The organism is Halomonas sp. (assembly GCF_029263665.1).
GTDB lineage: Bacteria > Pseudomonadota > Gammaproteobacteria > Pseudomonadales > Halomonadaceae > Halomonas.
Genome location: NZ_JAJUFQ010000018.1, coordinates 57672 through 100725, shown reverse-complemented (window position 1 = coordinate 100725; position 43054 = coordinate 57672). Strand labels below are relative to the sequence as shown.

38 protein-coding genes and 1 other RNA gene are annotated in these 43054 nt (G+C 58.0%); 20 read left to right on the top strand and 19 right to left on the bottom strand.

Annotation, left to right across the window (positions count from 1 at the left end):
• The 3 genes from Q1K07_RS16215 to Q1K07_RS16205 all read right to left on the bottom strand — a co-directional run.
• Positions 1-1469: sulfatase-like hydrolase/transferase (locus Q1K07_RS16215; protein WP_300313130.1), on the bottom strand; the 1469-nt coding region annotated here is incomplete at its 3' end.
• A gap of 18 nt (positions 1470-1487) precedes the next feature.
• Positions 1488-2252 (bottom strand): glycosyltransferase family 2 protein, encoded by a 765-nt coding sequence (locus Q1K07_RS16210; RefSeq protein WP_300313127.1) that lies wholly within the window; start codon positions 2250-2252, stop codon positions 1488-1490.
• Positions 2249-3397 (bottom strand): glycosyltransferase family 9 protein, encoded by a 1149-nt coding sequence (locus tag Q1K07_RS16205; RefSeq protein ID WP_300313126.1) that lies wholly within the window; start codon positions 3395-3397, stop codon positions 2249-2251. Before Q1K07_RS16205 ends, Q1K07_RS16210 begins: the two co-directional genes overlap by 4 nt.
• A 36-nt stretch (positions 3398-3433) precedes the next feature.
• Between Q1K07_RS16205 and Q1K07_RS16200 the strand changes: the two genes are divergently transcribed.
• Positions 3434-4582 carry a glycosyltransferase family 4 protein gene (locus Q1K07_RS16200; protein WP_300313123.1) on the top strand — a complete coding sequence of 383 codons (1149 nt, stop codon included), beginning with the start codon at positions 3434-3436 and terminating at the stop codon, positions 4580-4582.
• On the opposite strand, the gene Q1K07_RS16195 is transcribed toward Q1K07_RS16200, so the two are convergent.
• Positions 4558-5340 carry a 3-deoxy-D-manno-octulosonic acid kinase gene (locus Q1K07_RS16195; protein ID WP_300313120.1) on the bottom strand — a complete coding sequence of 261 codons (783 nt, stop codon included), beginning with the start codon at positions 5338-5340 and terminating at the stop codon, positions 4558-4560. The genes Q1K07_RS16200 and Q1K07_RS16195 overlap by 25 nt on opposite strands.
• On the opposite strand from Q1K07_RS16195, the gene Q1K07_RS16190 reads away from it, so the two are divergent.
• The 3 genes from Q1K07_RS16190 to waaA are packed head-to-tail and all read left to right on the top strand — an operon-like array spanning position 5339 to position 9214.
• On the top strand, positions 5339-6457 hold the full coding sequence (locus tag Q1K07_RS16190) for a glycosyltransferase family 9 protein (RefSeq protein WP_300313117.1): 1119 nt from the start codon (positions 5339-5341) through the stop codon (positions 6455-6457). The two genes, Q1K07_RS16195 and Q1K07_RS16190, sit on opposite strands and share 2 nt — an antisense overlap.
• The gene (gene hldE, locus Q1K07_RS16185; protein ID WP_300313115.1) at positions 6447-7877 is read left to right on the top strand and encodes a bifunctional D-glycero-beta-D-manno-heptose-7-phosphate kinase/D-glycero-beta-D-manno-heptose 1-phosphate adenylyltransferase HldE; all 1431 of its coding nucleotides are present in this window, start codon (positions 6447-6449) and stop codon (positions 7875-7877) included. Before Q1K07_RS16190 ends, hldE begins: the two co-directional genes overlap by 11 nt.
• A complete protein-coding gene (gene waaA / locus Q1K07_RS16180) occupies positions 7877-9214 on the top strand; it encodes a lipid IV(A) 3-deoxy-D-manno-octulosonic acid transferase (RefSeq protein ID WP_300313112.1) in 1338 nt (445 codons plus the stop codon). Before hldE ends, waaA begins: the two co-directional genes overlap by 1 nt.
• Before the next feature lie 75 nt (positions 9215-9289).
• Here the strand turns inward: waaA and rpiA are convergent, their stop codons facing one another.
• Entirely contained in the window at positions 9290-9964 is a 675-nt protein-coding gene (rpiA, locus tag Q1K07_RS16175) for a ribose-5-phosphate isomerase RpiA (RefSeq protein ID WP_300313109.1), read from the bottom strand.
• A gap of 136 nt (positions 9965-10100) precedes the next feature.
• Between rpiA and ilvA the strand changes: the two genes are divergently transcribed.
• The gene (gene ilvA, locus Q1K07_RS16170) at positions 10101-11615 is read left to right on the top strand and encodes a threonine ammonia-lyase, biosynthetic (RefSeq protein ID WP_300313106.1); all 1515 of its coding nucleotides are present in this window, start codon (positions 10101-10103) and stop codon (positions 11613-11615) included.
• Positions 11616-12292: 677 nt separating this feature from the next.
• Here ilvA and Q1K07_RS16165 read toward each other — a convergent pair.
• The 3 genes from Q1K07_RS16165 to Q1K07_RS16155 all read right to left on the bottom strand — a co-directional run bounded on the left by Q1K07_RS16165 (position 12293) and on the right by Q1K07_RS16155 (position 13744).
• Complete coding sequence (locus Q1K07_RS16165) at positions 12293-12943, bottom strand: 5-formyltetrahydrofolate cyclo-ligase (RefSeq protein WP_300313141.1); 651 nt, start codon at positions 12941-12943, stop codon at positions 12293-12295.
• Positions 12944-13131: 188 nt separating this feature from the next.
• A non-coding RNA gene (gene ssrS, locus Q1K07_RS16160) (6S RNA) lies at positions 13132-13316 on the bottom strand.
• A 119-nt stretch (positions 13317-13435) separates the two neighbouring features.
• Positions 13436-13744, bottom strand: coding sequence for a cell division protein ZapA (locus tag Q1K07_RS16155; protein ID WP_300313104.1), 309 nt, complete (start codon positions 13742-13744; stop codon positions 13436-13438).
• Between the two features lie 147 nt (positions 13745-13891).
• Here Q1K07_RS16155 and Q1K07_RS16150 point away from each other — a divergent pair, with 147 nt between their 5' ends.
• The 4 genes from Q1K07_RS16150 (at position 13892) to Q1K07_RS16135 (ending at position 18583) form a co-directional block, all read left to right on the top strand.
• Positions 13892-14476, top strand: coding sequence for a YecA family protein (locus tag Q1K07_RS16150; RefSeq protein WP_300313101.1), 585 nt, complete (start codon positions 13892-13894; stop codon positions 14474-14476).
• A complete protein-coding gene (locus Q1K07_RS16145; RefSeq protein WP_300313099.1) occupies positions 14451-15908 on the top strand; it encodes an aminopeptidase P N-terminal domain-containing protein in 1458 nt (485 codons plus the stop codon). Before Q1K07_RS16150 ends, Q1K07_RS16145 begins: the two co-directional genes overlap by 26 nt.
• Before the next feature lie 55 nt (positions 15909-15963).
• Positions 15964-17217 (top strand): 2-octaprenyl-6-methoxyphenyl hydroxylase, encoded by a 1254-nt coding sequence (gene ubiH / locus Q1K07_RS16140; protein ID WP_300313096.1) that lies wholly within the window; start codon positions 15964-15966, stop codon positions 17215-17217.
• Between the two features lie 109 nt (positions 17218-17326).
• Positions 17327-18583 carry a UbiH/UbiF/VisC/COQ6 family ubiquinone biosynthesis hydroxylase gene (locus Q1K07_RS16135; protein WP_300313093.1) on the top strand — a complete coding sequence of 419 codons (1257 nt, stop codon included), beginning with the start codon at positions 17327-17329 and terminating at the stop codon, positions 18581-18583.
• 47 nt (positions 18584-18630) lie between these two features.
• Here Q1K07_RS16135 and Q1K07_RS16130 read toward each other — a convergent pair whose 3' ends face one another.
• The 3 genes from Q1K07_RS16130 to gpmI form a co-directional block, all read right to left on the bottom strand.
• Positions 18631-19935, bottom strand: a complete 1305-nt coding sequence (locus tag Q1K07_RS16130; protein ID WP_300313090.1) for a S41 family peptidase — start codon at positions 19933-19935, stop codon at positions 18631-18633.
• A 155-nt stretch (positions 19936-20090) separates the two neighbouring features.
• Positions 20091-21218 (bottom strand): peptidoglycan DD-metalloendopeptidase family protein, encoded by a 1128-nt coding sequence (locus Q1K07_RS16125; RefSeq protein ID WP_300313087.1) that lies wholly within the window; start codon positions 21216-21218, stop codon positions 20091-20093.
• A 74-nt stretch (positions 21219-21292) separates the two neighbouring features.
• Positions 21293-22864 carry a 2,3-bisphosphoglycerate-independent phosphoglycerate mutase gene (gene gpmI / locus Q1K07_RS16120; RefSeq protein WP_300313084.1) on the bottom strand — a complete coding sequence of 524 codons (1572 nt, stop codon included), beginning with the start codon at positions 22862-22864 and terminating at the stop codon, positions 21293-21295.
• A 407-nt stretch (positions 22865-23271) separates the two neighbouring features.
• On the opposite strand from gpmI, the gene Q1K07_RS16115 reads away from it, so the two are divergent.
• The 3 genes from Q1K07_RS16115 (at position 23272) to Q1K07_RS16105 (ending at position 25058) form a co-directional block, all read left to right on the top strand.
• Positions 23272-23694 carry a rhodanese-like domain-containing protein gene (locus tag Q1K07_RS16115; protein ID WP_300313081.1) on the top strand — a complete coding sequence of 141 codons (423 nt, stop codon included), beginning with the start codon at positions 23272-23274 and terminating at the stop codon, positions 23692-23694.
• A gap of 114 nt (positions 23695-23808) precedes the next feature.
• On the top strand, positions 23809-24318 hold the full coding sequence (secB, locus tag Q1K07_RS16110) for a protein-export chaperone SecB (RefSeq protein ID WP_300313078.1): 510 nt from the start codon (positions 23809-23811) through the stop codon (positions 24316-24318).
• A complete protein-coding gene (locus Q1K07_RS16105) occupies positions 24318-25058 on the top strand; it encodes a 16S rRNA (uracil(1498)-N(3))-methyltransferase (RefSeq protein WP_300313076.1) in 741 nt (246 codons plus the stop codon). Before secB ends, Q1K07_RS16105 begins: the two co-directional genes overlap by 1 nt.
• Before the next feature lie 234 nt (positions 25059-25292).
• Here Q1K07_RS16105 and Q1K07_RS16100 read toward each other — a convergent pair whose 3' ends face one another.
• A complete protein-coding gene (locus Q1K07_RS16100; RefSeq protein ID WP_300313073.1) occupies positions 25293-25889 on the bottom strand; it encodes a histidine phosphatase family protein in 597 nt (198 codons plus the stop codon).
• Between the two features lie 146 nt (positions 25890-26035).
• On the opposite strand from Q1K07_RS16100, the gene phnD reads away from it, so the two are divergent.
• The 4 genes from phnD (at position 26036) to phnE (Q1K07_RS16080) (ending at position 29474) form a co-directional block, all read left to right on the top strand.
• Entirely contained in the window at positions 26036-27034 is a 999-nt protein-coding gene (gene phnD / locus Q1K07_RS16095; RefSeq protein WP_300313071.1) for a phosphate/phosphite/phosphonate ABC transporter substrate-binding protein, read from the top strand.
• Between the two features lie 63 nt (positions 27035-27097).
• Positions 27098-27883: a phosphonate ABC transporter ATP-binding protein gene (gene phnC / locus Q1K07_RS16090; RefSeq protein WP_300313068.1), complete on the top strand. Its 786-nt coding sequence runs from the start codon at positions 27098-27100 to the stop codon at positions 27881-27883.
• A complete protein-coding gene (phnE, locus tag Q1K07_RS16085; RefSeq protein ID WP_300313066.1) occupies positions 27883-28677 on the top strand; it encodes a phosphonate ABC transporter, permease protein PhnE in 795 nt (264 codons plus the stop codon). The genes phnC and phnE (Q1K07_RS16085) overlap by 1 nt, the downstream gene beginning before the upstream one ends.
• Positions 28671-29474 (top strand): phosphonate ABC transporter, permease protein PhnE, encoded by an 804-nt coding sequence (gene phnE / locus Q1K07_RS16080; protein WP_300313063.1) that lies wholly within the window; start codon positions 28671-28673, stop codon positions 29472-29474. Before phnE (Q1K07_RS16085) ends, phnE (Q1K07_RS16080) begins: the two co-directional genes overlap by 7 nt.
• A gap of 33 nt (positions 29475-29507) precedes the next feature.
• On the opposite strand, the gene Q1K07_RS16075 is transcribed toward phnE (Q1K07_RS16080), so the two are convergent.
• Entirely contained in the window at positions 29508-30086 is a 579-nt protein-coding gene (locus Q1K07_RS16075; protein ID WP_300313061.1) for a hypothetical protein, read from the bottom strand.
• A 97-nt stretch (positions 30087-30183) separates the two neighbouring features.
• Positions 30184-30633 carry an Rrf2 family transcriptional regulator gene (locus Q1K07_RS16070; RefSeq protein WP_300313058.1) on the bottom strand — a complete coding sequence of 150 codons (450 nt, stop codon included), beginning with the start codon at positions 30631-30633 and terminating at the stop codon, positions 30184-30186.
• A gap of 386 nt (positions 30634-31019) precedes the next feature.
• Here Q1K07_RS16070 and hemN point away from each other — a divergent pair, with 386 nt between their 5' ends.
• The 4 genes from hemN (at position 31020) to Q1K07_RS16050 (ending at position 37595) form a co-directional block, all read left to right on the top strand.
• Positions 31020-32405 (top strand): oxygen-independent coproporphyrinogen III oxidase, encoded by a 1386-nt coding sequence (gene hemN, locus Q1K07_RS16065; protein WP_300313055.1) that lies wholly within the window; start codon positions 31020-31022, stop codon positions 32403-32405.
• Between the two features lie 275 nt (positions 32406-32680).
• A complete protein-coding gene (locus Q1K07_RS16060) occupies positions 32681-34792 on the top strand; it encodes an adenosylcobalamin-dependent ribonucleoside-diphosphate reductase (protein WP_300313052.1) in 2112 nt (703 codons plus the stop codon).
• Positions 34793-34849: 57 nt separating this feature from the next.
• Entirely contained in the window at positions 34850-35665 is an 816-nt protein-coding gene (locus Q1K07_RS16055; protein ID WP_300313050.1) for a ribonucleoside-diphosphate reductase, read from the top strand.
• 136 nt (positions 35666-35801) lie between these two features.
• Positions 35802-37595, top strand: a complete 1794-nt coding sequence (locus tag Q1K07_RS16050) for a DUF4153 domain-containing protein (protein WP_300313047.1) — start codon at positions 35802-35804, stop codon at positions 37593-37595.
• Positions 37596-37666: 71 nt separating this feature from the next.
• Here Q1K07_RS16050 and Q1K07_RS16045 read toward each other — a convergent pair whose 3' ends face one another.
• From Q1K07_RS16045 to Q1K07_RS16025, 5 genes are all read right to left on the bottom strand, one after another.
• Positions 37667-38170, bottom strand: a complete 504-nt coding sequence (locus tag Q1K07_RS16045) for a hypothetical protein (RefSeq protein ID WP_300313044.1) — start codon at positions 38168-38170, stop codon at positions 37667-37669.
• Between the two features lie 8 nt (positions 38171-38178).
• The gene (locus tag Q1K07_RS16040; protein WP_300313041.1) at positions 38179-39741 is read right to left on the bottom strand and encodes a sodium/proline symporter; all 1563 of its coding nucleotides are present in this window, start codon (positions 39739-39741) and stop codon (positions 38179-38181) included.
• Between the two features lie 101 nt (positions 39742-39842).
• Positions 39843-39974 carry a hypothetical protein gene (locus Q1K07_RS16035; protein ID WP_300313039.1) on the bottom strand — a complete coding sequence of 44 codons (132 nt, stop codon included), beginning with the start codon at positions 39972-39974 and terminating at the stop codon, positions 39843-39845.
• A gap of 80 nt (positions 39975-40054) precedes the next feature.
• Complete coding sequence (locus Q1K07_RS16030) at positions 40055-41545, bottom strand: CoA-acylating methylmalonate-semialdehyde dehydrogenase (protein ID WP_300313036.1); 1491 nt, start codon at positions 41543-41545, stop codon at positions 40055-40057.
• Between the two features lie 119 nt (positions 41546-41664).
• Positions 41665-43017: an aminotransferase class III-fold pyridoxal phosphate-dependent enzyme gene (locus Q1K07_RS16025; protein WP_300313033.1), complete on the bottom strand. Its 1353-nt coding sequence runs from the start codon at positions 43015-43017 to the stop codon at positions 41665-41667.
• Positions 43018-43054 lie beyond the last annotated feature (37 nt).

The following is a 43054-nucleotide window of genomic DNA, read 5'->3' as shown; positions in this document are numbered from 1 at the left end:
AGCAGTGATACGCCGAGTCCGGCGCGGTGCCAGTCGATCGTGAAGCCCATGGCTTCGAGGATCGTAGGGAAGGTATCCATGGTGGTAGCAGGTTTATGGATCACCCTCGGTGTCAGGCCATTGCCCATCATCAACAGGGTGTTGGTGCGCTTATCGGCAAGCAGGTCTTCCCAGGCTGAGACGCGCATGGTCAGGTGGTCGCTGGCCACCACTACCAGCGTGTTGTCGAGCAGTCCTTCTGCCTGAAGCCGTTCCAGCAGGCGTCGTGTCAGCCATCCGGAACATTTCACTGCGTAGAGGATATCGACATCCTCGTAATCGTCCTTGAAGGGTTCGCAGCTCTGCGAGGGATAGCCCTCGGGAGCATGAGCGGAGAGATTGAGGGAGACCATGGCCCAGGGGCCAGGGGAGGCATCCTGGCGGCGTATTTCATCGCTGACAAACTCGTAGAGGCTGTCATCGTACAGCCCCCAGCTGTTGAGATATTCCGGGTCGTCAAGGCGTGCTGCCAGTTCGTCGCGACCGAATACCTGGTCGAAATCGTGGCCCTCATAGAATAGCCCTTTACCTGCGAACGCCTTGCTGGCTCCACCCATGAAGGTCAGACGGTAACCCTGCTGCTTGAGCAGATCTCCAAGACAGTCAACCCCCGGTGCTACCTGGTGCAAAGGCTCGAACTGACTGTCGTGCAATAGCCCTGCAGGTATCAGTGGGGTGCCGCATTGGCTGGCAATCATCCCGGCCATGGTCCAGCCGGTGTTGTCCATCTGCTGGACGTTGTCGAATACCACGGCCTTGGGCTCAAGGGCCTTGATATCGGCGTAGGCATCGCCGAATTTCTCACTGTCGCCATAGGTGCGTTCGAGGCTTTCCAGATACAGCACCAGCAGATTGGGTGGCCGTTGCGGAGCCTTGAGGATCGTGGGGGCGACGTAACGCTGCTCCAGCCAGGCACCAGGAGTAGCAACGACTGCCGCACTACGTTGGCCGATGGTGTAGAACACAGGATTGCCGATCAGCAGAATGGCCGCGAGCCATGGATCCCAACGTCTCCAGCGCAGGTCGTGGCGAATCAGCCAGACATAGGCGACCAGCACCAGCAGCATGACAGAGATATAGATGGCGGCAATGAGATTGCGCTCGCCGCCACCATGTTGAGCGATTCCTGCCTGCAAGTGGAAGAATAATGCTCCTATATCGGCCTGTCCGTAGTTGTCTACCAGATAGACATAGATGCCCCACAGTACCAATGGCAACAGGGCCCAGATAAAGCGTTTGCGTGGAAGCTCGCTGGAAGCCTGCTGCTTGATGCCCCATCGGCGCCATCGGGCCAGACCCAGCCATGCCGCTGTTGGCAATGGAAACAGCCAGCCCGGAACATGAGAAATCGTGACAACGGTGTGACCGATGACCAGGCCGAGAAACAGCAGAATGACCCAGCGCGGCCACGAGGAGGTAGAAATGGACATCGGGTGACTCTGTGTAGATCAGGCGTCTCGGTCAGCCTGCTCATTTTCGTATAGTTCGTTCAGCTTGGCATATTTCATGTAGGCGTGAAATGCCGTCGTCATGGCAACGGTCATTCCATCCTGCCCCTGGAACAGGCCTCCCTTGAGAATCAGCTTGCGCAATATGGCGGTGATGGCATGCAACGTCGGCCGCAGTGCTGATGGCTTGACCCCGCGCTCTTTCATGGCCCAGGCGTCACGGCTGGATAGCTGATCGATGCGTGTCATCCAGTGAGACAGGTCGCGATAGGTAAAGTGGCTCAGGTGAGCGTCAACATCGATGACCTCGGGGGCCTGCACGGACGAATGTGCCTTCTTCGGCAGATAACCGGAGGTCGTACGGTTGTACAGGCGGGTGACGGGATCAGGGTAGAAGCCGGCAGCGCGAATCCAGTGGCGGCCGGCAAAGTTACGGCGCTTGAAGCGGTAAGCCTTGCGCGGATCGTCCAGCTCCAGTTGGTCAATCACCTCTACCGCGTCGGCGTCGAGGCGCTCGTCCGCATCCAGGGCGAAGATCCAATCATGACTGGCCTGAGGTACAGCAAACGCCTTTTGTGGACCATCGCCCAGGTAGGACTGATGGATCACTCGGGCACCAGCGGCCTCGGCCAGGGCCACGGTGTCATCCTGGCTTCCTGAATCGACCACGATGATTTCGTCACACACCGGGCGCAGCGAGGCAATGGCGTCTTGGATGTTGTCCTGCTCGTTGAGCGTGATGATGATACCGGTAATCGGGTTCATGGGCTCTCGCGAATGATGTCGGTGGAAGGCGCTGCCTCAAGTGCTGCCAGGCGATGGGCGATGGCCGTGGCGGCAATGTCCAGGTCGATGGCCGTCATATCGGTTTCAACTGCACTTTCAGGCGGATGGAAGGCCAGTCTGCGATCATCGTCGTTGCAGGTCTGCCAGCGCAGAGGGGTGGCAGAGCGGCGTGCCGGATAGAAGCCGATGGTGATCACGTTGAGACAGCCTGCCACGTGTAAAGGTCCCGTGGAACCGGCAATGAAGGCATCGGCGGCAGCCAGGCTACGAGAGAAACCGGCCAAGCCGGCTTGAGGAGGCTGGCGATGCGCTGATAACCCATGCGCCGCCAGGGCCTCGGTCAGAGCATCCGCATTGTCTTCCTCTCCCGGGCCTGCGGTCAGAATCCAGTGTGGACGAGCATGATGACCCGCGGCCAGTTGTCTATCCACTTCGCTGGCAAGATAGGCATAAGCGTTCAAGGACAGATTGACGGCCGAACCGCCGCTGCCCGCGTGCAGGAACACCCAAGGGCGGTCCTCCGAGAGGGGCAGGCTTTCAGCCAGCGCCTGGCGCTCCTGCGCGCGACTGGCGCTGCCTTCGGGCCAGAAGGGCGGAGTGGCGTGGCCGGGAGTCAGGTCGAGGGCCTTGATCAGCGCTTCGGCCAACTCGCGGTTGTAGACATATTCTGGCTTGGCCGATTGTGACCTGCGTTGGGTAATACGTCGGTTATAGAATATCTGGGCCCATTTGGTTGCTGGCGCCAGGCGCAGGGGAATGCGTGCTCGCCATCCTAGCCAACCGATGCGTGGTGTAGAAAACAGCGTAAGCTGTGCATCAAAGGCCTTCTCGCGAAGCGTCTTGAGCAGTTGTCGCTGTTCGCTTCCGGGGGCCTCGTCACCTGGGTCGAGAATCACTTCATCGATCCAGGGGCAGGCCTCGGCCATGGGAGCGGTGTACGACGGCACCAGAGCGGTAATATGTGGTGCAGGTGCTGCAGCCTTGAGCGTTGCCAAGGCTGGCCATGCCAACATGAAATCGCCGAGCTTGTCGTTGCGCACCACCAGTACACGCGCCACGCTGTTATTCCCTGAGGAGTGGCTCTCCAGGGAATGGGGGTCCGGGGAATTGCTGGAAAACGTCATCTGGGCTCCAAAGCCCCGCTGCGAAAGGAGACGCGCTTGAGTCATGCTGTCACGAAACCCAAGGTGATGCACATCTGCCTGTCGGACGGTTGGGGCGGACTGGAAATGTATCCGTCTCGAATTATACCGGAGCTTGTGGCGCAAGGGTGGGGTGTGCATGGTCTTGCTCTGCAAGGGTCCAAGGTGGCCTTCAGTATGGCCGAGGCTGGGATCGAACCGCTGACGGTGCGATCCAGGGGCAGGGCATTGACAGGTATTCGTCGCCTGCTGGCCTATCTGCGAGAACATGATATCCGCCTGCTTCACTGTCATAAGTCCAGTGATCTGCGTCTGGCGGCACTGGCTGCCACCTTATGCCCAGGCATCAAGGTGGTGTTTACCGATCACATGGGGGTGACTCGGCCGAAGAAGGATCTTTACCATCGCTGGGCCTATGGGCGAGTCAGTCGTGTGCTGTCGATCAGCGAAGCGACACGCAAGCGCAACATCAAGGCATTTCCTCTACCTGCCTCGCGCATTCAACGCCTCTATCTGGGCATCGATCCCCATCATTTTGCTCCCCACCTGGATGCGGCCGAGCGGCGAGCATTACGTACCAGCCTGGGTATTCCCTCCGGGAGTGTGACCCTGGGGGTGGCGGGGCGCCTGACACCGGGAAAGGGGCAGAAGGTGTTTGTCGAGGCGATGGCGGAGATCATTCGAGAGCACCCCGAGCTCCACGCCCATGGTGTGATCATCGGCGGGCTCAGCGCAGAGGAAGGCAGCCGCGAGGATTACGTTGCCGAACTTCAAGCGCTGGTGAGAGAGCTGGGAATGACTGAGCACATTACCTTTACCGGCTTCCGCCGAGACCTCGCACGATTGTTCGAGATACTCGACGTGGTCTGTGTACCGTCGCGCAATGAGGCCTTTGGGCTGACCGTGATCGAGGCCATGGCCGCAGGCAAGGCCGTGATAGGGTCCGCCAGCGGTGCCATTCCTGAGTTGATCGACGCGCATAGCGGGCGCCTGGCTGATCCTCAGTCGGCACACCACTGGGCAACAGCCATGACGGAACTGGCCGGCAGTGCTCCTTTGCGTGAGCGCCTGGGCGACGAAGCCAGGGCGAGAGTGAGCGCTCACTTTCTTCTCTCGTCGCATGTGTTGGGCCTGATCAAGGTCTATGCTGAAGTGCTGGCGGAATAGCCCTGCTGAATCTCCATGAGTGCCGCATTGGCAGAGGTCGGACTGGTACAGAATTTGGCCAGCGAACGGCCCAGGCGCTCGAGGTTCCTAGTCTGCCAGGCACCTGGGCGGCGTAATCGACAGCGGTCGAAATCGATCAACCATGGATTGGCGTCGGTATCGATCAACAGGTTGCGGGCATTGAGGTCGACATGGTCGAGACCATGATCATGAAAGCGTCGGATTATCCTGCCGACACGTTGCAGCAGGTCGCTGTCAGCACTGTCGGCCATCAGGTGGTCGGCCAGTGGAATGCTTTCGGGGAGACGTTCGGTGATCAGCGTGGCTTCGTAGGTCAGGCCGTGCCTGGTCACACCACCGAGAATAGGGCGTGGCACGGGAAGGCCGGCAGCGAAGAGGTCGGTTGTCAGGCGCATTTCCCGGAAGGCGCGTGTGCGTTCAAGCCCTGTCCACACATAGCGGCGAGAGGATAGTCTGGCAACGAGGCCGCCGCGGCGATAGGGCCGCAATACCCAATGATGCTCTCCCAGGTCCAGAAACAGGCTCTGGCCGCGCCCGGGGGCCTGGCCAACGACATGGCCGAGGCGTTGCCAATAAGCTGGTTCAAGCATATCGGCACTGATCTTCAAGCGGCTTTTGGCCTTCAAGGTCGCTTCGGTTTGTGATTCCTCTATTTGTGAAGCTGCAGTACCGTCACATAAACTGACGGCATCGTATAAAATGCCTACCCCTACCGATTGATACGTTGCCAATTGCATGAAGCATCCTCTGCCCACTCGTCCTGCCCACATCGGCGTGCTGCGACTCTCCGCTCTGGGGGACGTCTGCAACCTGGTGCCCACGGTGCGTGCCCTGCAACGCCAATGGCCTGAGGCTCGGATCACCTGGATCATCGGCAAGGGCGAGTACAGTCTACTGGCCGGTCTGTCAGGGGTCGAGTTCATCGTCTATGACAAGTCCACGGGACTGGCTGGCATGCGCACGCTATGGCGGCAACTGGCGGACACCCGGTTTGATGTCCTGTTGCACATGCAACAGGCGTTGCGTGCCAGTGTGCTGTCCCTGGGGCTCAAGGCTGACGTCCGGGTCGGTTTCGACAAGGATCGGGCCAAGGACCGCCAATACTGGTTTACTCACCGCCAGATTGACCCTCGCCCGCGAGCCCATGTTCTGGAGTCTTTCATGGACTTTGCTCGTCTGCTGGGTGTTGAAGACACGAGCCTGCACTGGGACTTGCCGATCCCCGATCAGGCCTATGAGGAAGCCCAGCGTTTTACTGCCGATGCCCGTTATATGCTGATCAGTCCCTGCGCCAATCCGAGATTGCGTAATTTCCGCAATTGGTCTGCCGAAGGATATGCCGCTGTGGCCGAACACGTTTTTGTCCAGTACGGCCTGAAAACGGTGATGACGGGAGGCGGAAGCACTCAGGAGAGGGAAATGGGGCAGCGTATCAAGACGCTGTGTCAACCTGAGGCGGTGATCGATGTGATAGGTGCCACTTCGCTGAAAGGGTTGCTGGCACTGATCGACCGTGCTCAGGTCGTGGTCGGGCCGGACTCTGGACCGGTGCATATGGCCAACGCCGTGAATACTCCGGTAGTGGGTTTGTATGCGACCACTAACCCCGATCGTGCCGCGCCCTACCTATGGCGTGAGCAGGTGGTGAATCGTTATCCCCAGGCAGTGAAGGATTTTCTTCACGAGGACCCCGAAACCATCAACTGGGGGCGGCGGGTACGTCATCCTGAAGCCATGTCGTTGATTGGCGCCGAAGATGTGATCGGTCATCTCGATGCACTGCTCAATGAGGCGCACAGTGACGCCTTGCCAACTTCCACCGACCAGGAAAGTGAGTTCCCCGATGAAGCTTGATCTGACCGCGCTAGAGTGCTCCCGTGTACTGGTGGTAGGAGACGTCATGCTGGATCGTTACTGGCATGGCGGTACCTCACGGATTTCGCCAGAGGCCCCCGTGCCGGTAGTTCGGGTTGAAGAATGTGAAGACCGACCCGGCGGTGCAGCCAACGTGGCGCTCAATATCGCTTCCCTGGGGGCCCTGGCGTCGCTGGCCGGACTGGTCGGTGATGACGACAATGCCGATCGTTTGACCCAGCGCCTGGAGGAAGTGGGAGTAAATACTTACTTTCATCGTACCCCAGGCATTCCCACGATCACCAAGTTGAGGGTGATGAGTCGTAACCAGCAGTTGATCCGCCTGGACTTTGAGGACGGCCTGGAAAAGATCGATACCAAGGGATTGGCGCCGCGGCTGGCAGAAGCCGTGGCGGCATCGGATCTGGTCATCCTGTCTGACTATGGCAAGGGCACCCTGAGCAATATCGAGTGGGTCATCTCGCATATTCGCAGCACGGGCAAGCGTGTACTGGTCGATCCAAAGGGAACCGACTTCAGCCGTTATCGCGGTGCCAGTGTGATCACGCCCAACCTGGCCGAGTTCGAGGCCGTGGTAGGGCACTGCGCCAATGATGAAGAACTAGCCGCCAAGGGTGAAGCCTTGCGCTCCGACCTGGAGCTTGAAGCCTTGCTCATCACCCGCAGCGAGAAAGGCATGACACTGATTCGTGAAGGCTACGAACCATTGCATATGCCAACCCGGGCGCGGGAAGTCTATGATGTGACAGGTGCCGGCGATACCGTGATCGCGGTGTTGGGATTGGCCCTGGCGGCTGGGCATGGCTTCCACGAGGCCATGACTTTATCCAATCTGGCCGCAGGTCTGGTTGTGGCCAAGCCAGGTACGGCAACGTTGTCGATTGCCGAGCTGTATACGGCACTGCATGGCGACAAGCTGGCCGAATACGGCCTGATTGAAGAAGCCGCCCTGGTTCAGGCTGTACGTGCCGCCCAGGCACGTGGCGAGAAGGTGGTCATGACCAATGGCTGCTTCGATATTCTGCATGCCGGCCACGTAGCTTATCTGGAACATGCGCGCCAACTGGGTGATCGTCTGATTGTTGCTGTCAACGATGATGCATCCATTGCTCGCCTGAAAGGACCCAAGCGCCCGATCAACCCGCTGCATCGACGTATGCAGGTGCTGGCCGGGCTCGGTGCCGTGGACTGGGTCGTACCTTTCAGCGAGGATACTCCGGCCCGTCTGATTGAAGCGGTATTGCCGGATATCCTGGTCAAGGGCGGAGACTATCGCCCGGAAGACATCGCAGGAGGCGGTGCAGTGATGGCCAATGGCGGAGAAGTGAAGGTGCTAGGTTTTGAAGATGGCGTGTCCACCACTGCCATGATATCCACTATTCTCGACCGCGAGAGCTGATGACCAGCCGTTATTCCTGGACTCGCCATGCCTACTCGGCAGCATTGATCCTGCTGTCTCCGCTGATCTGGCGTCGGGTGTGGCGTGAACAGCTTCCCGGGCGCTCCCGAGCCGAGCGCCTGGGCATGTTGCCTCCTCCGGCCGACAAGCGCCCGAGGATATGGTTGCATTGTGCGTCCGTGGGTGAGGTCATTGCTGCACGACCACTGATTCGTGAGCTGCGTATACGCCACCCCGATCATCGACTGGTCGTCAGTACCATGACAGCTACAGGTGCTGAACGTGTGGCGGCTCTGGTCGAGGATGTACCGGAGACCGAGACGGTTGCTCCGCTGAGCCATGTCTTCGTAGCCTTGGATTTTCCTCTTTGTGCGCAACGCTTCATCGATCAGCTGGCGCCGGAACTGGCCATCTTCTTCGAGACAGAATTATGGCCCAACCTGCTTCATGCATGCAGCAAGCGACGCATCCCCATCGCTGTCGTCAATGGGCGCATGTCCCTCAGTGCATATCGCGGCTATCGCCGTCTGCGCTGGCTGATGGCCGATGCGCTTGGCCGGGTCGACTGGCTGGCGGCCAAATCCGAAGCTGATGCAGAACGCTTTGAAAGCCTGGGCATGAGCCCTTCCCATATCCAGGTTGTGGGATCAATGAAGTTTGACATGTCCGTTGATGACGGTACTCGCAAAGTTAGTGAGGACTTGCATACTTCGATTGGTCACCGTCCTGTCTGGGTGGCGGGATCGACGCATCACGGTGAGGATGAACTGGTGCTCAAGGCTCATGCTCGGGTGCGGGAGCGATTCGAGGATGCGTTATTGGTCATCGTGCCACGTCACCCGCAGCGTTTCGATGACGTCGCCGAACTATGCCAGCAAGCAGGCTTCACCACCGTGCGTCGCTCGCGTGGACGTACGCCCAGCGCCAAGGCCCAGGTTTATCTAGGCGATACCATGGGAGAGCTGCTGGTGCTATATGGCACTGCAGATCTGGCTTTTGTCGGGGGCAGCCTGGTGCCTGTCGGTGGTCACAACCTGCTGGAGCCGGCCGTGATGGGAGTTCCGGTGGTAACTGGGCCTGAACTGGCCAATTTCGAAGACGTGGCCGAAGCCTTGCGTGATGCAGGGGCCCTGGTCGAGGTCGCGGATGGTGAAGAGCTTTCCGAGCGAGTCATCGCATTGCTGGAAGATGCTGAGCAGTGCAAGCGTCTCAGTGAAGCCGGATTACTGGTGATCGAGACGCACCGAGGGGCGCTTGAGGCAACCCTGGAGGGGTTATGCCACTTACGTGAAGAGGGGCCCGGACAGCCTTCACCTGCCTTGTCGACCCCCTCTTGAAGGGAAGATACCTTCTTTTCCACTCCTGCTCGAACGTCAGTGAGTGTTTACTCCGAGATGCATGCCCCGGAATGCTTACTGCGAAAGGAGTCGGCTGACGCCATCCTCACCGCCAAGCAGCAGTATATCCGCCGGACGGGCGGCAAAAAGACCATTGGTGACCACGCCTGCAATAGCGTTGATGCGAGCCTCCATGGCCACCGGATCGTCAATCATGAACTCATAACAATCAAGAATCTGGTTGCCATTGTCGGTGATGACTCCCTGGCGGTAGACCGGATCCGCGCCCAGCTTGACCAGTTCACGGGCAACGTAGGAACGGGCCATGGGAATGACCTCGACCGGCAGCGGGAAGTTGCCCAGGCGCTCGACGCGCTTGGTAGCATCAGCGATGCAGATGAAAGTCTTGCAGCAAGCGGCCACGATCTTTTCGCGAGTCAAGGCTGCTCCGCCACCTTTGATCATGTGTAAGTGAGCATTCACTTCGTCTGCACCATCGATATAGACTGGCATGGTGCCCACTTCATTGAGCTCGAAAACATCAATGCCGTGATCCTTGAGGCGCTTGGCACTGGCCTCGCTGCTGGCCACGGCACCACGAAAGTCGCCACGCAATGCAGCCAGGCGATCGATGAAATAATTGGCAGTAGAGCCTGTGCCGATACCTATCACGATGTCGTTTCCGAGCATCGGGCGCACCTCTTCGATGGCGGCGGCGGCAACAGCGTCTTTGAGTTCGTCTTGGGTCATGGCGGGCAAGCGTTTCCTGAAAAGTGTTTGTGCGGAGCCATTATAAGCGATGGTTGGCGGTACTGCTGGACGTTGGCCCCGGCGCAATGCTACCAATAGATGATTTTTCGCCTTTCTCTACACGTTGGACACCAGAATGCTTGAAGCTACTGTCAAGAAGATCCTCCAGGCTCGGGTATACGAAGCTGCCCGGGAAACACCGATCTCCCCTGCTCCCATATTGTCACGTCGCTTCAGCAATCAAATTCTGATCAAGCGCGAGGACCTGCAACCTGTCCACTCGTTCAAGATTCGTGGTGCATACAACAAGATGGCCCAGTTGAGCGAGGCGCAGAGGGCCAAGGGTGTGATCGCGGCCTCAGCAGGCAATCATGCCCAGGGCCTGGCCATGGCGGCCAAGCTGATGGGGGTCAAGGCTGTCATCGTGATGCCGCGCATTACCCCGGAGATCAAGGTGGCCGCAGTGCGTGGCTGGGGAGCCAAGGTGGTGCTCAAGGGCGATGCCTTTGATGCAGCCTCAGAACATGCCCAGGAACTGGTCAAGGAGCACGGCTACACCTATATCCCGCCCTTTGATGATATTGATGTGGTCGCGGGACAGGGAACTGTGGCCATGGAGATTCTGCGACAGCACAGTGGGCCGATCGATGCAGTTTTCATCCCCGTGGGAGGTGGTGGCTTGCTGGCTGGCATGGCGGCATACATCAAGTACCTGCGCCCGGAGATCAAGGTGATCGGGGTCGAGTCAGAAGACAGCGCCTGTCTCAAGGCTGCGATGAAGGCTGGGAAGCGGGTCGTGCTGGAGCATGTCGGCGTGTTTGCCGAAGGTGTGGCAGTGGCCCAGATCGGCAAGGTACCGTTCCAGATCGTGCGTGATCTGGTCGACGATGTCATTACGGTGAACACGGATGAGATGTGTGCCGCGGTCAAGGATATCTTCGAGGATACCCGCGCGGTGTCAGAAACCTCTGGTGCCCTGTCCCTGGCCGGCTTGAAGAAGTACATCCAACTGACCGGCGCTGAAGGGCAGACCCTGGTGTGTGTCAATTCAGGGGCCAACACCAATTTTGATCGCCTGCAGCATATCGCGGAGCGGACGGAACTGGGGGAACAGCGTGAGGCTATCCTGGCAGTGACCATTCCCGAGGTACCCGGGAGCTTCAAGAAGTTCTGTCGCACCATCGGCAAGCGAATGGTGACGGAATTCAACTACCGCTATGCCGATGACGAGAATGCGCATATCTTCGTGGGCGTCCAGGTCAAGCCTGGTGGGGAAGATCGTCAGGCCGTGATCGAGCGTTTGCGTGAGTCTGGCTATCCGGTAGAGGACCTCACGGACAACGAGCTGGCCAAGCTGCATATTCGCCACCTGGGCGGCGGACGCCCAAAGTCTCGCTTCGATGAAGAAGTCTATCGCTTCGAATTTCCCGAGCGCCCGGGCGCTCTAATGAACTTCCTGACCCACCTTCCCCAGGACTGGAATATTTCCCTGTTCCATTATCGCAACCATGGCGCCGCATTCGGCCGGGTGCTGGTGGGTATGCAGGTCCCCAATGGCGATCGTACGCATGTCGAAGAGTATTTTGACAAGATCGGTTATCACTATTGGAAGGAAAGCAATAATCCTGCCTATAAGTTATTCATGGCCTGAAAATAAGTCTGCTAAATTTCAGGGGTGAGTACTCTGAAAACGGGATTTATGGGGATATTACGTCGAGTCATCTGACTTTAGTGTAAGAATTAGATGACTTTGCATGTTGTCTATGGCTTCTTTCATTCAAGCGGCGTATTCTTCGCGCGGATTGAGTGTTTAGTTTAGCTCTCTTGGAATAGCTCTCTAGGAATTTTCCCAGAGATGTTGGCGAAAGGCTGATAACGCGTTTACGCATTGATCGTTGGTTATGTCGCGATTTGTCATCCTTTCAATAGCGCTCTATATTCTGTTTCAGCTAATGAACGCTCATGGGAGGGAAGCACGAGCTTGTGCTTCCCATGCGCTTGCGGTCGGTAACGATCGCTAAGGGAGTCAGGGGATGAATCGCAAGCCCGATCTAGTTGCGGTGCTGGTTTTGGTATTCGCTATCGGGGTCGTTGCCACCGGCTATGCTCAGGCACTTGTGGGTGGTTGAACAGGCGGCAGAAGCAGAAAAAGCCACCTGAAGGCAGCGTAGCTGTCAGTGTGGAATCGAACATTCAAACTCCGGTTGTTCCATATAAAGGAACACCGGAGTTTTCCTTTTTAAAGGAAACAGTGTTCTTTAAATAGCAATATTGAGAAGCCCGACCTGGGCGATCCAGGCTGCGAAACATCGGCGATGAAAGGCGTCGTCAATTCCCGGGACGTATGACCCGCATATCTGTTGCAATGGCATCGAGAGGGACATCCCAGGAAGCGACAGGCAGTTTCTCCATGCGCTGTACTTCATGGGCAAGGCCGATGAGTTTTGGTCGAGGCCCGGGGCTGCCGCGCTCAGGATGAGTGAAGGCCAGGGTCCGGTCGTAGAAGCCGCCACCCATGCCCAGGCGTTGCCCTTGGTCATCAAACCCCACGAGTGGCATCAGGATGACGCTCAGAGCCCAGGCAGGCAGGCGCCGGGAGGGATGGGCGCCGTGGCGAGTGTCCGGCTCATAGATGCCAAAACGGTTTCGGACCATGGGGGTGTTCTGGTCATAACGTACAAACCACAAGGTATTGTTGGCCAACGGCCGAAGTACGGGCAAATAGGCATGAGCACCGCGGCGACGTAGCCAACCCAGCAGAGGCTGAGGGTCCACTTCACCATCGTTGGGCAGGTACAAGGCCACGCGACGTGCCGTCAGTAGCTCAGGCAGGCTGCGTAGTTGGGCACACAAGGCTATGCTGGCTGCCTTTTGCTGGGCGGCGCTGAGAGCTCTCCTGCGCTGTCGTAACTCACGGCGCAGTTGAGAGCGATGTGGCTGGGAATGCTGCTGAGTCTGAGATGCCTGCCCAGAGCAGATGGAAGAGAAGTCTGTCACGTGAACCTCGCGTCCAGAGAATCCGTCATGAGCGAGGATATTACAGGAGAGTCATGCAGGAGGCGTACTGACAACCACCATGCCCTCCAGGAGAGTCCGTATCTGTTGTGACAACAGATGTGAGCCATTCAAGCTTCAATGTCCGCTTTCAGATACAAGCGTCGAATGAAGAGTTCCCCAGAATGCCGCTGTCGTTCTGGCCCTTGAACCCAAGGTTCAAGGTGGGTGGCCGCAGTCGGACCGTCAGGCTTTCCGTCGCACGGACTTGCACACAGGGCCGACTAGCATATGGCCCCCTGGGTACTGCGCATAGGCTCGAGGGACGATAAACAACTGGCGCACACCCCAGGGAACCCCTTCATCGTACCAGAGCCTCGGCCGTGCCCAAAGTGAATAACTCAATATCGGCGCAACGAATCACCGCAAAGCCGTCCTTCAATGGAAAGTTGCACAGGCAGCAGAGGAATGATCGCGTTAATGGCTGTCGGGGCTGGGAGCTCCTGCCAGGGCCTGGGTCAGTCGCTCGTTCAGGGCATTGACGCTCTGTTCGCTGGAACGCCTCTCATCATGCAGCTCAAGCAACTCATTGGCCAAGTTAAGGGCTGCCATGATAGCGACTTTCTCGCGATCCAGAATCTTGCCCTGGGCGTGGATTCCCTGCATGGCACGGTCCAGGTAGCGAGCTGCGCGCTCCAGCCTTTCCTGCTGGTCGGGCGGACAGGCGATAGTGTAGGAGCGCTCAAGCAGGGATATATCGGTAGTGTGCCGGGGTGCGTCGGTCATGGGCTGGCTCCAGGCGCCTGGAAATAGGACAGCAGCGCAGCGCAGGCAGCAATGCGTTACCATCAAGATATCGATTGCCAGTCACTATATGAGAGCCCTCACGGACAGGTCAACGCCGTATCCCGGGGGGGTGAATGGAATATTACTATGTCATTGATCAGCGAACGTCAGGATTTTTCAACCATTGCCGATGTATTTCTCGTACATGGCAGCATGCAGTCCCCCGCCTTCCTTGATGGACGTCTGTGTGCATCCCTGGCACTTCACGACCTGAGTGCCGAAGCCTGGTTGGAAGAGGTATGCATGAGTCTTGGCGTTGAGCAGCCGCGCGACGAGCCCAGTGCTGAACGCCTGCTGGCCTGGCGTCGTCAGACCCTGGATGCCCTGGCGGCCAGTGAGCTGAACTTCGAGCCTCTCCTTCCGGATGACATGTTTTCTCTGGCCGAACGTGCCCAAGGGCTCAAGGAATGGACTCTGGGATTCATGGAAGTCATCGAGGACGCTGGTGATGATGCGCGCACCAAATGGTCGGCAGCCCTGCGCGAGGCCGTTGAGGATCTTGCCGGTCTGACGGCAATAGAAACCGACATTGACGACAGCGCCGAGAATGAGGGCGACTTATTCGCCTTGTCCGAGCATGCTCGCATGGCCGCGATGCTGCTTTACACTGAGCAGCACCCGGGCCAGCCCCAGGTGGAGAAGGTGGATGAGGACTCCAGGACCACGCACTGAATTATCCCATCATCAGCTTTCCAGGATCGCTGAACTCTCCCGAAAACTGATATCTGAACCTCCTGAGCCCATAAGCCTGGAGGAATACCGTCAGCGCCGCCAGGCGCTGATGGGCGTTCTCCCCTCCCCTGGTGTCGTTGTCGTGCGTGGTGCACATCCCGTAATACGCTCACGAGACAGTGAATACCCTTTCCGCCAGAACAGCGATCTGCATTATCTATGTGGCTTCCCCGAACCAGAAGCCTTGCTGGTGCTGTTACCTGAACCGTCGGGACAGCATGATGCCGATCGCAAGGACGCCACTGCTCTCAGCGTATTGTTTTGTCAGGGCCGGGATATAGCGCTGGAGCGCTGGATGGGGCCCCGTCTAGGTGCCAGCGGAGCTCGGAAACTGTTTGGTATCGATCATGCAATAGAAAACCGTGAACGGGAGGCGGCGCTTGATCACCTGCTTACCGGACAAGAACGGGTCTACTGCATGGCCGGAGACAAGGACCTGGTAACGGAGCTGGAAGCGAGCCGCGAACGCCTGGCATCCGTCGGTAAGGCACCACCTCAGTTTCACGACCTGACATCGTACCTGGCCACACAACGCATGCTGAAAAGCCCGGCTGAAATCGCTTTGCTGGAGCATGCAGCGAAAATCTCAGCGTTGGGCCATCTGCGTGCCATGGCTTGCATCGGGCCGGGCTTGAAGGAATATCAGCTACAAGCCGAGATCGAACACATCTTTCGCTGGCATGGCGCATCTGCCCCGGCCTATGAGTCGATTGTGGCGGGAGGGGCGAATGCCTGCGTACTGCACTACATTGAGAACGACGATGTCGTGCAGGATGGCGATCTGGTGCTGGTGGATGCCGGTGCTGAGTTTGCTTTATATGCGGGTGACATCAGTCGCACATTTCCAGCATCAGGGCGGTTCAGTAAACCCCAGCGTGCCCTGTACGATCTCGTGCTGCACGCCCAGAGTCGTGCTATCGAGGCCGTGCGTCCTGGCGTCAGCCTGGAGGACATCCACCGTGGTGTCGTGCGTGATCTGACTTCGGGCCTGATTCGCCAAGGGGTGCTGGAAGGACCTCTGGATGCTCGCTTGGCAGACCATAGCATTGCACCCTACTACCCGCATGCGACCTCCCACTGGCTGGGCCTGGATGTTCATGACGCAGGCGCCTATCGCGAGAATGACGGTCGCTCACGCCTGCTGGAGCCAGGAATGGTGCTCACGATCGAGCCCGGGCTCTATATACACGAGCAGAACATATCGAAAGACACGGATGTGATGGTTCTCCGGGAAGTGTTCCTGGGAGGGCAGTGTGGCGTGGGTGTACGTATTGAAGATGATGTGGTGGTGACGGCTGATGGAGGTCGGGTCATCACCTCAGATGCTCCCAAGCAGGTGGATGATATTGAAGCCTGGATGAATACTGATTAGCCAGTTAGCAGGCTATCAGACTTGCTGTTACGTAATGATTTTTACAGGAAAGAATATGCCGGGTTTTCAGGCTGGTGTCTCATGCGCGACGAGGGATTGCGATTCATCGTTATTATGTAATGTGGATGTTGCCATCATTGGTGGAGGCTTGGTTGGCGCTAGTCTTGGGGCGGCTCTGGCACCGCTTGTGCAGCGTAAGGGACTCCGAGTGGCCATTATCGAAGCCTTTCCTGTTCTCGATGCGAATCAGGAAATGTGGCAACCCAGCTTTGATGCCAGGTCCAGCGCCATTGCGGCAGGGTCTGCCGCTCATTTCGAAAAGCTGGGGGTATGGCCGCAGATGGCCGAACAGGCCAGCCCGATCTCACTGATCCATGTCAGTGAACGGGGACGCCTGGGGGTGACCAGGTTGCGAGCGGCCGAGCTGGGTGTTGCAGCCATGGGGTATGTCGTCCCCAACGAATGGATGGGGCGAGTACTGCAGCGTCATCTGGCGACGTTGCCGCTGGAGTGGTTCTGCCCTGCGAAGGTGGAAAGTATTCAGGCCGTGAAAGAAGGGCATCGCCTTCGTCTCTCGACAGGCCAGACATTGCAGGCAGGTTTGACGGTACTAGCGGATGGCGGTCGGTCAGGGATGAAGGAAGCGTTGGGTATCGCAAGCGATACCGAGTCCTACGATCAGGTCGCCCTGATCACCAATGTGACGGTCAGCCGTCCTCATCGCGGTACCGCCTATGAGCGCTTTGCGGCGGAAGGGCCCATTGCCCTGTTGCCGTTGCAGGGGCAGTGCATGGGCCTGGTCTGGACGCACTCGCAGGGAGCCGAGCAGCGCCGTATGGAACTGTCGGATCAGGACTTCCTGGCCGAGCTTCAACATGCCTTCGGTGAACGTGCCGGGGCCTTTCTCAAAGTAGGGACTCGACATACCTACCCACTATCACTAGTGACGGCACGTGAGACAGTGCGCCCAGGGCTGGCGGTGCTGGGCAATGCGGCTCATGCTCTGCACCCTGTGGCCGGGCAAGGTTTCAATCTGGCCTTGCGTGGCGTCATGGATCTGGTCGAAGCGATCGAGAACGGCATGGCCAATGGGCAGGCACCCGGCAGTGCGGCAACACTTACGGATTTTGACGCTCGCCGCGAGTCGGATCGACGTAATGTTATTCGCTTCAGTGATGGCCTGATCCGCCTCTTCGATATCGATCAGCCACTGATATCCCATGTCCGTGCTGCCGGATTGATCGGCCTCAACCTTGCCGACCCTCTGCGTCGCACTCTGGCTCGTCGAGCCATGGGGGTTGAGAGATAGCGATAGAAAGATAGTAGTGGAGAGACTGTGGTGGAGAGATAGCGAGAGCAGGTCTCCCCAAGGGGCGGGTTATGAGATGATAGGCCAATCTGTTGAAGTGGACCTTGGGATGCAGGACAAGACTCAACAAGGTGCTGCGGCACCGCAGGATTTTGATGTTGTCATCGTGGGTATCGGCATGGTGGGGGCTGCACTGGCAGCCCTTCTTGGCCGTGACGGGCTGAGTGTGGCCATGGTCGATGCTCGTCCCTTTCCATTGTCCCTGGCGGGCGTGGGGGATGGCTTGCCGGCTCCCAGGGTCAGTGCACTGACTCCGGTCTCCCAGCGCTTGCTGGATGGTCTGGGGGCCTGGCAAACGATCTGCCAGCGCCGGGCGACACCCTATACCGCCATGCAGGTCTGGGACGGTGAGGGCTCGGGAGATATCACGTTCCGTGCCGATCAGGCCGGTGTCGCGACCCTGGGGCATATCGTCGAGAACGATGTGGTGCTGGCTGCGCTCGAAGAGCAACTGGAGCGAATGCCCAATGTGGTGCGTATCTATGCGCACAAGGTGTCTTCCCTGGATGAGCATGGGGAAAGGCGGACCGTCATGCTGGATGATGGTCGCAAGCTCAGGGCTGCTCTGGTGGTAGGTGCCGATGGCGCACGTTCGCACTTGCGTAGCATGGCAGGAATCGATATCAGCGAGCGTGATACGGGGCATCATGCCTTGGTCACGACGGTGCGTACCGCTCTTCCCCATGCTGCCACGGCTCGCCAGGTGTTCCTTGCCAATGGCCCTTTGGCATTTCTACCGCTCACGGTAGATGGTGACGATCACTATTGCTCCATCGTCTGGTCGACCGCTCCTGAGCACGCCAGCGAGTTGGCGTCCCTGTCGCGCGAGGCGCTGGGGCAAGCCATGGCCCAGGCCTTCGATTACCGTCTCGGCAAAGTGGAGGTTCTCGACGAAGCGCGTACTTTCCCCTTGTCTCAACGCCATGCTGTGACCTATCACCTGCCCGGGGTAGCGCTGGTCGGTGATGCCGCTCATAGCATTCATCCATTGGCGGGGCAGGGTGTGAATCTGGGGCTGATGGACGCCGCGGTGCTTGCTGAAGAACTTCTGGTGGGCCGTCGTCGAGGTGTCGGCTTCGGTGAAACGGCTGTGCTGGCTCGTTATGAACGCCGTAGGCGTGGAGACAACGCGGCCATGCTGGTGCTGATGGATGGTTTTCGTCAGCTGTTTGGTGCTCGGCACCCGGCGTTGACTCTGTTGCGCAATCTCGGACTCTCCAGCGTCAATCGGCTGTCTCCGCTCAAGCGTCTGCTGATGCAGCAGGCAACAGGGCAGAGAGGCCGGCTACCTCTGTCCTGTCGCTGAGTGGGTTCGTTGAGTGGATGATGGCTGGGGCACTGCCTGGCAGTGGCTCAGCCAGCATTGCGCTGGCCAAGCACATTCAAGGCCTTGAGCAGGTTGAGAGCTTCACCCACCTGATAGTCCTTGGTCAGAAGCTCACTGCGTTTTGCCTGGTCAGACGGCTTGCCATTGCCGAGGTGCCCTTCCAGGTCCGCTTCTCTCACTCCACGCACGCCGTTATTCTGGGATATTTTCAGCTGGCCACGCACGACCTCTACATCCGGCTCTATGCCCTGTGCTTGAATGGAACGGCCATTTGGGGTGTAGTACAACGCGGTCGTCAGCTTGAGACCTTCTCCATTCCCCAGTGGCATGATCTGTTGAACAGAGCCCTTGCCGAAGCTTTCCGTGCCCATGACTACGCCGCGCCGCTGATCCTGCAAGGCTCCCGCGACGATTTCGGCTGCCGAGGCACTACCACCGTTGATCAGAATCACCAGTGGTACGTTGGGTGCTGCCGTGCGGGAAGTCGCCGAGAAGCGCATGCGGCTGTCGGGCAGGCGGCCCTCGGTATAGACAATCAAGCCGCTGCTGAGGAAGGCATCGGCCACATCCACTGCGGCCTGGAGTACACCGCCGGGGTTGTTGCGCAAGTCCAGCACCAGCCCTGAGAGAGGGGCGTCTTCACTGAGCTCTTCCAGGGCATCGACTGCCTGGTCGCCAGTACGGGCCTGGAACTGGCTGATACGCAGGTAGCCATATCCTGGCTCGAGCATTTCGCTCTTCACACTTTCGGTACGAATGAGTTCCCGGGTCAGCGTCACTGTGCGAGGCGTGCCATCGCCTGCGCCAAGGATCGTCAGTTCTATGCTGCTTCCCGGTTCTCCGCGCATCAGGTCCACGGCTTCCTGCAACCCCATGCCATCGGTAGGTGTCTGGTCGATGCGCAGAATCGTGTCCCGAGCATGGAGACCAGCGCGCTGTGCAGGTGTGTCGTCGATGGGCGTGACCACGATCAACTGACCATTTTCCATGCCAATCTCAATACCGATGCCCCCGAACTCTCCCTGAGTGCTTTCTTCCAGGTCGCGGTAGGCATCCGCATCGAGGTAGGCCGAATGAGGGTCCAGCTCGCTGAGCATGCCTCGCATCGCGTTCTTGAGCAGTGTCGCGTCGTCGACATCTTCGACATAGGCGCGCTTGATGCGTTCGAAGACTTCGGAAAAGGCCTGAATTTCTGCTACCGGCAAGTCATCGTCGTCTGTCGTTGATGTCTGGGCCTGGCCAATGAGTGGCCAGCCAATGACAGCAGCCAGCAGCAATGCGACACAGGGCTGGCGCAGAGATCCGAAAAAGGCAGCTGAAGGGATGGGCATGCGGACTCCGTGGCGCAATGGGGTTTCGACTTTGAGGTGGCAGGACCTGGGCCCTCAGCATAGCTTGTGCCGAGGGGGATGAAAAAGGGTAATGGAAAAGCCTGTGTCACAGAGAGGTGAAAAAATGTTGAGAAAGCCTGGCCCTGCAATGGCATTCAGCGCTGCGCAATCCAGCTCTGAGGGTTGATGGGCTGACCTGCGCGGCGCACCTCGAAATACAGTCCTGGAGCCGAGCGCCCACCGCTGTCTCCCACTTGGCCGATGGCCTGCCCCTTTTCCACGCGGGTACCGACGTCCACGCTGAACTGCTGCAGGTGGGCATAGAGCGTCATCACCTGATCGCCATGATCAATGATCAACAGATTACCGAAACCTCGCATCCAGTCCGCGAACACGACACGTCCGGCGTGTACTGCCTCCACCTTGGTGCCGGCGGCTGCCTGAATCAGAATGCCGTTATAGTGTACGCCGCGGGTCTGGTGATAGCGCGTCATCATCATGCCCTGTACCGGCCAGGGCAAGTCTCCACGAGTACGTTCAATGGCCGTGGATGGCGGTGGCTCGGACAGCCGCGCTACGGCTTCCTGGACTTCACGCAAGACACGTTCGGCATGTGCGCGGTCTTGGCTGAGCTGCTCCAGGCGCGAGGCTTCGGTGTCATAGCGCTGGTCGAGCTTGGCAACCACTGCCTGGCGCTCCTTGGTCTGGTCGGCGAGCACCTTGCTGCGCTTGTCCAGGTCTTCCTGCAGCGCATCAAGGCGTTGCTCTCGTTTATCGAGTTCATGCTGGTTGGCTACCAATTGCCGATCCAGCTCGGCCAAGGCATCGAGGCGCTCGTTACGCGCTTTGCTCAGGTGGTTGAGGTAGGTCTGCAGGCGGTCCAGACGGGAAGGGTCGCTTTCACTCAGCAGCAGTTTCAGCTGTGGCGTGGTGCCTAGTCGATAGAGGGCATCGAGCTGGCGTTTCAGTGCTTGAAGCTGGGCACTGCGTTCATCCTCCATGAACTGGCGTCTTTGTTCCAGTTCATCGACTTCCTTGGTCAACTGGCGACGGTCGTTCTGGATCATGTCCAACTGGTGATGGGTGTCGGCGAGTTCCGTCTCTACCTTGCGCAGGTCCTGGCTGGCTTCGTCGCGTGCTGCATCGGTATTGGCCAGGTTGCGGGTCGCCCCCTGAATCTGCTCGCCAATGGCATCCAGGCGAGCTCGTGCATCGCCTTCACTGGGCACAGCAATGCTTGAGCCTGCTCCCAGGCTCAAGCTCAGACCAAGCAGTAAGGCCATCAGGTCCCGACAACGCCGGCTTCTGGCCGGCGTATGGGCAAGTCTGTTGGTTTGGTGGTGCTGGAACGTCACGCTCACGATAGGGAGATTAGTACCTCGCCGGTCATTTCCTCCGGGATCGGCTGGTTCATCATGTTCAGCAGCGTGGGGGCAAGGTCGCACAGGCGGCCATCATCCTTCAGGCTGGCTGGACGCTCGCCGACGTAGATAAGCGGTACCGGGAAAGTGGTATGGGCTGTCTGGGGGTTGCCGGTTACCGGATGCACCATTTGTTCGGCGTTGCCATGGTCGGCGGTAATCAGGCAGGAGCCACCGGCTCGCTCAATGGCCTCGACCACTCGGCCGACACAGGCGTCGACTGCCTCGATGGCAGCCTTTGCAGCATTGAAGTCACCCGTGTGGCCGACCATGTCACCATTGGCGTAGTTGCAAACGATCAGGTCGTAGGCACCGCTATCGATGGCAGCTACCAGCTTGTCAGTGACTTCCGGGGCACTCATCTCCGGCTTTTCGTCATAGGTTTTCACATCCTGGGGAGAGGGTACCAGGATGCGGGTCTCGCCCTTGAATTCCTGCTCACGGCCGCCGGAGAAGAAGAAGGTGACGTGGGCGTATTTTTCGGTCTCGGCGATGCGCAGCTGCGTCAGTCCACGCTTTTCCATCACCTCACCCAAGGTGTTGACCAGGTCTTCCGGTGGGAAGGCCGAAGGCGCAGGAATATCGGCAGCATACTGGGTCAGCATCACCAGGCCGTCGGCTGCGAGCTGTGGTTGACGCTGGCGCTGGAAGCCATCGAAATCCTCAAGCACGAAGGCCCGGGCCAGTTCGCGGGCACGGTCGGCACGAAAATTGAGGAATAGAACGGCATCGCCGTCTTCACTGGCGACTGGCGTGGCGTGTGGCTGGATGCTGGTGGCACTGACGAATTCGTCGGTTTCTCCACGCTCGTAGGCAGCATCGAGGGCAGCTTCCGCGCTGGATGCAACATATTCACCATGACCCTCGGTGATCAGGCGATAGGCTTTTTCGACACGGTCCCAGCGGTTATCGCGGTCCATGGCGAAATAGCGGCCAATGATCGAAGCAACAAAGCCATTGTCGGCACCGACCAGTTCGGCCAGCTTGGCGTTGGCCTTTTCAATGGACGGGAGGGCACTTTTGGGTGCCGTGTCTCGGCCATCGAGGAAGCCATGAAGGTAGATGTTTCTGGCGCCTCGGCGGGCAGCCAGCTCCGCTACTGCCAGAAGATGGTCCTCGTGGCTGTGCACGCCGCCGGGAGACAGCAGGCCCAGAAGATGAACCGCCTTGCCTGCTGCCACGGCGGCATCAATGGGCGCCGTGAGGGTATTGTTGCTGTCCAGCTCACCATCTTCGATGGCTTTGGTGATGCGGGTGAAGTCCTGATAGACAATGCGGCCGGCACCCAGATTCATGTGGCCGACTTCCGAGTTGCCCATCTGCCCATCTGGCAGGCCGACATATCGGCCATCAGTGTGAATCAAGGTGTGTGGGCGCTCACTCCATAGGCGATCCATATTGGGAGTGTCGGCCTGCCAGATGGCATTGGATGAGGTGTCCTCATTGTGGCCGTAGCCATCGAGGATGATCAGTGCCACTGGGCGCGGCGCATTCGCGGAAGCAGTCATGCGGAAACAAACCTCTGGGTCTGGGTGACGTCTCCCAGCATCCTTCTCCGTGCTCGCCGATGATCAAGGCAGGCAATGGGTGCGGCAGATATACTGCGTTGCACACGGGATGTCCTGGGCTGTCATGGGTTGACGCTGGTGCCATGCGTTGCAACTACACGTCCATCCAGATGCCTGGGTATCGTCCATCTCGTGGCACTGGGGGTCGCGAGTCGCGTCTCCTTGCGGCATCATATCGCACGGTGGTGCCAAGCGTCATGCCGCGAGGGCTTGAAGGTCACTCTGCAGCAGGGGCTGAATGCGCAGCGGATAGTGCTGAGGCTCATGTATACTGGGCACCTTTGACGGCATCATGCCGTGTTAGTGAGCGTTCATTTTTCAGTATTGAAAAGAGATTAGCCGAGCCCATGATCGATCAGCTGTTCGAATTTGTGCAGAATCACCCAGTGTTGGTGGCAGCCTTCCTCGCCGTACTGACTGCCTGGCTACTGTATGAACTGCGCAATGCCAATGCCGGGGGAGTGACTCCCAATGAAGCGACCCTGCTGGTCAACCGCGAAGATGCGGTGATACTGGATATTCGCGACAAGAATGACTTCAAGGCGGGCCATATTGCCGGTGCTCGCAATGTTCCCCAGAGCAGCCTGGACGACCGCATGGCTGAACTTGATAAGTTCAAGAGCAAGCCCATTGTTGTGGTATGCAAGCATGGCCAAAGCTCTGGAGCCGTGCAGGCCAAGCTGAAGAAAGCTGGCTTCGAAAGGGTGCTGAAGCTGAAAGGTGGTATGACTCAGTGGCAGGCCGATAGTCTGCCCATCGTCAAGAAGTAGGAACCTGTCACAGGCCATCCACGCAGGACGGCTCGTTTATCCTGTGGCGGCGTGACATCATCGCCCATTATTTCATCGCCTATTATTTCATGGCTACGACGAAAGGATTGTTTCATGTCGGAAGATAATAACCAGAACGCCGGTGCACAGGCCGCAGGTCAGCAAGAGAAGCCGCAGCTGCAGTTCTCCCTGCAGCGTATCTATGTGAAGGATATTTCCTTCGAGGCTCCGAATTCTCCGTCGGTCTTCGCCCAGCAGTTCAAGCCCAAGGTGGCACTTGACCTGGATACGCGCAGTGAGAACGTTGGCGAAGACCTGTACGAAATTGTGGTCAAGGTCACGGCACAGGTCACCCACGCCGACAGTGGTACCACATGCTTCCTGGCTGAGGTGGAGCAGGCTGGACTGTTCCGCATCTCCGGTATCGAAGGCGATCAGCTCGACCATACTCTGGGTGCGTTCTGTCCCAACGTTCTGTTCCCCTACGCCCGCGAGTGCATTGACAACCTGGTCAACCGTGGTGGTTTCCCGCCGTTGATGCTGGCTCCGGTCAACTTCGAAGCGCTGTATGCGCAGAAGAAGATGCGTGCGCAGCAGCAGGCCGAGCAGGCCTCAACCCACTGATGACCGCTCCTGTCTTTCAAGGGCCGCGCATCCACGTTGCCGCCACGCTCGTTGCTGGCGGCAACGTCGTTCTACCCGAAGGACCTGCCCGTCACGTGGGGCGTGTGCTCCGGCTCAAGGCTGGAGAGCCCCTGGTGCTGTTTGATGGCGCTGGCCAGGAGGCGGCTGCGGAACTGACGGAAGTCGATCGCAAGCGCGTCGTGGCCCATGTAAAGGGCGTGCGCCAGGGGCAAGGCGAGTCACCTTTGACGGTGCATCTTGGACAGGCGATCTCCAAGGGGGATCGCATGGATTATGCCATCCAGAAAGCAGTGGAACTGGGTGTTGCGACAATTACTCCCTTGTACACCGAACATGGTGATGTACGACTCAAGGGGGAGCGCGAGGAAAAGAAGCTGGCGCATTGGCAGGCAGTGGCAGTGAGCGCCTGCGAACAGTGTGGCAGAGCCAGTGTACCTCAGGTGCATGCCCCTCTACCGCTTGCAGAGTGGCTGGTGGCCCGTGACGAGTCGCTCAGGCTGGTGTTGCACCCCGGAACGCCTGGCATCCTTGAGCGCACTGTGTCGGTAACCTCTGCCTGCGTTCTGATTGGTCCTGAAGGCGGCCTTTCTGCCAGAGAGGTCGAAGAGGCTGAAGCCTCTGGGTTTGCAGCCTTGACGTTAGGTCCGCGCATTCTGCGCACCGAAACCGCTCCCGTAGTGGCCTTGAGTCTATTGCAGGCCAGGTTCGGGGATCTCTGAGGCGATACGCTTCTTGGCATGTCTTTTCCACAGGCTTCTTCTCGTTGTATTCAACAAGGAAGCAAGCTTGTGGAGCGCTTTTCCGCAGGCTGATGACAGCTTATCCACAAAGTGTTACGGGACTAACTCACAACTCTGTCCACAAAGGTTTTGTCCACAACTGCTCGTCCACAGCCACCAGTCCACAACTGCGGCCAATAAGGTGGTGGGCACAAGCCTTGTTTCAGCGCTTGTTTAGTGACCAATCAGGGGACGGATGTCCGCAGGCGCCAGAGGAAAATGCTCCCGATGGCTACGCAAGTCATGCCCGGCGGCGGCTGTCAGCAGGATCTGCAGTGGATCGCCGTGGCTGACCAGAAGTAATGTGGCTTGCTGATAGCCCTTTTCCAGTTCCTGGATCAATTCAATCAATCTATTGGCTACCTGGCGCACACTTTCCACTCCTCCGCCGGTGTGGTCAGGGTTTCTGGCATCTTCGTCCCATACCTGCTGATAGGCGGAATCCGGCAGCATGTCGAGTTCGCCAAAGAATCGCTCACGCAGACGAGGTTCTGGGTCCGAAGGGACATCAAAGTGCTCGGCTACTCTGAGCGCCGTTTCCCTGGTGCGTAGAAAGTCGGAATACAGGATGCGCTGGGGAGGAGCCAAGTGCCATTCCGCCAAGCGCACGAGAATTTGCTCTTGTCCTTTGGTCGATAGGCCATAACCACTCAGGCCATGTTCCGGAGACGACACGATCAGTCCCATGGCATTGCCCTGGCTATGGCCGTGCCGCATCAGCAGATAGTGGTTATGGAGCCGTGCGAAGTCCAGGCTCGGAGTGTTTGACATCGGATTGTCACATTCTAGATTGAAGAGGTGGATGTTCGTAATCGCACATATTTGTGCAGGTGCGTTCGTCTTCGAACTCTTGGCCTGCCATCCCGGCCGGTATAACCATCACGATAGACTACAACACACAATTAATGAGGCACGCCATGCGATATTTGTCCTGGCAGGTTCGCCTGCTTCCGAGTGCGGCTGTCTGTGCCGCTCTTCTTGCCTCCATGGGGCTGACGTTCAGTACTGCCTATGCCGAAGACTGTCCGCGAGGGGAACTCGATCGGTTGTACTGTGACCACGATGGTGACCTGGTGGCGGATGCACCCACTGATCCTGAAGAGTTCGTCAATCCAGATACCCTGATCTTTGCCTATACCCCGGTGGAAGATCCGGCCATATATGCGGATATCTGGCAGCCTTTCATTGATCATCTCGAGTCAGTGACTGGCAAGGATGTACGCTTCTTTGCCGTGCAGTCCAACTCTGCCGAGGTCGAGGCCATGCGTAGTGGGCGTCTGCATATTGCGGGCTTTTCCACTGGGCCTACCCCCTTTGCCGTCAATCTGGCGGGAGCCGTGCCATTTGCTCTGATGGGCTCTGATGATGGAAGTTTTGGCTACACCTTGCAGGTCTACACCCAGGCGGACTCGGATATCCAAAGCATGGAGGATCTCAAGGGCAAGCGGGTCGCTCATACCTCACCGACATCCAATTCCGGCAATCAGGCTCCCCGAGCCTTGTTCCCTGATCAGGGAGTGGTGCCCGATAAGGATTATGAGGTGACGTATTCCGGTAGTCATGACCAGTCGATGCTTGGTGTGGTGGCTGGAGATTACAACGCTGCGCCGGTGGCATCGGAAGTGGTCGAGCGCATGGCGGCTCGCGGCCTCTATGATGAAGACAGTGTGCGCATGATCTACGAATCCGATCGCTTCCCGACCACATCCTATACCTATGCCCATGATCTGGATCCGGAGCTGGTAGAGAAGATCAAGGAAGCCTTCTTCAGCTTCGACTTCGTGGGTACTGAACTAGGAGAGGAATTCGATGGCGTCGAGAAGTTCATCCCCATCACCTACAAGGACCAGTGGAACGTGATTCGCACCATTCAGAAAGCCAATGGTGTGACCTATACCCCTGACAATCTGGAATGATCCAAAACACCCGGCCTCTGGTTCATGCAGGGGCCGGCCATTGCCGATGGGCCAGGAGTCGTAATGCTCGAGATTTCTCAGCTGGTCAAACGTTACGGTCATGATGAGCCAGTCTTGAAAGGCTTGGATCTTTCCGTCGAGGGTAATTCTGTCGTATCCATCGTCGGTGCTTCAGGCGCTGGCAAGAGCACCTTGTTGCGCTGTATCAATCGCTTGATTGAGCCTACCTCTGGCTCAATCAAGCTGAATGGTACAGAACTGTCCACCCTCAAGGGGCAGGCACTGCGTAATGCACGTCGCCGTATTGGCATGGTGTTCCAGGGGTTCAATCTTATCGATCGCCTGACCGTCATGGAGAATGTACTGGCGGGACGGTTGGGTTATGTGACTTTCCTGCAGGCATGGCGGCGTCGCTTCCCCCAGGAGGACATCGAGCGTGCCTTCCAGCTCATGGAGCGGGTTGGCATCGCGCAATATGCCAACAAGCGTGCTGATGAACTGTCCGGAGGAGAGCGCCAACGGGTGGGGGTAGTGAGGGCACTGATGCAGGAACCGGATATTCTGTTGGCCGATGAACCCACGGCCTCTCTGGATCCGGTCACCAGCGAGCAGATCATGAAACTGATGCGCTCATTGGCCAGCGAGCTGTCTCTGCCAGTGTTGATCAACATCCATAACGTGGCACAGGCGCGAGCCTATACCGAGCGTATCGTTGGGCTGCGTCATGGCCGGTTGATCTTCGATGGCCCTCCTGAGCGCTTCGACAAGGCGGCCCTGGACCAAGTCTATGGTGGAATAGAAGCCCCGGATGAATCCATGGCGCCGACCCCCGCAGAGGAGAATGTCTGATGTCGAGCACTCCTCATCGCTGGCGCAGGCAGCCTTTCATTGCCAACCCCTGGCTACGTTGGACGCTGATTGCCGGTGTGCTTACCTACCTGGGCTGGGCATTGGCAACCCTGCCATTCGATTGGCAACGTATCGGTGAAGGCCTGCCCCGGGCGGTACGTATCTTCGGCGGGGGACTGCCACCTGATTTCGACCGCTATCAGCTCTTGCTGGATGGTTTCAAGGAAAGTTTTCAGATAGCACTGCTGGCGACATTGCTGGGCGTGCTGCTCTCGATCCCCTTCGCCGTGATGGCGGCCCGCAATATCGTGCCACGCCCGGTATATCTGGTCGGGCGCGCCATCATCATCGTTGCGCGCAGTTTCCATCCGGTGATCGTTGCCATCCTGTTCGTCAAGGCGGTGGGGTTTGGGCCTCTCGCTGGCATTTTGACATTGACGCTGTATTCCATTGGCTTCGTTGGCAAGCTGCTGGCGGAAGAAATCGAGGAAATCGACTGGGGACAGGTCGAGGCCATGCGTGCGGTGGGGGCGGGGTATCTGTCGACGCTCCTCTATGCGGTTTTCCCCCAGATTCTGCCACGTCAGATCGGTCTGTCCATGTATCAGCTTGACAGCAATCTGCGAGCATCGGCAGTGGTAGGCATCGTGGGTGCTGGTGGAATAGGGAGCACACTGATGAACGCTTTCGGCCGTTATGACTATGACTTTGCCTTTGCCATCCTGCTGGTGATCATCGCGGTGATCCTGGTCAGTGAAGGCGTTAGTGGCTGGGTGAGGAAGCGCGTATGGTGATGGAGCCAATGGAACAGCGTGTCTGGACCCGCTACGACCGGCGTGAACGCTGGGTGCGCCTGGCGATCATGTTGCTGGTGGCGGCCATCATGGTCTGGGCTGTACGTGATGTGGACATCTACTGGCCATGGGTATGGGATGCGCCGGTGCAGATACATGGCCTGCTCGAGCGGATGTGGCCGCCGGATCTACGCCAGGCGAATGACATCCTTACCGCTCTGGTCGAGACAGTGCATATCGCGACCCTGGCCACTGCACTGACCATCTTCGCAGCATTGCCGGTGTCCTATATCGCAGCCCAGAACACTACCCCGAACAAAGCCTGTCTATGGCTTGGGCGCTTTATTCTGGTGGCTAGCCGCTCTGTAAACACCATTATCTGGGCACTGTTGTTCGTCGCCATTTTTGGTCCGGGCGTCCTGGCAGGAATTCTCGCGATCATGTTCCGCTCCATCGGCTTCGTCGGCAAATTGATGGGAGAAGCCATCGAGGAAATCGATCGCAAGCCGGTAGAGGCAATGGAGGCTACGGGAGCAGGGCGCGCCAAAGTGATTCTTTATGCCGTGGTCCCCCAGGTGATGCCGGCCTTCTTTGCCATCATCATTCTGCGCTGGGATATCAACATTCGTGAGTCCACGGTGCTGGGGTTGGTGGGTGCCGGTGGCATCGGCGTGATCCTGCAAGGTGCCATTGATACCTTTGCCTGGCCAACCGTAGCCACCATTCTTTGCGCCATTATTCTGCTGGTATTGATAGGCGAAGCCATCACCAGTCTGTTGAGGCGTAAAGTACTATGAATAAAGGAGATGTTGTGGGTTTTTGATGATGCGTCAGCGGCTGGACTGACACAGCTTCCGTATGCGTGAAAGCGCTTCGCTGGCGCCGTTCAACGAGAAGGTCATGAACCAGTAGTCGTCCAGGCTTTCGCTCATGCGGATACGCAAGTGGAGCTGTTGCCCGGTGCTCATTTGAGCTTCCAGCAACGGCATGTCGATATCGTGGAAGCGCAGGTAGAGGCCATCGTCCCCACGTTCAGTGGACAAGGCCACGCGCCCGGTCATGGCAGGGTTCTCATCGACCAGTACATCGGCTGGAACCTCGTTGACTTGGCCCGAGACAGCCTGCTGTTCACCCAGGCCTGAACGCATTTCCAACCAGTGCCGAGTACAGCGCCCGGGGGTGGCGTTGATACTGAGCATGGCATCGGTGTAGCTCGACCGTTCCACCGCGCGAATATGCTGTTCCTGGCCAAGGCTGACGACCAAGGATTCCCAGTCCTGATGTTGTTGTTGCTGTTGAGTATTGAAGCTCACGGCCTGGGCCATGGAGGCCAGGCTGATGCACGACAGCAGGGTCAGTACAGCCAGAGCGCAGGGACGGCGCTGGCCCAGAGACAAGGGAAAAGGCATGGCAACTCCTCTAAATCAGCTGCGGCGAGGCTAGCATGCTCTGCAAGGGCTGTCGTCCATCAGGGAGGTTTTCTCCCTACAGGGAGTGCCCCCTAGGCTATTCGACGTGGATGTTGATCAGTTTCATTTCACGCAGGCGTGTGCGGCACTCCGGAACCATGAGGTCGGCCAGTGTATAGTTGTCCAGGGACTTCAGAAAAGCCTGCAAGGCTTCATTGGCAATACTGTTGAAGCGACATGCGGACGATAGATGACAGTTATCCTCATCGACACTGCATTCCACCAGCGCCAGGCTATGTTCGGTATCCTGTATCAGGGCACCCAGGCGAATGGATTCTGGCGTTCGTTTGAGAGAAAGGCCTCCGTGTTTACCTCGAATGGCGCAGACATATCCCAGACGGCTAAGTTCCTGTACCACCTTCATAAGATGGTTGCGTGATACTGAAAATCGCGCTGCAATTTCTGCGATGGTAGTACGCTCATCTCCAGCATCAGCCAGATACATGAGGACACGCAATGAGTAATCAGTGAAACGAGTGAGGTGCATCGTTAGTATCTCGGTACCGTAAAGGCAACGTAGTAGAAAATTAACAAGACAATGTGGATGAATCTGACTCTAGCATTGCCCGCTCTGGGAGGAAGAGCAGATAGCGCAAGTTGGCACAGAGTATGGCGAGAAAGAGAAAGGCAATGCCTGATCTGAGTCAGTGCGTATGCCAAGTATCCATCTTTGAGGCCGGCAACGAATTAATAAGTGCCGTATTATTGATGCAGGTCATATTCTGGTTATGTGCATGGCACGAATCGCCTGCATCAATGGCACAATGAGCATCCAGACGAAGCCTCGCTGCAGCCCAGATTCTGCCGGAGGCATGGTGATCAGGATATTGCCCTGAAAGAGGTAGCTGCCACACGGGGCGAGGAGAATCTTTGATGTCTGCTGACGTTATTCCCTTCCAGCGACACCTGGCTGAAAAATATGACCGTCCCGGCCCTCGTTATACTTCCTATCCTACCGCTCCTCATTTTCAAGATGCCTATGATGCCCATGATTACCGGCGGGCAGTGAGCAAAAGTCATGAGCATCCTGCACGGCCATTATCGGTTTATATTCATGTGCCGTTCTGTGACAGTCTTTGCTATTACTGCGCCTGCTCCAAGATCATTACTCACAACCGAGAAAGAGCATCAGAATATCTGGATTATCTGAAGCGTGAAATTATACTTCAGGCTGCATTGTTTGATGAAAATCGTGAGCTTTTGCAGCTGCATTTTGGTGGTGGAACGCCAACTTTTCTTTCTAATGAACAGCTTGCCGAACTAGTGAGTGCCTTGTCCTCATCGTTCCATTTTTCGGCTCCGGAAAAGCGTGAATTTTCTCTTGAGATTGATCCGAGAACGGTCAACACCGAACAGATCAGTCAACTGCGTGAACTAGGTTTCAACCGCGTGAGCTTCGGAGTGCAGGATTTCGATGAGCGAGTGCAACGAGCCGTCAATCGAGTGCAGAGTGAGGCCCAGGTTGCGGCCTTGATGGCATCTGCTCGAGAGGCTGGGTTTGCCTCTGTGTCGGTGGATCTGATTTATGGTCTTCCGCTGCAGACCATCGATAGTTTCGCTACTACATTAGAAAAGGTTATCGCATTGAGGCCGGATCGTATTGCAGCCTACAGCTATGCTCATCTTCCAGCCTTGTTCAAGGCTCAGCGCCTGATTCGCAACGAGGACATGCCCCCTCCTGAACGAAAGTTAGAGCTGTTGGAATTGACCATTTCCAGACTGACCCACGCAGGATATGTCTATATCGGCATGGACCATTTCGCCCTGCCCGAGGATGAGTTGAGCCTGGCCCGGCAGGATGGCACCCTGCAACGCAATTTCCAGGGATATTCGACCCGAGCCGAGTGCGACATGATTGGTCTGGGCGTGACGGCTATCGGCCGGGTGGCGGACACCTATAGCCAGAACGTCAAGACCACTGCTGAGTACATGAAGTGCCTGGATGCCGGTGAGCTGCCTGTATTGTGTGGCTATGTACTTAGCGCTGAGGATCATCTGCGTGCTGATGTGATCACTGCAGTGATGTGTCATGGACAAGTGGACTTCAGTGCAATCGAAGAGCGCCATGGCATTGTATTCCGGGAACATTTTGCGGCGGCTCTGGAAGCGCTGGAAGAAATGCAGGACGACGGTCTGATCACCATTGAGGCTCAGTACTTGCGTGTACTGCCGAGCGGGCGTTTGATGTTGCGCAATGTTGCCATGGCCTTCGATGCTTATCTGGGAGAGGGGGCCGGGAGATATTCCCGCACGGTCTGATCCCTGTTGTCCCTGTGGGTGAATCCGGGCTGCGGCATGACAGGATGTCGCAGTTCTGAGCAGGTCATGGCGTGTCCCTGAGTGCTGGCCCTGGCAGTTGCTGGGCTGGCGCTTTTTTGGATATCTTCTCCTAAATATACTTCATATTGTATTTTCTCTTCACTTTTCTACTATATATGGTGCTGGTGAGTGGTCTGCGTTAGTATGCGCAGCCCTCGCGCGGACATCTGTTTCGCTATACGTTTACATGCCGAGATCCATCGGAGAGGATACGAATGACGACATCTTCCAAGGTCGCTGCGTTGTCGCAGGAGGTACCTATGCAGGGCCCTTCTTATGACATATGGGATGCCAAGTACCGGCTGAAGGACCGCCACGGCCACCCCGTCGACGCCGATCTTGGCGCGACCTGGGAACGTGTTGCCAAAGCGCTTGCTGCCGTGGAAGGCGACCAGGCCGAATACTGGCTGCCCAAGTTCCGTTGGGCCTTGGAGCATGGCGCGGTACCTGCGGGTCGGATCATGTCCAATGCGGGGGCTGAAGGCTATAAGCCGGCAGTCAGCCTGATCAACTGCACCGTATCTCGCACCATTCATGACTCCATGCAGGATATTCTCGGCAGCGTGGTGGATGCCGGAATGACGCTGAAAGCGGGGTGTGGCATTGGTTACGAGTTTTCCACACTGCGCCATAAAGGGGCCTTTGTGTTTGGCGCCGGTGCCGGCACCAATGGTCCGTTGGCGTTCATGGATATCTTCGACAAGATGTGTTTCACCGTCGCTTCTGCGGGTGGTCGTCGTGGCGCTCAGATGGGCACCTTCGATGTTGGCCATCCCGATGTACGTGATTTCATCGAGGCCAAGCGTGAGGCTGGGCGTCTGCGCCAATTCAACCTCAGCCTGTTGATCACCGATGAATTCATGGAAGCGGTGAAGAATGATGCTGACTGGCCGCTGGCCTTCCCGCTGCATGGTGGTGAAAAGGGGGATGTGGACGACGGCGAGCTGATCTATCGCGACTGGCCGGTCATCGAAGACGGTTACACCGTGGATGCTGAAGGCCGTGTGGCCTGTCGTGTGGTCGAGGTGATCAAGGCGCGAGAGCTGTGGGATACCATCATGCGCTCCACTTACGACTACGCAGAACCGGGTTTCATTCTGATCGACCAGGTCAACCGGATGAACAACAACTGGTTCTGCGAGTCGATCCGAGCCACCAACCCTTGCGGTGAGCAGCCATTACCACCGGAAGGAGCCTGTCTGCTGGGGTCCGTGAACCTGACCCGTTTCGTTGTTGATCCTTTCGGCAAGAAGCCGCGTTTTGACTGGGATACTTACCGCGAAGTAGTGGCTATCTTCACCCGCATGCTCGATAACGTCGTGGAGATCAGTGGCCTGCCGCTGGAAGGCCAGCGCCGCGAAATTGAAGCCAAGCGCCGGCATGGCATGGGCTTCCTGGGACTGGGTTCCACCTTGACCATGCTCAAGATGCCCTATGGCTCGCCTGAATCCCTGGCCTTTACTGAAGAAGTCAGCCGGGTCTTGGCAGTGGAAGGCTGGAAGCAAGCCTTGCTGCTGTCCAAGGAAAAGGGTATGGCGCCGATTCTCGAACAAGAATTCGAGCTGACCCCGAAGATGCTGCGTGAGCGTCCGGAGCTGGCGCGTGATGGGTATGAAGTGGGTGACAAGGTTCCGGGGCGTATTCTGCATGCTCGTTACAGCCGCTATATGCAGAAGGTTGCCGAAGTCGAGCCGGAACTGGTCGTCGAGCTGGCCGAGCATGGTGCACGTTTCACGCATCATTCTTCCATTGCCCCCACCGGCACCATCAGCCTGTCGTTGGGCAATAACGCGTCCAATGGTATCGAGCCATCTTTCTCGCATCGTTACTTCCGCAATGTGATCCAGGCGGGCAAGAAGACCAAGGAGCAGGTGGAAGTGGTGTCTTTTGAGCTGGCGGCCTATCGCCATTTCATCAGTTCCGATGCAGTGGAGAGTGATCTGCCTGATTATTTCGTGACGGCCGATGCGGTCACGCCAAAGCAGCATGTGGCGATACAGGCTGCCGCTCAGGCATGGGTCGACTCGGCGATTTCCAAGACGGTCAATGTACCTACCGAATTTCCCTTCGAGGCATTCAAGGACCTGTATCTGGATGCCTATCAGAGTCGCCTCAAGGGGTGCACGACCTTCCGCTTCAATCCGGAAGCTTTCCAGGGTGTGCTGGTGCGTGAGGATGATCTCAAGAACACCACCTACGTATTCGAGCTGGAAAATGGTGAGACAGTGGAACTGAAAGGTGACGAAAAGGTGGTCTACGACGGCGAAGAGCATACTGCCGCCAACCTTTATGACGCCTTGAAGGAGGGGACGTATGGCAAGTGGTAAGTGTGACGATATGTCGGCGTCCCTGTTGAATCATCTGTTACCTGGAGGAGCCCGCTGATGGCTGTCGAAATCAACTCGAAGATCGTGGGCTACCGGGTCAAGGCGGAGAAGGAAACACCTCCTCCGGCACCGTTGCCTGAAGAAAATCCGCTGACGCTGCGGATTGCTTCGCGCCCTGAAGGCACTCTGGAAGCGGTATCCGAGAAAATCTCATACGTGGGTGCAGAAGGACGGAAGAAGGTCTACCTGCTGGTGTCCTTCATGCCGGTGGAAGGTGTACTCAATGGCCAGCGTGTGATCATTGAGCGGCCGGTGGAGTTTTTCTTCCCTTCCGGTCAGTTGTCCAGTGAGCACCAGTGGATCACTGCCACCATGCGTAGCCTGTCCTTGGCTGCCCGCGGCGGATACGTCACTCAAGCGGTGGCGGATCTGCGCAAGGTCGCATGGGATAAAGGGCTGGTGCGCTGCGGGATGAATCGTTGGGGCAAGCCCATGTTCCACGACTCCGAAGTGGCCGCCATTGCCTGGTCGATACAGCAGATTCTCTATCGTCGCGGTTTCCTCGACCAGGATGGTCATCAGGTCCCGGTAGAAGAGCTGGTCAGCCGCTATGCCAGGCGCCAGGCCTCCGGCCATGGCTGGTTTCCGGCCGAAGTCGAGGATGAAGAAATAGCGCAGGCTGGTGCTTTCGAACCTATCGATGGCAAGGCTCAGGCAGGCAGCCAGGGCCAGGATGGCTCCCAGGGCAAAGAGCATTCACAAGGCGATGGTCCCGCGGTGGTCGGCCATTGTCCTGAATGTCGCGGTGAGTTGATCATGATGGACGGTTGTCCGACCTGTTATGCAGGTTGTGGCTGGTCCAAGTGTGGTTGAGCGCTAGCGCGACAGGCTGCCGTTGATGCTGCAACCCCCAGCCCTGCCTCAGGTCGCTGGGGGTTGTGCTTTCTAGGGCCACATGGCCCAGGTGTGCAATGATTCGTCATGTCTGATACATAGGAGTGCTCCAAGGATGGACCACAAGCCCAGCCTGACACCGACTCTCATCCTGATAGCCCTGTTCCAGGGATTGGCGCTACTGGCGTTGCATCAATCGCTGGAACTCGAGGTCTGGCCTGCCGTTTCTCCTGGGTGGCTGATTGCCCTGTACAGCATGGTGATCTTCGGCCCGGAAGTGCTGCTGCTGACGTATACCCGTGAACAGACGACAAGCGTTGTATTGTGGACGTGCCTGTACACGGGGGTGATAGGAGCGCTCGGCTATTACACTGGCACCCAGCAGCATGTGGATCGTCTTGATCTGGTTCCGGGCTTGGGCATGACACTGGCCATCGCCACCTTCAAGGTGGTCCTGTACATTCAACAAGTGAGCCGCGGTGGTTCGCTGGAATATCGCATTCTGTTCCGCGACTCCTGGCGTACGGCCTTGACCGTGACACTGGCGCTGCTGTTCTCGTTGTGCGTCAGTGCCTTGCTGTTGTTGTGGGCCGAGCTGTTTGCGGCTATCAATATCGACTTTTTCCAGGATCTGTTTTCCAGCCACTGGTTCCTCTATCCGGTTCTGTCCGTGGCCCATGGCCTGGGAATCGCTCTGCTGCGTCGCCAGTCGAACCTGTTCGATACCATCGTGGGGATTCTGCACATCCTGGCCAGGATCATCCTTGTTATCCTGTGCTTGGTCAGTGTGTTGTTTCTGGCTGCACTGGCTTTCACCGGGCTGGGGCCGCTCTGGGCGTCGGGCGGCAGTTTCCTGGTGCTGTGGCTGCTGGCCTTGATGCTGTTCTTCACCAATGTCGTGTATCAGGCCGACCCCGAGCGCCGTGATTACCCACTTTGGCTACATCGTGCCATCTATGTCTCGATCGCTTTGCTGCCCATCTACAGTGCCATCAGTGGCTATGGCCTGTGGCTACGCGTTGCCCAGTATGGCTGGACAGTAGAGCGTTGCTGGGCGTTTCTGATCTGGGCGCTGCTCTCGCTATTCTGCATTGGCTACTGCCTGAACATGCTGCGCCGGCGCGATGCTTGGATGCACGGTGTGGGAAGGATAAACATTGCCCTCGGCCTGGTTGTCATGCTGAGCATGTTGCTGGTCAATTCTCCGCTGGTGGACTTCCGCAAGATCTCCCTGGCTAGCCAGTTGTCCCGCCTGGACCGCGGCAAGGTCGATGTCGAGGAATTCGATTACGCTTATCTGCGCTACCATCTGGCGATCCCCGGTGACCAGGCCCTGCATGCATTGCGTGAACGTTATGCTGACAGCCATCCCCGGGTAGCCTTGCGCATAGACCGCCTGCTGGGGGCTGCCTCCGACGATGATGGTGATGCTTCCGACCTGCAGGGCAAGGCACTTGCCAGCTTTGGTCTGGAGAGAGAAGGATTGCCCGAGGGGCTGTGGGAGGCGTTGAGTCGAGATCTGGCAGATGAACTTGATCAGGGATACACCACCGCAGCCCAGTTGTTGCCCGTGGACCTGAATGGTGACGGTGAAACTGACTATCTGCTGGTGCTGCATCACTCGTCTTTTGTCGAGGCGCGTCTGTTCTATCGCAAATCAGGGCATCTCAAATCAGGGCATCTCGAATCAGAGCACGGAAAAACCGAGCCTCGGGAAGCAGAACAGTGGTGGTCGCTAGACATGACCATCGATGGCTCGCAGCAGGAAGGGGATGACCGTCCTGCTCTGTCGGAGAACATTCCTTCGAGCGAGCTGGTGCCGGTCTTGCCACGCTGGCGCGAATTGCAGATTGGCAAGGCGAGGCTTAGCGTCCGGCCAGACAGCAGGCGTCCGCTGGACGGCCAGTGAGAGCTCAGGTCTTGGTTTAACTGGCCCCACATCAGCCGGTCCTACACCACATGATCCTACATCACACGATCCTACATCACATAGTAACCGCCGTTGATGGCATCGATCAGCAAGTCGAGTTCACCATGTTGGCCATGCCGGGCATGGATACGCCATAGTGGCTTGCGGATGTTCTGGGTGCGAGCCAGTTCCAGCTCTGCTGCACTCCGACGCTTGAGCCGGTGGCGACGCACCTGCATGACATGCTGACGCGCCTTGCGTTCAAGCGGTGACGTTTCCAGTTCTGGCACTGGCAGGGTGGCCGAGGCCAGAGGGTCGCCAAATTCGACACCTTCCAGTGTCGTGCTGACTCCCTGACAGCGATCCACCAGGCAGCTCATCAGTTCCTGGCGCCGGGTTCCCCAGCGCCGGGATTCCCAGCGATACAGGAACAGCAGATAGGGAAAGCCGACAGGTTCGATATCGAGAATGCGCAGGCCTGGATCGATCATCGCCAATCGGCGTTCAAGGCCCTCCAAAGGAAGCCTGGCCTTGAGCCAGGCTTCCTCGCTAGCGGTATCGTTAGATGGTTTCATGACATGCTTCATGCCTGGCGCCCGTGGGTCTTGAGCGTCATGGCTTCGTGGGCCAGTTCGAAGCTCTGCTGTGATGCCAGGGAGCGTGGCAGCGGACGTAATTCAGCCGTCTCTTCCATGGCGTGCAAGATATGCTCCGGTACGGGATGGCTGGCCTGGGTCAACAGACTGCCGATCACCATGGCCAGGCTCGACATCACCACACCGACCAGCATGGGGTGCAGCTCTGTCACGCTATCCAGCGCCAGGTACTGCCAGAAAAATGCGACCACGCTGCCAACAATCATCGAGGCCAGCGCCCCTGGCGTATTGGCCTTGCGCCACCAGACGGCAGCGACATAGGCCGGCAGGAAGGCGCTGCCCAGCACCGAGGTAGTGAATACCACGATGGAAAACACCGCAGGAGGCTCGAAGATGGCTACGATACCGCACACCACTCCCAACACCAGAACGATGAGCTGGGATACCCGTACCATCTGACGCTCACCCATGTCTGGGTTGATAAAACGCTCATAGATGTCTCGGGCGGCGATGCTGCCGGTCTGTAGCAGGATGGAGTCCGCCGTGGACATGATGGCCGCCATGATCGCTGCCATCACGATACCGACGGCTGCTGCAGGCAGCAGATTCTGGGCGAGGGAGAAGATGGCCTGCTCGGGGTCATCCAGGTCAGGCAGGACCAGAATGGCCAGGGTGCCGAGAATATAAGGTGCGCTGACGAAGATCAGGTTCCACAAGGTGGCATAGACACCGGCGCGACGGGCATGAAAAGGGTTGCGCATGGCCATGTGTCGGGTGACGACGTGGGGCCAGCCCATGTAACCGATCGAGAAGATCAGAAAGGCGCCGAGCACCATGCCCCACTGGCCTTCGAAGGCGAGATCCTTGCCCCAGACACTGAGCAGGGTGGGATCCAGAGCGGCAATGGCTTCATTGGCGGCTGTCAGGCCTCCCACTTCCTGCAGGGTGGCAGCAAGAATCCAGACGATGCCGATGATCATCACGAAACTCTGCAGCAGATCTGTGTAGGCCACGGCACCGTAGCCACCCATCAGGGTGTAGGCAAGGATGACGGCCACGGCGATGCTCAGCGCTACCTCGTAGGGCAAGCCTGTGACCAGCTCCAGGCCTTTGCCGCCGGCAATGAACTGTGCCAGCACGTAAGCTCCCAGCAGAAAGACGGACAGAGTCGCGGCAATCAGCCTAACCCATTTGCTGGGATAGCGTTTCTCGAGATACTCGATGGAGGTCAGTGCGCCCATGATCTGGGACAGCTTGCGCATCCTGCGGCCAAGCACCGAGAGGTTGACCACGCCACCACCAATATCACCCGCGGCATACCAGAAACCGTAATAGCCCTGGGTATAGCCGAGAGAACCGGCACCCAGAAACATGTAGCCACTCATCGAGGTGGACTGCATGGTCATGGCAGTGACCAATGGACCGACGTTGCGCCCGCTGAGGTAGTAGCCTTCCATGCTGCTGGAACCTCCCCTACGCATGGAAATGACGCCCACCGCCAGCATGGCGATGAAGTACAGGGCAAGAAAAAGCAGGACGGTAGTGTTCACTTCTGTCTCCTTCCTGGAGCATTGTTGTTATTACTCAGTCGACATGTTTCAGGCGTTATTGCTCGTTGCTGAATGGCTCGTTGCTGAGGCATGGACGCGTTTCAGTGTTCACTTTCCGAGCGTTTGAGCCCTGGCCAGCCACGCGTCACCCAAAGGAAACCCAAGGTATAGAGAACCCAGAACAGGGGAACGCCGACGACTAGCCAGGTTGTGGAGGAGGGGAGTCCGAACATGTTTTGCTCCTTGTGATTATCATGTGTCCGGTATGGCATCGGCCCCGCAGAGCGAGGCCGATATGGATCATGGATACTGATCAGGATGGGAAGGAGAACTCCGCCTGGCTGGTCTCAAAGCTAGAGGGCCAGCGCTGGGAGATGGCCTTGCGCCGGGTATAGAAGCGTACCGCATCGGGCCCATAGGCGTGCAGGTCACCGAATAGTGAGCGTTTCCATCCGCCGAAGCTGTGATAAGCCACGGGAACGGGCAGCGGCACGTTGATGCCGACCATGCCGACTTCAATGGCATCGGCAAAGCGGCGGGCCGCCTCGCCATCGCGAGTGAACAGGCAAGTGCCGTTGCCGTATTCGTGGGCGTTGGTCAGGGCGATGGCTTCATCGAGGCTGTCCACTCGCACGATGCACAGCACCGGACCAAAGATTTCTTCACGGTAGATACGCATCTCCGGGGTGACCTTGTCGAACAGGCACCCACCGACGAAGTAGCCATCTTCGTGATCGGGAACGACCAGTCCGCGACCATCGGCGACCAGTTCTGCACCTTCCTGAAGACCGTACTCGATATAGCCCAGCACCTTGTCGCGATGTTCGGCAGTGACCAGGGCGCCCATGTCGAGCCCTTTCTCAGTACCCGGGCCGATCTTGAGGGCGGCGATTTTCGGCTGCATGGCTTCGATCAGCCGTTCGGCCGTTCCGTCTCCCACACACACCGCGACAGAGATCGCCATGCAACGCTCGCCGGCACTGCCATAGGCGGCACCCATCAGTGTGTTGGCGGCATTCTCGATGTCGGCATCGGGCAGTACCACCGCATGGTTCTTGGCACCACCCAAGGCTTGAACACGTTTGCCAGATGCTGCGCCACGGGTATAGATGGCTTCAGCGATGGGGGTGGAACCGACAAAAGACACCGCCTTGACTTCGGGGGCATCGAGCAGGGCTTCCACGCACTCACGACCGCCATGGACCACGCTGATCACCCCTCTGGGCAGGCCCGCTTCTTCCAGCAGTTCTGCTACGGCCATGGCGGCCGAGGGGTCTTTTTCCGAAGGCTTGAGAATGAAGGTATTACCGCAGGCAATCGCCATGGGATACATCCACAGCGGCACCATGGCCGGGAAGTTGAAGGGAGTGATCCCCGCTACCACGCCAAGCGGCTGGAAATTGGACCAGGCATCAATGGAGGGGCCTACATTATGCGAATACTCACCCTTGATCAGCTCTGGGACGCCGCAGGCATATTCGACATTCTCGATCCCCCGGCGCAGTTCGCCCATAGCGTCTTCCAGGGTCTTGCCGTGTTCCTCGCTGATCAGCTGAACCAGGCGTTCAGCATCGCGCTCGAGCAATGCCTTGAAACGGTACATGACCTGGGCGCGCTTGGCCGGAGGAGTGTCACGCCAGGCAGGAAACGCTGCTTGAGCCGCCTCAATGGCAAGTTCCACCGTATGGCTGTCTCCGTCGGCCACCTGGCGAATGGTGGTGCCGTCAGCAGGGTTGGTGACAGGTAGCGTGCGCTCGGAGGTGATGTGTTCGCCGTTGATCCAGTGGGTAATCGTGTTTTGCATGAAGAGTCCGCTTGCGTTCTTGTGAGTGTGGCGTGAGCCTGTGGATAACTCTGTGAATCACCGGTATAAGAGCTGTCCACAGGCTGTCGATTTGCAGTGAATAGACGAGATACTTTCTATCAGTTCAGGCTGTCGAGGACACCGGCCACGGCATCGAACAGCCGCTCCAGTTCTGCCTCGGTGGTCGAGAAAGGAGGGCCGAACTGCAGCGTATCGCCGCCGTAGCGTACGTAGAAGCCTGCTTCCCACAAGGCCAGGTGGGCGTCCCGTGGACGGATGCTCGGGTCGCCATGGCGCGGGGCAAGCTGAATGGCGCCAGCCAGGCCGAAGTTACGAATATCGACCACATGCGAGCGTCCCTTGAGGGCATGAAGCTTGTCTTCGAACACTGGAGCGATGGCGCGCACCTGCGCGGGAAAATCCTCACGCTCGAGCAGGTCGAGAGCCGCCAGGCCTGCGGCACAGGCTACTGGATGGCCACTGTAGGTGTAGCCGTGGGTGAATTCGATGGCATGCTGCGGGCCACCTGCATGCATGAAAGTATCGTAGATCTCCGTGGAAGCAATGACCGCCCCCATGGGAACGGCGCCATTGGTCAGCTGCTTGGCGATGGTTATGAGATCCGGGGTGACGCCAAGCGCCGCAGACCCCGTGTTGGCACCACAACGGCCAAAGGCGGTGATGACCTCGTCGAAGATCAACAGGATGTCATGGGCATCGCAGATGGCGCGTAAGCGTTCCAGATAGCCCTTGGGCGGCACGATGACACCGGCCGAACCGGACATGGGCTCGACGATCACGGCGGCGATGGTCGAGGCATCGTGCAGGGCAATCTGCTCCAGCAAGGCATCGGCCAGTTCGGCTCCCGTATCGGCCTGGCCGCGGGTGAAGGTCAACTGAGACTGCAAGGTATGTGGCAGGTGGCTGGCATCGAGCAGTTGGCCATAGTGCTTGCGGTTGCCACCGATGCCTCCCAGGCTGGTGCCGCCGATATTGACCCCGTGATAGCCCTTGGCCCGACCGATCAGGCGGGTCTTTTCCGGATGTCCCTTGAGCCGCCAGTAAGCCTTGGCCATTTTCAGTGCAGTATCAGCAGACTCCGAGCCTGAGTCAGTGAAGAACACATGATCCAGCCCCTTGGGTGTGAGGCTGGCAACCTTCTCGGCTAGCTTGAACGCCAGCGGGTGAGAGACCTGGAAGCTGGGGGCAAAGTCCAGGCTGCCCAGTTGCTGGGCAACGGCCTTCTGGATCTCTTCGCGGTTGTGGCCTGCACCACAGGTCCACAGACCAGAGAGCGAGTCGAACAGGCGACGACCCTGATCGTCGATCAGGTAGCGGCCTTCGGCCCCCGCGATCAGGCGTGGATGCTCGCGGAAGTCACGGTTGGAGCTGAAAGGCATCCAGTAATGCGAGTTGAGCGCGTTGTCATCGCGGGGCGAGGTCTGCGCAGTAGGTGCATCGAAGGCCTGCATGGCGGTTCTCCTGGGTGCGGATATCGATTCAAGGTAT

Bases quoted from the DNA above. Each gene is read 5' to 3' on its own strand.
- Q1K07_RS16210 (WP_300313127.1), bottom strand. From the start codon at position 2,252: ATGAACCCGATTACCGGTATCATCATCACGCTCAACGAGCAGGACAAC.
- Q1K07_RS16205 (WP_300313126.1), bottom strand. From the start codon at position 3,397: ATGACGTTTTCCAGCAATTCCCCGGACCCCCATTCCCTGGAGAGCCAC.
- Q1K07_RS16190 (WP_300313117.1), top strand. From the start codon at position 5,339: ATGAAGCATCCTCTGCCCACTCGTCCTGCCCACATCGGCGTGCTGCGA.
- Q1K07_RS16195 (WP_300313120.1), bottom strand. From the start codon at position 5,340: ATGCAATTGGCAACGTATCAATCGGTAGGGGTAGGCATTTTATACGAT.
- hldE (WP_300313115.1), top strand. From the start codon at position 6,447: ATGAAGCTTGATCTGACCGCGCTAGAGTGCTCCCGTGTACTGGTGGTA.
- waaA (WP_300313112.1), top strand. From the start codon at position 7,877: ATGACCAGCCGTTATTCCTGGACTCGCCATGCCTACTCGGCAGCATTG.
- rpiA (WP_300313109.1), bottom strand. From the start codon at position 9,964: ATGACCCAAGACGAACTCAAAGACGCTGTTGCCGCCGCCGCCATCGAA.
- ilvA (WP_300313106.1), top strand. From the start codon at position 10,101: ATGCTTGAAGCTACTGTCAAGAAGATCCTCCAGGCTCGGGTATACGAA.
- Q1K07_RS16155 (WP_300313104.1), bottom strand. From the start codon at position 13,744: ATGACCGACGCACCCCGGCACACTACCGATATATCCCTGCTTGAGCGC.
- Q1K07_RS16150 (WP_300313101.1), top strand. From the start codon at position 13,892: ATGTCATTGATCAGCGAACGTCAGGATTTTTCAACCATTGCCGATGTA.
- Q1K07_RS16145 (WP_300313099.1), top strand. From the start codon at position 14,451: ATGAGGACTCCAGGACCACGCACTGAATTATCCCATCATCAGCTTTCC.
- ubiH (WP_300313096.1), top strand. From the start codon at position 15,964: ATGCCGGGTTTTCAGGCTGGTGTCTCATGCGCGACGAGGGATTGCGAT.
- Q1K07_RS16135 (WP_300313093.1), top strand. From the start codon at position 17,327: ATGCAGGACAAGACTCAACAAGGTGCTGCGGCACCGCAGGATTTTGAT.
- Q1K07_RS16130 (WP_300313090.1), bottom strand. From the start codon at position 19,935: ATGCCCATCCCTTCAGCTGCCTTTTTCGGATCTCTGCGCCAGCCCTGT.
- Q1K07_RS16125 (WP_300313087.1), bottom strand. From the start codon at position 21,218: ATGGCCTTACTGCTTGGTCTGAGCTTGAGCCTGGGAGCAGGCTCAAGC.
- gpmI (WP_300313084.1), bottom strand. From the start codon at position 22,864: ATGACTGCTTCCGCGAATGCGCCGCGCCCAGTGGCACTGATCATCCTC.
- Q1K07_RS16115 (WP_300313081.1), top strand. From the start codon at position 23,272: ATGATCGATCAGCTGTTCGAATTTGTGCAGAATCACCCAGTGTTGGTG.
- secB (WP_300313078.1), top strand. From the start codon at position 23,809: ATGTCGGAAGATAATAACCAGAACGCCGGTGCACAGGCCGCAGGTCAG.
- Q1K07_RS16105 (WP_300313076.1), top strand. From the start codon at position 24,318: ATGACCGCTCCTGTCTTTCAAGGGCCGCGCATCCACGTTGCCGCCACG.
- Q1K07_RS16100 (WP_300313073.1), bottom strand. From the start codon at position 25,889: ATGTCAAACACTCCGAGCCTGGACTTCGCACGGCTCCATAACCACTAT.
- phnD (WP_300313071.1), top strand. From the start codon at position 26,036: ATGCGATATTTGTCCTGGCAGGTTCGCCTGCTTCCGAGTGCGGCTGTC.
- phnC (WP_300313068.1), top strand. From the start codon at position 27,098: ATGCTCGAGATTTCTCAGCTGGTCAAACGTTACGGTCATGATGAGCCA.
- phnE (WP_300313066.1), top strand. From the start codon at position 27,883: ATGTCGAGCACTCCTCATCGCTGGCGCAGGCAGCCTTTCATTGCCAAC.
- phnE (WP_300313063.1), top strand. From the start codon at position 28,671: ATGGTGATGGAGCCAATGGAACAGCGTGTCTGGACCCGCTACGACCGG.
- Q1K07_RS16075 (WP_300313061.1), bottom strand. From the start codon at position 30,086: ATGCCTTTTCCCTTGTCTCTGGGCCAGCGCCGTCCCTGCGCTCTGGCT.
- Q1K07_RS16070 (WP_300313058.1), bottom strand. From the start codon at position 30,633: ATGCACCTCACTCGTTTCACTGATTACTCATTGCGTGTCCTCATGTAT.
- hemN (WP_300313055.1), top strand. From the start codon at position 31,020: ATGTCTGCTGACGTTATTCCCTTCCAGCGACACCTGGCTGAAAAATAT.
- Q1K07_RS16060 (WP_300313052.1), top strand. From the start codon at position 32,681: ATGACGACATCTTCCAAGGTCGCTGCGTTGTCGCAGGAGGTACCTATG.
- Q1K07_RS16055 (WP_300313050.1), top strand. From the start codon at position 34,850: ATGGCTGTCGAAATCAACTCGAAGATCGTGGGCTACCGGGTCAAGGCG.
- Q1K07_RS16050 (WP_300313047.1), top strand. From the start codon at position 35,802: ATGGACCACAAGCCCAGCCTGACACCGACTCTCATCCTGATAGCCCTG.
- Q1K07_RS16045 (WP_300313044.1), bottom strand. From the start codon at position 38,170: ATGAAACCATCTAACGATACCGCTAGCGAGGAAGCCTGGCTCAAGGCC.
- Q1K07_RS16035 (WP_300313039.1), bottom strand. From the start codon at position 39,974: ATGTTCGGACTCCCCTCCTCCACAACCTGGCTAGTCGTCGGCGTTCCC.
- Q1K07_RS16030 (WP_300313036.1), bottom strand. From the start codon at position 41,545: ATGCAAAACACGATTACCCACTGGATCAACGGCGAACACATCACCTCC.
- Q1K07_RS16025 (WP_300313033.1), bottom strand. From the start codon at position 43,017: ATGCAGGCCTTCGATGCACCTACTGCGCAGACCTCGCCCCGCGATGAC.